This window comes from Granulicella sp. L60, assembly GCF_009765825.1.
In the GTDB taxonomy this organism is placed as follows: domain Bacteria; phylum Acidobacteriota; class Terriglobia; order Terriglobales; family Acidobacteriaceae; genus Edaphobacter.
Genome location: NZ_LMUR01000020.1, coordinates 116,704 through 173,396 on the forward strand (window position 1 = coordinate 116,704; position 56,693 = coordinate 173,396).

The following is a 56,693-nucleotide window of genomic DNA, read 5'->3' on the forward strand; positions in this document are numbered from 1 at the left end:
CTGGACCCAGTACGATCCTGAGATAACGAAACAGCTTGCCTCCATCAACCGCAGCGGAGTGCCGACCTACGTCATCTATCCCGCAGCCAAGAACTCCTCTGCCGACGTCCTTCCCGAACTCCTCACCAAGGGCATCGTCCTAACCGCCCTGGAAAAGGACATCAATCCCTAGGCGTATCGCCACACTCCAGCCCTGCTTCGTTCTGTCCTTTTTGTCTTCTGTCCTTTGTCTGTTCTGTCTTTTTGTTTGTCATCCCGCAGGAATCTGCGGTTGCTCTTGCCGTCGCTCTTGTTCTTGTCGTTGCCTGTCCCTTTGTTTGTCATCCCGTAGGGATCTGCTTCTGCCTTTGCCTCAAGCCAGATAGCCCAACTAGTGAGCCATAAAAAATCTTGTCAAGTACCAAATCCCCAAACCTGTAGGCTAAGTATGATTAAATAAATGATTTACACGCAGTTAGCGGTTTGCGCATTAGTTATAGCGAACTCCATATAATTAAAAGTAGAGGGCATAAAGCCCTGCAAAACCCACGCGATCTTTTAAAGCACTCGTGACTCTGATCTTCCACCCTGTATAGAACGCTTGGCGCTTTCCAGATTTCGATGACTGGGTTTTGACAGCAGAGTTCGTTGACTAGGTTTGACACTCAGGCGGTTGCGCTGGGTAATAGAACGCATGTATCGCCTTAATCTGTCCATCTACGATGTGAATGCGATCAAAGACGTGATCCACTCCATGAGCAGTCTCCATGTCGAAGATGGTTGCAACATAATCTCCCTCGACGATGTGCTGCTTTAACTGAATACCCCTGACCACGGGGAGAATTTGCGTAAGGAATCCGAGTATGGTTGCACGACCCGTCAACTTCGGCATGCGTGGCCCTTCAAATGTTACGTCTTCCGCAAAAGACACCTTGGACAAGTCCTTTGTTGCAAAGCAATCCAAATAGGCCTCGACCACAGCGACTTTCTGTTCTCGTGACATGACTTCTCCTCGCTCGCATAGGATCTCATCTGAAGCGTGTGGCCAAAGGGACTCTCTCAGAGAGAGTCTGGCTTATCACTCTACGTAGATGGGCAACCCTAAGTCTCACGCAATGAATACTTTGCGGCTATTCGTCTATAAGAATCAATACTTTAGCCTCAAGTCTCGGCCCAAGTCCAAAGCTAAGCCTCATCGATAGAAGACTTTGCGCAACATTAGGGGGAGTGAGCACCCATGCGGTTTACTCCGTCTGCGACCTCTTACCCTGCTTGATCCGCGCAATCTCATCCATCCTCTGCGCCAGCAGCTTCTCCCGCCCCTCGTTCGTCGGCTTGTAGTATCGCCGCCCCGTCAACCCCGCCGGCAGACACTCCATATCCGCCACGCGCCCCTCCACATCATGCGCGTACTGGTACTCCTTGCCGTAGTCGAGCGACTTCATCAGCTTCGTCGGAGCGTTCCGCAGATGCAGCGGCACCGGCTCAGCCGCAGTCGCTTCAATATCGGCCTTCACCGCACCATACGCCGTATAAACCGCATTCGACTTCGGAGCCAGCGCCAGATAAACCACCGCCTGCGCCAGCGCCAACTCCCCCTCCGGATGCCCAAGAAAGTGCATCGCATCCCGCGCGCTAAGGCAAAGATTCAGAGCCTCGGGAGCGGCCAGTCCAATGTCCTCCACCGCCATGCGCACAATCCGCCGCGCACAGTACATCGGATCTTCGCCCGCCTCAAGCATCCGCCCCAGCCAATACATCGCCGCGTCCGGATCGGAATTCCTCACGCTCTTATGCAAGGCCGAGATAATGTCGTAGTGCTGCTCGCCCTTCTTGTCATACAGCAGCACACGCCGTTGCATCGCCTCTGCCGCCAGCGGCTTGGTAATCAGCTTTTGTCCGCGGCCCTCCGCCAGCTTCGCCGCCACATCCAGCGCATTCAGGGCGTTTCGCGCGTCGCCGCTCGCATAGGAAGCGATCGTAGCCAGAGCTTCATCGTCTGCTTCGACCCCTGTGGCTCCCAGCCCTCGCTCCGTATCCGCAAGTGCCCGCCTCAGCAACCCAACGACCTGATCTTCAGTCAGCGCTACGAGCGTATAGACCCTGCATCGCGACAGCAGCGCCGCATTGATCTCGAAGGAAGGATTCTCCGTCGTCGCACCGATCAGCCGGATCGTTCCTCGCTCGACATAGGGCAGAAATGCATCCTGTTGAGCCTTGTTGAATCGGTGAATCTCGTCTACAAACAGGATCGTCCTCGAACCGAAGCTCGCTGCCTTCTCCGCCTCCACCATCACGTTCTTGATCTCTTTGATTCCTGAGAGCACAGCCGAAAACTCTATAAAGCTGGCCTGCGTCATGCGAGCGATGATCTTTGCCAGCGTTGTCTTTCCCGTTCCCGGAGGTCCCCAGAAGATCATCGACGTCGGATCGTCGCCTGCAATCGCCAGCCGCAGCGGCTTGCCTATACCAAGGAGATGTTCCTGCCCCACATACTCTTCAAGCGTCCGCGGCCGCATCCTCTCAGCCAGTGGCGTCTGTCGTCCACTACCAGACGCTGGTGTGCTCATAGGCGAAGTATCAAATAAACTCATCGCGACTCCTTCTCGCGGGTGGCCCTCTGCCGAGAAGCCTCATAGAGCAGCAACGATCCAGCCACCGCGGCATTCAAACTTTCGACTGGCCCAGGGCAGGGAATCGTCACATGCGCATCGCACATATCCATCCACTCCGCTGCAATCCCGCTTCCTTCATTTCCGATGATCAACGCACAGGGGCCGGTAAATTCAGTCTCCTGCGCCGAAACCACGCCAGCATCCTGAGCCCCGACAGCGGCGAACAACTTAAGCCCTCGCTGCTTCAACGCTTCCATCTCAGATGCATCCGCGGCGACCACGGGCATGCGAAACACGCTTCCTACACTCGCTCGCAGCGCCTTCTGATTCCATGCGCTCACCGTCCCTGGCGTAGTCAGAATCCCCGTCGCTCCGAACGCTTCAGCCGACCTCACCAACGTCCCCATATTCCCTGGATCCTGCAAGCCAACCGCAACCAGGACCAGCGGAAGACCCGGACCCATTACATCTTCCAGAACACGCACCGGAGGCACCAGAAGCGCCGCTACTCCTTGCGGCGACTGCGTCTCCACGACACTTCCAAAGACATCATCACTGAGCCGCAGCACCTCCACTCCACGAGGCACGATTCTAGGCACCTCCCGGCGCTCACTTACAAAGATCGTCTTCAGCACCATCCCGCTGCGGAGTGCTTCCTGCAGCAGATGATCTCCCTCAATCGCGACCAAACCTCCGCTCAGTCGCGCATGGCCCTGAAACGCCGCTCGCAGCTGTTTCACTCTTGCGTTTGCCCTGCTTGAAACCACTATCTCCGGAATAATCATCTTCAGAAATCTTACGCCGATCCCGCCGTCACTCCCTGCGCTGTCATTGAGATGGAGAAGGCAGTATGCTAAGCTGCGAGGGCATTTTATAGACCCCGCATTTGCCACCCAGATGAACCCAGCAACCGGCACAGGAGCCAGATTTGACGGCTGAAATTCTCCGTATTCATCCCGATGAGCCAGAGTCAGAGCTCGTCGACCGCGTCGTCGCCAGCTTAAACTCCGGCAGCGTGGTCGCTCTCCCAACCGATACCTTCTATGGCCTCGCCGTGGATCCAGTGAATCTTCGCGCTGTAGATCGAATCTACGAGCTGAAGACTCGTGCTCGCCACAAGCCGCTCTCTCTTTTGATCGCCGAGGTCGCTCAAGCCTATGAGCTCGCCCGCCAGCTCGATTCTGCCTTCGATCGCCTCGCCGAAAAGTTCTGGCCCGGCCCCCTCACCATCGTCGTCAAGGCTGGCTCGAAGCTACCCCTGCGCGTGACCGCTAACACCGGCAACCTTGCTCTCCGCGTGCCCGAAGCAGCCATTCCGCGAGCGGTTGTGGCGCGTCTTGGTCTTCCCATCACAGCAACCTCAGCCAATCTCTCTGGGCTTCCCGAGTGTACGTACGCTCACGGCGTCCGCGATCAGTTTGGCGACCAGATCCCCCTCATCGTCGACGGCGGTCCTACTGCTCGCGCAACAGCGACAACTATCGTCGATCTCTCCGGCGGCGGCAACTCCTGGATGATCCTACGCGAAGGAGCTATTCCTACGCACGAGATCGCTCTTGCACTGCAGCATTAGGTGGAATGTGTGAGGCAGACCTAAGGTCTACTCTTCCTGGAAGCCATGATCACTCACGAAGTGATATCGTCCATAGCGCAGAGTAGAGTCTATGCAACTCGCTTTTACCTTTGACTGATGCCGCCTAACGCTTACACTGGCACTTCTGCCTAAGTTGCTACATTCATGATCGTCTCTTCATCCAACTTGCGTGGCCGACGCACGACTCGAGGCCTCTTCCTGCGCCGCGTGCTTGGGCTATTCCTGTTGGTCGCAACTTTCTGGAGCGTGTGGGTCTGTCAGCAGATCAACTCTGTGGCTAATCAGGATGATGCTCAGCCGGCAGATGCAATCGCAGTCTTCGGTGCCGCCGAGTACTCTGGCCATCCGTCGCCCGTTCTTCATGCTCGTCTGGATCACGCGGTCGAGCTCTACCGCAAGCAGATCGCGCCTGTCATCATCACTCTCGGCGGAGGCAGCGACAGGGATTCAGGCAACACAGAAGGCGGTGTAGGCCGTGACTATCTCCTTGCTAACGGTGTTCCGTTCGGGAACATCATCGCTGAGACACGTTCGATCGATACGGAGCAGCAAGTTCATCGCCTCGCTGCGATTGCCCATGAAAACGACTTCCATCACATTGTGGTCGTGTCGGATGGAACCCATCTCTTCCGCATTCGGGAGTTGTGCGAGGATGCGGGATTGGATGTCTACACGTCGCCTCGTCCCGCGCTTGGTCACATCAGCAACTACGACCTCGCGATGCGCTACTTCCACGAGATCCTCAGTTACACCGCGCTTCGGCTCAACCTGAATATGGGCTGGCTGCGCAGTTGGCTGGAAGGCAAACCGGAGTTCTGAGGCTGTGATGCTCAGGTTCGCGGGTTACTTCTTGCCGAAGACGTCTCCCATGCGGCGGATCTGCGCGCCGACTCCGCGCAGCTTCTCCTCGAAGTGTTCGTAGCCGCGATCGAGGTGGTAGACGCGATCGAGGATGGTCTCTCCGTCGGCGACGAGAGCGGCGAGTACGAGCGAGGCTGAGGCGCGAAGGTCCGAGCACATGACCGCGGCGGATTGCAATGGGGTTTTGCCGCGGACAGTTGCGGTGCGGCCGGAGATGGTGATGTTCGCGCCCATGCGGATGAGCTCCTGCACGTGCATGAAGCGATTTTCGAAGATGTTTTCGGTGACAGTGCTTGTGCCCTCGGCCTGGGTGGCCAGGGCCATGTACTGGGCCTGCATATCGGTGGGGAAGCCGGGGTACTCTTCGGTGGTGATGTCGGAGGCCTTGAGCTCGCCGCCGGAGCGGACGCGGACGTGATCGGTACCGACGTCGATCTTGACCCCGCACTGCTCGAGCTTGGAGATGAGGGCGCCGAGGTGTTTAGGCTCGCAGCAGTCCACGTTGAGGTCGCCGCCAGTGATGGCTCCGGCGATCAGGAAGGTTCCGGCCTCGATGCGGTCGGGGTTGATGCGGTGCCGTGCGCCGTGGAGCTTGCTTACGCCCTGGACGCGGATGGTTCCGGTTCCTGCGCCTTCGATCTTCGCGCCCATCGCGGTGAGGAGGGCCGCGAGATCGGTGACCTCGGGCTCGCGAGCGCAGTTTTCAAAGAGGGATTCTCCTTCGGCGAGGGTGGCGGCCATGAGGAGGTCTTCGGTGCCGGTGACGGTGATTTTGTCGAAGACGATATGTGCGCCTTTGAGGCGGTCGGTCCTGGCTTCGAGGTATCCGTGGTCGTAGACGATGGTGGCACCCATGGCCTCGAGTCCCTTGATGTGGAGGTCGATGGGGCGGCCGCCGATGGCGCATCCTCCGGGCATGGCGACGCGGGCGATGCCGGTGCGGGCGATGAGTGGCCCGAGGACGAGGGAGCTGGCGCGCATGGTCTTGACGATCTCGTACTTGGCGACGGGATCGGAGAGGATGGCGCACTTGATGTGGGTGCGGTGCTGGGCGCGTCCGTAGCCTAGTTCGACCTCGGCGCCCATGCTGGTGAGGAGCTTGCGCTCGGTCTCAATGTCACGGACCTGGGGGATGTTTTCGAGGATGACCTCGTCTTCGGTGAGGATGGCGGCGGCCATGCAGGGGAGGGCGGAGTTCTTGGCTCCTGAGACCTTGATGGTGCCGAGAAGGGGATTACCGCCGCGTACAACGAACTTGTCCATCGTTTCAGTTTACGGAGAATCGGCGTGGAAATGGGTGGCGGCTGTGGTTCCTGCTTTGAGGGGGTACCCCCTGGGGGTGGGTGTAGGTAAAGTTCCCCTTTTGAGCGACTTACGATTTCCACAGGCTGCAAAATATTCATTGCAGACGGGTTACGGGTAAAAATTTGTTTCTAAAGGAGATAGTGGTTTTGGGGCTTATGGAGGAGCTTTATTTTTCTTCTAATTCAATTATAGGTGGTGGGGTGTAACTCGTACGCAACGTGATTGTTGAGGATTGGCGCGGGTTTTCGTGTGGGTGGGGGTTGACAGAGTCTGGGGCGAGTTCAGAGGTGACGTTCGCGACGAGATGATTCAACGGAGTGTTTTTTGCTGGTGGGAAGCTGAACGACGATGGTAGTTAGCATGGCTGAAGGTGACGCTTCGAGAACTGTCTGCCGGAAGGATTCGATGGAGAACCGAGTGAGGCGATCTCGTGTGCTTTCTGTGCCGTAAGTGGGTGGGCGATGCTAATCTTTGGCTGAGGGTCTGCCGAGATTGGCGCTCCCTCTGTTTTTCCGGTTCAGATACTATCTACACCAATCGTCTTCAGGGACATGATGAACTTTATGCGCAGAATCTCTGCTGGGCTGATCGCACGGATGTACCTTGTCGTCGTCATCTTTGTCATGCTGGTGTACGGCATCCAAAACGCTCGCATCAAGAGCGAGTTTGCCCTGGGCGACTGGCTGATCAACTACGCGGGCGGTTTTGTGCGGCGCGGGTTGTTTGGCGAGCTTGTGCTTTTGCTGGCAGGTGCGAAGCTGTCGCCGGTGTATGTGACGCTCGGTGTGCAGCTCTGTCTGTACCTGGTGGTGTGGGGGTTTATGTGGAGAGCGGCCGGGAGATATCCGTGGCGGCTGTGGTCGATGGCGCTCTGGCTCTCCCCGGCCACGCTGGCTTTTACCGTGCTGAATCCTCCCGGCGGCTACAGGAAAGAGATTCTTCTCTTTGCGCTGATGTGCGCGACGATGATGATGATTCGCGCGGGCGTGAGGCTATTTGTGGTCAGCGTGGCGCTGACCGCGGGGATCGTCGCGATGCTGCTTTGTCACGAGGCGATGTTTCTGTTTGTTCCTTATCTGCTTGCGCCGTTCCTAATGGCGACGAAGGACGTGAAGCAGTTTGTCCGGCTGGCTGTGCTGCCGGTGGTGGTGGGTGCGGGGACATTTCTGTTTGTGGTGCAACATCCGGGGACGGTGGAACAGCGGGATGTGATCTGCACGAGCGTCGTGGATATGACGCATGCGAGGACGAACGATCTCTGTGCGGGCGGAATCGCGTCGATTGGGGCTTCCCTGGACTCCGAGCACGGAAAGGTGGTGCGGACGGCGCGGCGGTATCACTATGGATTGCTCTATGGCACAGGAGCGGTGTTGGGGTTTCTGCCGCTGGTGCTTTTATTGCGTGGCTGGGGTGGGGAGCGACGAGCAGCATGGGTGATTGGGCTGGCGGTGGTGGTGAGTTTCTGCCTGACGCTGCCGCTGTTCTATGGGGCGATCGACTGGGGGCGGTGGATCTACATCCATTTGTTCAGCGCGTTGTTGCTGGTGATGTTTGCGCGGGAGACCGAAGAGCGTGTGGTGTTGGGGGACTTTATTCCTGCCGGAGGCGTTTTGGCGGTTGTGGGGCTGCTGGTGTATAGCCTGTGCTGGACGCTGCCGTTTTATGGGGGATTCCCGGCGCGGTCGGGGTACCTGGGACTCTACAAGTATGTCCGGCATCATGGAGGGCCTGCGCCTGCATTGGATGTGCCTCCCGGGCGATAGTGTTTCGTCGCGCCTCGAGAGGAAGGAATATCTCAGGGGCTAAAGCCCCATTGTTGGCGAGGCTGAGAGACCCAAGGCTAAAGCCTTGGGCTATCTCAAAAGCAAGGCCTTAGCGCCAGTCCGTATCGATAATTCGAAGGCTGGTCTGACGACGGTCCCACTGCGCGCGGGGGCAGTCACTTCGTGACTTGTGTACCCCTTCGGTTGGTGCTCCCGCTGGTCGCAATCGAGAGTCTTCTCGGCAACCAACGGGCGGCCTCAGTGCGAAGACGGTATGGGTTAGAGTTCGAGGCGGGAGTCGTCGATGGCGAGGCGGACGTTGCCGTCGGATTTGGTGAGGCGGCGGACTGCTTCCATCTTGTCGACGTTGGCCTTGAGCATGACGACGGCGATGGGGATGGACTTGCCGGCGGATTTGATGGTGCGGATGGCGGTGTCGCGGTCGATCTCGCAGACCTTCATCAGCACGCGGATGCCGCGCTCTACGAGCTTCGCGTTCTTCATGTGCACGTTGACCATGAGGTTGTCGTAGACGTAGCCGAGCCGGGTCATGGCGCCGGTGGTGATCATGTTGAGGATCATCTTCTGGGCGGATGCGGACTTCATGCGGGTGGAGCCGGAGATGACCTCGGGGCCGACCTCAGCGACGACGGTGGTGTCGGCGACGTCGGAGAGGGGGGTGTTGAGGTTGCAGGTGATGGCGGCGGTCTTGGCTCCGCGGGCGCGGGCGTACTCGACGGCTCCGACGACGTAGGGGGTTCGTCCGCTGGCGGAGATGCCGATGACAATGTCTTTACGGGTGGGGCGGCGGCGGGCGATGTCGCGCTGGCCGATCTCGGGGGAGTCCTCGTTGACGTCGGAGGCGGAGGCGAGGGCTTTTGGTCCGCCTGCCATTATGTACTGGACTTGTGCGGGAGCGGTGGAGTAGGTTGGTGGGCACTCCGAGGCATCGAGCGAGGCGATGCGACCGCTGGAGCCGGCCCCGACGTAGATAAGCCGGCCACCGTCGCGGAGGGAGCGAGCAACGGTATCGATGACGACGGCTATCTCGGGCAGCGCTTTTTTGACAGCTGCTGCGACCTTGGAGTCCTCGTGGTTGATGATGCGGGCGATCTCGAGGGCGGACTTGGTGTCGAGTCCCTCTGAGGCGATGTTCGCGGTCTCCGTGGTGAGATCTTTGAAGTCTGCTGCGCCACGGTTTACGGGTTTTGGCGTCGGGGCCTGTTCAAGCATGGTCAGAGTAGCCATAAAGTTTCCTACAGTCCTGTTGCGGCAATTCTAGTCCTAAGCCGGTTACGTGCGTCAAGAAAGGTTTGACCCAAACGGGTTATCATGAAGGGTCGTCTCCTCGAAGTACAACAACTCCATAGAGCACTTCCAAGGCCAAACGGGCTGAGGAGGAGGGTGTTGCCGCATTCGATTGGTTTTGGGGAGTTTGGGGGGTGGGAGAGAGAAGTCTCATACATTTGCGGTCGAATGCCCATCTCAACCTGTGATATGTAAGATGCAGCCTATGTAAATTGGGTTTTCCGATGCTGGTTGCGTTGGTTGCGAGGCCACTTGGCAGGCGATGGATCGCCTGTGGAACAGCTTGCTCCATGGGTTAGATTGTTTATGAATCATTGGTCCGTCCAGATCATTGTTTCGTCTAAAGATACAGCGAGGATTCGATAAAGACGTGCAGAACGAAGTGCAGGACGGGCAGGAGCAGGAGATCGACAAGCAGCCGGCGGGAGAGCCAGTGGGGGATGGTCCGGGGCAGGGGGTTCGGCAGGAGCCGCGGCAGGGAACGATGCACTCGTGGCTGCGGGATCTGTTGGTCTCCGTGGTGGCTTCGGCGCTGATTATCGTGTTTCTGTATCAGCCGGTGCGCGTGGAGGGGACCAGCATGCTGCCGGTGCTGGAGGATCAGGACAGGCTGTTCATCAACAAGATTGCATACCGGGTGGGCGAGATTCATCGCGGGGATGTGGTGGTGTTCCTGTATCCGCACGACCATGAGAAGAGCTATATCAAGCGGGTGATCGCGCTGCCGGGGGATGAGCTGCGGATCGACCACGGGCAGGTGTATGTGAACGGCAAGGCGTTGGTGGAGAGCTACGTGCCGAAGCGGTTTGAAGACGATCGGACGCAGCCGGAGATGACGGTGCCTGAGCATGAGTACTTCGTGATGGGGGATCACCGTTCGATCTCGAGCGACAGCCGCGACTTTGGACCGGTGGAGCGGAGCCTGATCTATGGCAAGGCTGCGTTTGTGTACTGGCCGATGGATCAGGCTGGGGTGGTGCGGTAGGCTGGCGGGTTGCATCCGATAGTTCAAATATTTTGAACTAGTTTTATATTAATCCTGAAAATACAACGGTTTACATCTGTCTGGAATCACAGTATGTAGACTCTTGCGTTTAAAAATGTGTTTCAGGGGTGTTGCTATGAAGACTCGAATGAATAGCTGGATCTTTGCCCTTTGTATGTTGTTCAGCGTGGCTGCGTTCTGTAAACCGGCCGATGCGCAGGTTGTGGTCAGGGTGGGACAACAGCCTCACCACTATCATCATCGCCATCACTACCACCATCACTATCATCATCGGTAGACCGATGTGCGATATGGATTTGGATTGAGCCCTGCAGGGTGAGTCTGCGGGGCTCAGTTGCTTTAAGAGGTGGCGTTGTGGACGATCTCGGCGAAGGATTTGGGCTGGAGGCTGGCTCCGCCGACGAGGGCGCCGTCGATCTCGGGCTGGGCCATGAGGCTGGCGACGTTGTCGGGTTTGACGGAGCCGCCGTAGAGGATGCGGAGGCCGTCGGCGCAGTGTGGGCCGAGGTGGCGGGCGACTTCGGCGCGGATGATGGCGTGGGCGTCGTTGGCCTGCTGGGGGGTGGCGACGGAGCCGGTGCCGATGGCCCAGACGGGCTCGTAGGCGATGATGAGCTTGCCGCAGAGGCCGCTCTTGACGCCGTTGAGGGCGACGGCGACCTGCCAGTTGAGGACGGCTTCGGTGAGGCCGGACTCACGCTTGTCGAAGGTTTCGCCGACGCAGAGGGTGGGGATGAGGTCGTGGGCGAGGGCGGCCTTGAGCTTGAGGTTGACCATGTCGTCGGTCTCGTGGGCGTAGATGCGGCGCTCGGAGTGGCCGATGAGGACGCTGGTGCAGTCGATGCTCTCGAGCATGGTGGGCGAGGTCTGGCCGGTGTAGGGGCCCTCGTTGAGCCAGTGCATGGTCTGGGCGCCGGCGGTGATGTTGGTGCCCTTGGTGGCCTCGATGACGTAGCCGAGCGAGGACATGGTTGGGAAGATGGCGATCTCGCTGGCGGTGTGGTCCTTGACGAGGGGAAGGAACTCGGCGAGGAAGGCGAGGGACTCTTTGGGGGTCTTATACATCTTCCAGTTGGCGGCGATGACGGGCTTTCGCATGTGCGGATCAGTATTCCATGGAGATGCGGATGTGGGAAGACTGGAGGTTGCGGCGGGAGTGGTTGCGGCGGCTTGTTGGCGCATTATGATGTGTACCGCTCCCTCTCGTCAAAAGTGTGCAAAGTCTTCGAAAAAAAATGACATAGGTCCGGACCTGGGATCGGTTTGGGCCTACGTGAAAAAGCCCGGCGGGTGCCGGGCTTCCCTTTGTTCTGCTGGCTCTATTTTATCAGATGTCAATAGATGCTGTGGTAGTTATGTCTTTGACAAACCCTGAGAGGGGCATGAGATGGGAACACTAGAGGTTTCGTGAACTGGATGAAGATTCCCTGCCTGAATGTGGAGAGATGCTTATCACAATCAACGGTACCACTCTGAGACACGCTCTCCTATCGGACATGAAATGTAATTGCGGATCCGTCTCCCAACCACATGCAAACGTCATTCCATTAGTCAATAGTGTGGCGTTATGCTTAACGATAAATATGAAGTGACTACGTTTGATAGAATGGAAGTTCCTCCCTTATTGTGAGCTACTTACAAGGAAGTTGTGTTCGTGAAAAGTGCCCGTTTTGCTGAGTTTGCACTTGTATCTCTGGTTCGAGAAGTTCTATCTGCCGCCATTATCGTTTTAGCCGCCATCCACTTAGTCTTGTGCCGACTCCGTGGCGACACGCGCCTTGAACGATCCAATCCGCGACTCATGTGTATGTTTGTCCATCTGGCAGAGCGCGTGGGAAAGAAATACCAGATGGACACTGAAGAATGAGTGTCAGCCTTCACCCGCCTCAAGTCGGCTGGCCCTCCCGTTGGTCGGGATGATCATTTGTTGGTAAGGGCGGCTACGCCGGGGAGGGTTTTGCCTTCGAGGAACTCGAGGCTGGCTCCGCCGCCGGTGGAGATGTGGGTGATGCGGCTGGCGACGCCGGACTGCTGGATGGCGGCGACGGAGTCTCCACCGCCGACGATGGTGGTGGCGTCGCGGTTGCGGGCGACGGCGGCGGCGATCTCGTTGGTTCCTCGGGCGAAGGCGGGCATCTCAAAGACTCCCATGGGGCCGTTCCAGATGATGGTGCGGGCGTCGGCGATCTCGTCTTCGAAGAGGGAGATGGATTTGGGGCCGATGTCGAGGGCCATGAGGTCGTCGGGGAAGGCGCCGTGGCCGGAGAAGAGCTGGGTCTTGGCGTTGGGGGCGAACTTGTCGGCCAGGACGTGGTCGACGGGGAGGAGGAAACGGACGCCTTTTTCTTTGGCCTTGGCGAGGGTGGCTTTGGCTACGTCGATCTTGTCGGATTCGACGAGGGATTTGCCGGTGGCCTGACCCTGAGCGTTGAGGAAGGTGTAGGCCATGCCTCCGCCGATGATGATGGCGTCGGCTTTGGCGGGGCCGTCGTTGAGGAGGTTGTCGATGACGCCGATCTTGTCGGAGACCTTGGCGCCGCCGATGATGGCGACGAAGGGCTTGTCGGGTTCGGTGAGGGCTTTGCCGAGGTAGGTAAGCTCTTTTTCCATGAGCAGGCCGGCGGCGGATTGTTTGACGAAGTGGGTGATGCCTTCGGTGGAGGCGTGGGCGCGGTGGGCGCTGCCGAAGGCGTCGTTGACGTAGATGTCGCAGAGTGAGGCGAGCTTTTTGCTGAAGGCGGGATCGTTGGCCTCCTCTTCGGGATGGAAGCGGAGGTTTTCGAGCAGGAGGGGCTGGCCGGATTCGAGGTTGGCGGCCATCTCGCTGGCGACTTCGCCGATGCAGTCGGGGGAGAAGGCTACGTTTTCGTCGTCGCCGAGGACGTGGTCGAGCATGGTGCGGAGGTGATCGACGAGGGGACGAAGGCTCATGGCGGCGACGGGTTTGCCTTTGGGGCGGCCGAGGTGGGAGCAGAGGATGACTTTGGCTTTGTGGCGGAGGGCGTACTCGATGGTGGGGAGGGTCTCGCGGATGCGGGTGTCGTCGGTGATGATGCCGTCTTTGAGAGGAACGTTGAAGTCGACGCGGATGAGAACGCGCTTGTCGGTGAGGTCGAGATCGCGGATGGAGAGCTTTGTCACTGTAGTTCCTCTGATGTGGATTGGGACAGGATTCACCCGATCGACAGGGTAAGAATATCGTTTGGAAGAGGGTTGCGCGAGGAGCGTGCGGCTCAGGTGCTCGGTTGCAGGGGGTGGTTGCGAGCGATGAGTTGGGAGCGGCTCTCGATGACGGATTTCCTCGGCTCCGATTGTAACGGCAAAAGCTCTCAGGGGATGTAGGCTTCGGCTTCGATCTCGATGCGCCATGCGGGGTCGAGCAGGGCGGCGATGACGACCATGGTGGCGGCGGGACGGATGATGCCGAAGAACTTGCCGTGGATGCGGCCTGCGGCCTCCCAGTCTTCTGGCTGAGTAAGGTACATGCGGGTGCGGTAGACATGTTCGATGGAGCTGCCTGCGTTGGTGAGCGCGGCGGCGATGAGGGTGAGGCACTGCTCGGTCTGTTCGGCGATGCCTGCGGTGTCGGCTCCGACGGGGCCTGTGCCGGAGACGTGGACGTGATTGCCGATGCGCACGGCGCGCGAGAAGCCGATGATGGGCTCGAAGGGGCTGGTACCGGGGATGTTCGTGCGCTGGGTCATGTTAGTTGAGATGCTAGTGCGTTCGGGCCTTGTGGGGAAGAGGTGTGTGCCGGACGAATGGACGTGCCGTGATGAGGATTTGTTTCGCTGGCTAAACGCGGATTCGGTGGTATCGACTTGTAGAGGGATGCGGGCCTGTTCGGATGTGGTGCGAGATGAGGAGAGAGCATTGGCACGTTGAGTGTAGTGCAGGTCCTTCGACTGCGCCTCTCGCGATGAAACTGCGCCTCTCGCGATGAAACTGCGAGAGGCTTCGCTCAGGATGACGCTTTCTATCCATCTATCTCAGATGCTCACGATGAGGCTTTCTATCTCCATCCCATTACTTCCGCTCAGGACGACTTCTATATCCATCCATCACATCATCACAGATGCTCAGGCTGGATGTCGATACTGCCTGATTGATTGCTGATTACTTGATGACCTGGAGTTTGGTCAGCTCGTCGTTGAGCCTGGCGTCAAGTTGCTCTTCGGTCTCGGTGCCCTTGGGGTCGTTGCTCCAAAGCTGTTTGCGGGTGAGGGCGTTGACGATGAAGACGTCGTTATGGATGCTGCCGTCCTTGTCTCCGGGAAAGCTCTGGCGCAGGACGAAGATGCAGGTGTCGAGCGAGGGCGAGTAGTAGGTCTCGTCGAGGTAGGGGCCGTTGGGCAGGTTGTCCCATTTGCCGCTGGTGGAGAGGCGCGCGCACTGCATGCGTTTGTTAAAGGTGCTGCTGGCCTGTTCGTCGTGAGACCTGTGATTGCAGCCTGCGAGGAGGGTTACGAGAACGAGTAGAACGGGTGCGCGCATGAGATCTCCACTGAGGAATGTGATGCTGATTCTTTTGACGGCTTGGCACTTGTAAAAGTCGACATGGGCATGGCGAGTCGATACGGGCATGGCGTATTGGTTCGTATGCCTGATGGTGATTCTACCTCTGACAGTGAAAAGCCCTCCGCGCGGTCTGGGTTTTACCAGGCTGCGGCGGAGGGCTGTGGTGGGTGCGTAGGCTAGGCGAGCGACTCGCCCATGGTGCGCATTTGGAGTTCGATGATGCGGGAGCCAGGGGACTGGGTGCAGGCGAGGAGAATGGCCTGGGCTACGTCTTCGGGCTCGAGCATATCGCTTGCGGCGACGCCTTCGACGGTGCGTCCGGTGCCGATGGCGAACTCGGTCTTGACGCCTCCGGGGCAGATGACGCCGACCTTGATGCCCTTGGTGCGGAGCTCGCGGTCGAGGGCCTGGGCGAAGCCGACCTGGGCGAACTTTGTGGCGCAGTAGACGGCCTCGTTGGCGAAGCCGTAGACGCCGGCCATGGACGAGATCATGAGGATGGTGCCGGAGCCGCGCTCGATCATGTGAGGGACGGCGTAGTGAGAGAATAGGAAGGTGGTGCGGATGTTGGTGTCGACCATGGTGGTGTAGTCGGCGAGGCTGGTGTCGGCGAGGTTCTTGTAGATGCCCATGCCGACGTTGTTGATGAGGATGTCGAGCGCTCCGTAGGCTTTGATGGCGGCGGCGACGGAGTCTTTGGCGACCTGCTCTTCTCGGGCGTCGCCGGGGATGGTGGTGACGCTGGCTGCGCCTTTCTCTTTGGCGAGCTTGGTGAGTTCGTCGAGGCGGTCTTTGCGGCGGGCGGTGAGGACGAGGTTGGCGCCCTCTTCTGCGAGCGCGAGGGCTGCGTACCAGCCGATGCCTGCGCTTGCGCCAGTGATGAGGGCGGTTTTACCGGTGAGCTTGTTGGCCATGTTGAGTTTTCTCCTTGTGGGTTAGCAGATGTGGTTAGCAATAGGATTTGTTTGCGTCTCGAAAAAACCGCAGAGAGTAAGGGTATATGGCGGAGGGGAGTTTTGTCAGGGGAGGGATTTGGGATGGGGTGTTAGCTGGTCTTTGGGGCCGGCAGCTTGAGTTTGTCGCGGAGGGTTGCGTTTTCGGCTTCGAGTTTTGCGAGCTTCTTTTGGAAGGAGGCGAGGGTGGGCTGCAGCTCCTGGAGGGTGTAGCGGGGGGTGATGTGCTGCGGACAGTTCCAATCGAAGGCTTCGACGTGGATGAGGATGACTCGCTCGATGACGGCGGTCTTGTCGGCTGTCTTGAAGTCTGCGATGAGTGCGGGTGTTTGAGGATCGTGCTCGTGGATCTCGACGCGGCCGAGGATCTTGAGGCGGGTCTGGTTGGGGTAGTCCATGAAGAAGAGGGCGACGCGGGCGTCGTGGTCGAAGTTGCCTAGGCTGATGTATTGCTTATTGCCGCGGAGATCCGCGAAGCCGATGAGGGAGGGTTCGATGATGTGGACGAAGCCGGCGGGGCCTCCACGATGCTGGATGTAGGGCCAGCCGGTCTCGCTGACGGAGGACATGTAGAAGCTGTCGCGGAGGGAGATGAAGGTCTGCTCCTCGGGGCCGAGGGCGTTACCGGAGGAGGAGCGTTCGGCGAGGCGCTCGTACTGGGCGCGGCTGCCGTGTTCTTCCTGATGCTGCTTGACGAGTGGGGTGAAGGCTAGTTCGTGAAAACGACGACTCATAGGGCGTGCTCGATCCGGGCAGGTGGACTCGCTGCCTGAGATATAGATTCCGCGATGATGCGAACGGATGCAGAGACGCCCGGTGAGGGCCATGATGCTGACCGCTCGCCGGGCGCTGTGGTGCGAAAGACTGGGCGGTTTAGAGACCCTTCTTCTCGAGGAAGAGGATGAGGTCCTTGACGCGGTTGGAGTAGCCCCACTCGTTGTCGTACCAGCTGATGACCTTGGCTGTGTTGCCTATGACCTTGGTCAGCTTAGAGTCGAAGATGGAGGAGAGCGGGTTGCCGCGGAAGTCGGCGCTGACGAGCTCTTCCTCCGTGTAGCCAAGATAGCCCTTCATTGGACCGGCATCGGCGGCGGACTTAATTGCGGCGTTGATGCTGTCGACCGTGATGGGCTTTTCGGAGACGAAGGTGAGGTCGACGACAGAGACAGTGGGGGTCGGGACGCGGATGGAGAAGCCGTCGAGCTTGCCGGCCATCTCGGGGATGACGAGCTTGAGGGCCTTGGCGGCACCGGTGCTGGTGGGGACCATGGAGAGCGTAGCGGCGCGGGCGCGGCGGAGATCCTTGTGCGGCGCATCGAGCACGACCTGGTCATTGGTGTAGCTGTGGATGGTGTTCATGATGCCGTTGACGATGCCGAAGGTGTCGTTGAGCACCTTGACGACGGGGGCGAGGCAGTTGGTGGTGCAGCTCGCATTGGAGATGATGTTGTGCTTGGAGGCGTCGTACTTGCCCTCGTTGACGCCGAGGACGAGGGTGATGTCCTCGTTGGTGGCCGGGGCGGAGATGATCACCTTCTTGACGGTGGTGCCGAGGTGGGCCTTGGCCTTCTCGGCGTCGGTGAAGAAGCCGGTGGATTCGACGACGATCTGGGCGCCGACGGAGGCCCAGTCGAGCTTGGAGGGGTCGCGCTCGGCGAAGACTTTGATCTGTTTGCCGTCTACGGCGATGAAATCGGCACCGTGGGTAATCTCGTTTTTGAGATTGCCGAGGATGGAGTCGTACTTGAGCAGATGGGCAAGGGTGGCGGGGGTGGTGAGGTCGTTGACGGCGACGAATTCGACGTCGGGATTGCCGAGAGCGGTGCGGAATACATTGCGTCCGATGCGGCCGAAGCCGTTGATGCCTACCTTTACTGCCATGAGATTGATTGCTCCTATCGTATTGCTGCGGTGGGGGTTAATGCTGCTCAACCGGGAGACAGCGTGGCGCACGCGGCGTCACCCCATCCAAGCGGGATGCTACCACCGGGGCTGATGCGGCGCAAATCGGCGCGGCAGGGTTGCTGCCGTGTGTGGAGGTGCGTGCGTTGGTGCTCCGGTGGCTAGAAGTTGAAGAACTTTTCGCGGAGGGCGCCTTCGTACTCTTTTTTTGCTGCCCTAGCTTTTTGGCGCACGTCTTCTTCGCGGAAGTGGGCTGCTTCCCACTGGTCGATCTCGGCTTCGGAGTGGTTGACTGAGGCGAGAGCTTCTTCGGCGCGGATAGCGGAGATCCACTGTTCGACGGCGGTCTTGTAGGCGGTCTGGAGCTGGTCCAGTGTGGATATTTCTATGGCCATGATTCACCTCGTCTGGCGCGACGTTAGCGGAGCCAGATGAATGGACGATGTATGCAGCATCGAAAAGCTGAGAAGGGTTGAATCGGAAGATGCGGGGTGTCGCTGGAGGTGCGGGGATTTGCGGGGGGCTTCCGCGCTGTGTTACAAGCGTCGTATGCGCGAATTGCGCGAATGGATAAGCGAAAAGATGAGACGACGCCCTAGACGTGGACCGAATGATTCGGAGTCCACGGGGAAGAGTGGGCAGGAGTTGCCCTCAAACCAGCTCGCACCCCTGAGACCTACGTACCCGGAGGCTCTGCCGGTGCATGTGGATGTGCCGCAGAGTGCCGCGGAGAGACATTCTGAACCGGTTGCCGAGGCTGCGGTGACGCCGCCTGCTGCGCCCATTGCTGCTGAGGCTCTTGTTGCGCCGCCTGCTGAGGCTCCTTCGGAGCCGCGGATGGTGATCGAGACACAGCCTGAGTCGCTGGGGACGCCGCCTGCCGAACCTACGGCGCTGAAGTCGCCTAAGGGATACGTGGTGCTCACGATCGGTCTGCCGGGGTCGGGGAAGACGACCTGGTACAAGCGCCGGGGCGTGACGCCGCTGTCGAGCGATCTGCTGCGGTCGCTGTTGTTTGACGACATTACGGAGCAGCGCTACCAAGGGCTGGTGTTCTCTACGCTGCGGAGCTTGCTGCGGGCGCGTTTGATCGCCAAGATGCCCTGGAACTATGTGGATGCGACGAACCTGTCGCCGCATGAGCGCAGGCAGTGGATCAAGATGGCCAAGAGCTTTGGCTATGAGGTGCAGGCGGTGTTCTTCGACGTGCCGCTGGCGGTGTGCATGGAGCGCAACTCCAAGCGTGACCGGCAGGTGACCGACGAGGTGATGCAGAAGATGGCAGAGCGCCTGAAGCCGCCTACGTTCAAAGAAGGCTTCGAGAAGATCACGGTGGTGCGGGTGAAGGGTCATCCGGGTGCTGCGGGCGAGCCGTCCGCTGTGGAGCCGGAGCCTGAGGTCGCAGGCTAGAAGCGAAAGACAAGTTAGAGTAGGGAACATGCCCACGGTTGGCGTTGAGTTCGCGAAGGTGAGCTACACGGTGACTGGTGGGCGTGTTTTGTTGCGCGATATCTCGCTGCTGCTGGAGGCGGGGACGACGACGGCGCTGCTGGGGCGGAGTGGGTCCGGCAAGACGACGCTGCTGCGGATGGTGAATGGGCTGGTGAGACCGACCTCGGGTGAGGTGCTGGTGGGGGGACGGTCTGCGTCCGGGGGAGATGAGGTGGCGCTGCGGCGGGGGATTGGGTATGTGATCCAGGAGACGGGGCTGTTTCCGCATATGACGGTGGAGCGGAATGCGGCGATGGCGCTGGAGTTGGCGGGGCGGACGAAGGATGAGCAGGCGGCGCGGGCGCGGGAGGTGATGGCGCTGGCTGGGCTTGAGTATGAGGAGTTTCGGGCGCGGTATCCGTGGCAGCTCTCTGGTGGGCAGAGGCAGCGAGTGGGGCTGGCGAGGGCGCTGGCGATGGATCCGGGGGTGTTGCTGATGGATGAGCCGTTTGGGGCGCTCGATCCGCTGACGCGGGCGGAGATGCAGACGATGTTGCGGGACCTGCTGGCGAAGGTGGGCAAGACAGTTCTGCTGGTGACGCACAACCTGGACGAGGCGCTGTATCTGGCGAGGAGGGTGGTGTTTCTTGAGCAGGGATCGGTGGTGGCGGATCTCGCGGCAGGTGAGGTTTTAGGGTCGAAGAACCCTCATGTAAGAGATTATGTTTCGGCTGTACATCGTGTGGTGCCGGCATGATGAGTTTCTTTCAGTCTTATGGATGGGAGATTGGGCGGCTGACGTTCGAGCATCTGTGGCTGACGCTTTCGGCGATGCTGCTGGCGGCGGGGATTGGGCTACCGCTGGGGATTCTGCTGACGCGGAGGCGGGGGCTGGCGGGGCCGGTGATTGGTTTTGCGAATGTGTTGCAGACGGTGCCTAGCCTGGCGTTGTTTGGGCTGTTGCTGCCGGTGCCATGGCTGGGGGAGAATGCGGCACGGCTGGCGATTCTGGCGCTTACGGGATATGCGCTGCTACCGATTTTGAGGAATACGTATGCGGGGATCCAGAGTGTGGATCCGGCGCTGATCGATGTCGCTAATGCTATGGGAATGAGTGGTATACAACGGCTTTTGAAGGTGGAGCTTCCGCTTGCGGCTAGTGTGATTCTGGCTGGGCTGCGGACGGCTACGGTGACTTGCGTGGGGGTGGCTACGATTGCGGCGGCGATTGGCGCGGGCGGGTTGGGGGAGCTGATCTTTCGCGGTGTGGCGAGTGTGGATAACGGGCTAGTTCTGGCGGGGGCGATTCCGGCGGCGCTGTTGGCGTTGGTCGCGGATGCGGGGCTTGGTCTGCTGGAGCGGCGGCTGGCGGTGAAGCGGGTATGAGATACCCCCCATCCCCACGGAAAGTGGGTAAAGTATTCGAAGTAGATACTTTATGTCCGGACTTTGGGTCGGACTTGAGACTGGGCTTCGGTGGGTGGAGTGGGATGGGGTCTGGTTTCAGGGGTGGGTCTTGTCAAGTGAGAGGGAGGGTGTTGCGGGGGCTTTTGGGGGCTCTGGTGGCCTGTGGATTTCTTTTGATGGTGGGGTGTGCGCCGCCGCGGTCGTCTAGGATCACGATCGGGGCGAAGAACTTTACCGAGCAGGTGGTGCTGGGGGAGCTGGTGGCGCAGGAGATTGAGGCGGTGAGCGGGCAGGCGGTGGATCGGCGGTTCTATCTGGCGGGGAGCTATCTGTGCCAGCAGGCGCTGGTGAGCGGGCGGATCGACGGATATGTGGAGTACACGGGGACGGCGCTGACGGCGATCTTGAAGCAGCCTCTGCCGCCGGTGGGGCAGCGGGATGAGGCGAGTGTGTTTCGGACGGTGAGTACGCTGTACGCTTCGCGGTACCGGGTGAAGGTGGAGCCGGGGCTGGGATTTCAGGATACGTTTGCGATGGTGATTCGGGGGGAGGATGCGCGGCGGCTGGGGTTGAAGACGATCTCGGACTCGGTGAAGGTTGCGCCGCAGTGGAGGCTGGGGGTGGGGTATGAGTTTCAGCAGAGGCCGGATGGGCTGCACGGGCTGGAGGCTGCGTATGGGCTGAAGTTCGACGGAGACCCGCGGACGATGGATCTGGGGTTGCTGTATCGGGCGCTGGGGAGCAGCCAGGTGGATATGGTGGCGGGGAACTCGACCGATGGGCCGATACGGGCGATGGGGTTTGTGGTGCTGGAGGATGATCGGCACTACTTTCCGCCGTATGAGGCGGTGCCGCTGATCAGGGAGGATTCGTTGCGGAGGCATCCGGAGATTCAGACGGCGATGGATCGGCTGGCGGGGAGGGTGAGCGCGGATGAGGTGCGGGGGATGAACTACGCGGTGGATGGAGAGCATCGGGCGGTGGGGGATGTGGTGAGGGAGTTTCGGCGGGGGAAGGGTTTGTGAAGGGGCTGGAGCTAGCGTAACGACCCATTCAAAGGCTGTGTCCTGCCGGACGGGCCGCCTGCTCGGCGAGAGGTCACTTCGTGACTCGTGTACTCCTTCGGTTGGTGCTCCCGCTGGTCGCAATCGAGAATCTTGTCGCCAACCAACGGGCGGCTCATGGCGAAGCCGGTATACACGTCACGAAGTGATCGCTGCCCGCGCAGGGCGCCCGCGCGGTCTCGCATAGGGGGTCGAGTTTGGTGTTCCGATCCGGAGTGTGGGGATTGGGTTGGTGGGGGGAAGATGGCTTCAGTTGGTGAGTTTGACGACTGGAGAGTGTGATGAGTGAGTTGAAGATGATTGCGATTGCGAGTGAGCTGGCGGAGCAGGTACGGGTGACGAGGGTGTCGCCGGGGTATGGGCATCCGGTGACGGCGAAGGTGGCGACGGGGCTTGGGCCTTGCAGGCACTGTCTGCAGCCGTTTGCTGTGGGTGAGGAGATAAGGCTGCTGTTTACGCTGAATCCGTTTGATGGTGTGGCGGGGATTCCGCAGCCGGGGCCGGTGTTCGTTCACGAAGAGGCTTGTGAGAGGTATGCGGAGGAGGCGGGTTATCCGGTGGAGTTGGTTGGGCTGGGTGCGCTGCTGGACGGTTATGATGCGGATCAGATGATTCGGCGACGGCTGGTGGTTGAGAAGGACCGGTCGCCGGAGGCTTCGTTGCGCGAGATGATGGAGGATGATGCGGTGGAGTATGTGATGGTGAGGGATCCGAACGCGGGATGTTTTCGGATGCGTGTGGAGCGGAGGAGTAATGGTTGAGCCGTGGCTGCGGGGGACGTTGACGGAGGTGGATGCGGTGCGGCGGCAGGTGCTGCATGCGCTGGAGCTGGCGGCGGAGGATGTGGATCGATGGTGCGCGGGGCTGAGTGATGCGGAGATGAATGCGCGGCCGTTTGGGTTGGCGCCGGTGGCGTTTCATCTGCGGCATATTGCGCGGAGTTTGGACCGGCTGCTGACTTATGCGGAGGGGAGGGCGCTGGATGGGGCGCAGATGGATGCGCTTGCCAGTGAGCTGGCGGGTGGGGCGGTGGCGGAGGAGGTGCTGGCTGAGGTGCTGGCCGGGTTGGGTGAGGCGCAGAGGCGGGTGAGGATGATCTCGGCGGCGAGGTATGAGGAGGCGCGCGGGGTGGGACGGGCGATGCTGCCGAGTACGGTGGGCGGACTGCTGGTGCACTGCGCGGAACATACGCAGAGGCACGTGGGGCAGGCGGTGACGACAGCTAACGTGGTGACAGGGCTGCGGCAACTTTGAACTGCATCGCACGGAGACGAGGCCAGAGGGTTGCTTCTTCGAAGACGGGTTGAGTGTCTGCCTCTTCCTCTTCGAGGGCATCGGCTGCCGGGTAGACGAGGTAGATGTGTTCGAAGATGAGGACAGAGACGACAGCGTAGTAGGGCAGGAGTTCGCTGAAGATTCTGCCTTCGATGATGACTCCTTGATAGAACATCAGCGCGACCCAGAGAGGAACGATAGGGAAGATGTTTCGCAGGAGGCCGTCGTCGATCTTGCGCCAGGAGAGCAGCGCGAAGTGAAGCGTGAAGGCGAAGAGGGAGAGTAGCTGGTCCCAGTCTTTGGGCGAGAAGAGGAGACGGATGTTGTAGAAGATGCGGGGGAAGTCCTCTGACCTGTCGTTGTGCGGGTAGCGGCCGTTGATGAAGTGCATCATGGCGAACCACATCAGGACGAGCGCGGTGGTGGTGAGGGCGGTCTTGATCCAGACTCGGTGGGGCTGGCAGGAGAATTTTGCACGATAGCGTCCCGCAAGCAGAAGGACGGGAGCCCACATGAGGGTGGTCTCGCGGTTCAGGGTGGCGATGGGGAAGAGGATAAAGAGCATCCAGATTTTATTGCGCTGGATGAGATAGATGCCGAGGGTGAAGAAGAACATGCTGAGCATGTCGTAGGGGAAGATGAAGTTGGACTCGTAACGGAAGCCGGCGGTGAAGACGTAGAGGACGAGCATGAGGGCGGATGGCGCCCAGCGGAGTCTGCCGGAGTGGGTGGCGCGGTCGTAGATGCGGGTGGCGAGGAAGCCGCAGCCGAGGAGCGAGAGGAAGTCGATGACGACCAAGCCGATTTTTACAGGCTGGGCGAGCACGAAGCTCCTGGTCTTTGCGAAGTGCTGGACGGCGGGAGAGTGGTCGAAGGCGCGCAGGAGGGGGATGAGCAGCGCACGCTTCTGGAACGGGAGGCGTTCGTGACCGCTGAGCCACTGGCTGAGATCGATGTAGGGGGTGGTGTTGACGAAGCCCGCATGGACGACGTACAGAGCGGCGATGGCGAAGGAGCAGATGTAAAGTACAAACCTGCCGGGCCGGGTGCGGGGTGGGAAGACTGTTCTCAATTGATTCTCCAGTCCCGGCTCATCCGGGTGAACGACTCTGCGACATGGAGCGAGGCAAAAAACTACTACTCGGAACGGAGCAAAAGCGCGTGGCCGAGGCCGGGCAGACCGTCTTCTACGGTCACTTCAGTGGGGACGACTTCACGAGAACTGCGTGGACCGTAGACGAACTTGTCTTTCCAGCTCATAGCGGGTAGCTCGATGAAGCGGTAGGCGAGCATGGCCAGAAGCAGGGTGAAGGCGAATGCGGCGGAGATCATAAGAGCCTCGGAGAGAACGTGAGGCAGATAGCGGTCCAGCTTGCCGGCGAAGACCTGGGTGAAGGTGTGAGCGTAGAGCAGATGGAAGAGATACAAGGCATAAGTAAGGCGGCCGAAGCGGCAGATGAGGTTGCCGCTGCAGACGCGCTGGACGATCGATCCGGGATGAAGCGCGAGGATGACGAAGGCGGTGCCGATGAGGTTCATCATCGGGATGGAGAAGGCGACGCCGAAGTAGTCGGTGGTGAGGCCGGTGCCACGGACGATAGTGAGGGCGATCATGATTCCCCAGGCGACGGGAATGAGAATGCGCGAGACTTTGGCCAGCCTCTCCCAAAGGCCGACGCGCCCGTGATAGACGGCCAGGATGGCGCCGATGATGATCGCATCCACGCGGGTGGTGGTGTAGAAGTAGGCTCCGTCGTAGGGAAGGTGCGTCAGCGGCCAGGCCAGGCGGAAGAGAAAGCAGAAGGCGATGACGCCGTAACTTACACGGAGGAGCAGCTTTTCGGTGGGGATCATCCAGATGATGAGCGGCCAGACGAGGTAGAACTGTTCTTCGACCGCAAGCGACCAGAGATGCACCATCGTGACGTGGCTCAGGACGTAGCGGCTAAAGTTCCAACCGATGTGAGAGAAGTTTTGCAGGTCGACGAGGTACAGCAGGTGCGCCGGCTGCAGAGGCCAGTGCCGCAACAGACCGAAGAGACCGATCGGCAGGATGGTGAGGTAGTACAGCGGAAAGATGCGTACAGCGCGTCTGAGATAAAAGACACGGAAGTAGCCTTCGCGCTCGCGAGTGTAGAGGAGGATGCGTGTGATCAGAAAGCCAGAGAGAACGAAGAAGATGGGAACGAGAAACCAGGCGGTGTTCTGCAAGAGGTAGAGGGGGTAGAGCGCCAGATGGGACGGGCGCTTGTAGACCTCTGTGTAATGGATGAGGAAGATGAGTAGAAACGCGTAGCCGCGTATGCCTTCCAGCGACGGGAAGTACTCTCTCGAAGATTTACCCATTCTTACCTTCCATGGTGCTCAGCGTTGGAAGACGGTAATACGTCAAAAGAAGATCAGGACGGTGCTTTTTTTAGCCGTTCAACCTTTTCAGACGGGCTCTGCGATGAAGTTACCATGCAATTGATTACTTTTGGCACGATTACTGCGAAAGTTGTATCAGGAATTGGCTTTTAGCTGCTCTGTTGCGTGATAGCACCCTCTCACAACGGTGACGCGACTGATCGTTGAGTTCTGGGTTTATCTCTTTGAGGATGTTCACGATGCGGAGTTTTACCGAGACAGGAACCGGGGTTAGCAGGGTAATGATTGGGTTGGCTGGGTGGTTGATGGCTGGATCGCTGTTCGTGGGAATTATGGCGGCACAACAGCCTGCGCCGGCTCCGGCGGCTGATGGGGGGCAGAGCTCTCTGCAGTTGCAGCGGCGGGATGAGGGTGTGACCACGCTGAAGACGGCAGCGCGACTGGTGCTGCTGGATGTGGTGGTGACTAACGGCAAGGGCAGGCCGGTTAAGGGGTTGAAGGCATCGGACTTTACGCTGATGGAAGATGGCGTGCCGCAGATGGTGTCCGGCTTTCAGGAGCACCAGCCGTTGAGTCCGGAGGAGATTGCGAGGGCGAAGGCTGCGTTGGTGATGCCGCCGAATCACTTTACGAACTACGATCCGGAGGCGAACGACACGGGAGCGATCACGGTGTTTCTGCTGGATGCGCTGGATACGCCGGTGCAGGCGCAGATGTATCTGCGGGAGCAGATGATCGCGTATATGAAGACGGTGCCTCCGGGGACGAGGATCGCGATCTTTCAGATGGACACGCAGATGCACATGATCCAAGGGGTGACGTCGGACCCGGAGGTGCTGCGGCAGGTGGTGAACGGCAAGCGGGATCAGGCGGTGATCTCGCCGTTGCTGGGAGGGCCGGCGGCGCCGGGGTATGTGCGGGAGCGGATGCGGCAGGATTTTTTGACGCAGGGGATGCAGACGCTGGCGCACTATCTTGCGCCGTTTCCGGGGAGGAAGAACCTGATCTGGTTTACGGGGAGCGTGCCGGTGACGGTGTATGGGCCGGGGTTCGGGGTGCCGTTTCCGGATATCAGCAGCTTCATCGACGACTTCAGCAAGACGACGGATGTGCTGACGCTGAGCAGGATCGCGGTGTATCCGGTGGACTCGCGCGGGTTGCAGACCGGGCCGGTGGGACGAGGCGGCATTGGACGATTTGAGACGAGGCAGTTCTATCAGCATGGGGATCTGGACGATGTGGCCGAGGCTACGGGTGGGCGTGCGTTCTACAACACGAATGGGTTGAAGGAGGCGATTGCGGAGGTGGTGGATACGGGATCGAACTACTACACGCTGTCGTATACGCCGGCGAATCATACGTGGGACGGCGGGTATCGCAAGCTGCAGGTGAAGGTGCAGGGAGAGTCTGGGATGAAGCTGGAGTATCGCAGGGGATACTATGCGCGGAACAATGAGGCGGCGGAGAGCAGGCATATTGCGGAGTTGGAGAGTCCGCGCAGATTGCTGCCGGGACAGCCGGTGCGTGCGCGGCAGTCGCATACGATGGAGGCGGCGATGAAGATGGGCGCGGGACCGGTGCGAGATATTGTGTTTGTGGCACGGGTGACGGCGCCACAGGAGACAACGAAGCTGAAGGGTGATGAGCCGTTAGCGAAGGGCGATTATCTGGACAAGAGTTTCAGGAAGGATGCGCTGCGGGAGTACAAGGTTCACTACTCGGTGAGCGCGCAGGAGATGCGATTGATGCCGACGCCGGATATGAACTATCACGGGCGCGTGGAGTTTGTAGAGGTGGTGTATGACGACAAGGGCGAGGTGGTGAACTCGAAGAGTACGATGGCGCAGCTGGATCTGGATGGGGCGTCGTACGGACAGATGATGCAGGCGGGGTTTGGGAGCGATCAGACGATTGTGATTCCGGCGAAGGGGAGTTTTTTCCTGCGGCTGGGGGTACACGATCTGTCGGGCGATAAGGCTGGGTCGCTGGAGATTGCGGTGGATCAGATCAAGCTTGGGGCGGTGGGGAGCGCTGTGGCAGCGCGGCCTTAGGTTGCGCTATCGCGGCGGTGGTGGAGTGGGTTGGTTGGCGACGAAGTTCGCTTGTTCAAGCTGGTATCGCCGGAAACGGATGTGATAGATGATTACGGCCGCGACCAGAACGAGTATGCCTGCGACGAATAGGACCACTGTGCCGAAGACCATTCCGATGAAGCCTACGACCGCGATGTAGTCTTTGGTGTCGGGCGGACTGCTGGGATGGGCTGGCGTGGAGCGAAAGAAGAAGATCCAGCCTACGGCAGTCGCGGACCACAGAATACCGGTAGCGATCGGCGCCCAGTTGCCGAAGCCTGGTTGGCGTGAGGTGATTCCTGGCAATTGGGCGCTCACACTTGTTTTGTACTAGCTGACGAGGTGACCCATCTTTTCGCGCTTGGTCTGGAGGTAGCGCTCGTTGGTGGGTTCGCTGGGGACTTCGGCGGAGATGCGCTCGACGACTCCAATGCCTGCGAGTTCGAGTGCTTCCACTTTTTCGGGGTTGTTGGTGATGAGGCGGACGCTGGTAACGCCGAGATGTTTGAGGACCTGGGCGGGTAGCTCGAAGTGGCGGCAGTCGGCTTCGTAGCCGAGTTCGAGGTTGGCCTCGATGGTGTCGAGTCCCTTGTCCTGAAGCTCGTAGGCGCGGAGCTTGGCCATGAGGCCGATGCCGCGGCCCTCCTGCTGCTCGTAGAGCATGATGCCTGCGCCGGCGGCGGTGATGGTGGACATGGCGAGTTCGAACTGCTGGCGGCAGTCGCAGCGCAGAGAGTGGAAGACGTCGCCGGTGAGGCACTGGGAGTGGATGCGGACGATGGGCGGAGCGGAGAGGATGTCGCCCATGACGAGGGCCACGGCGGATTCGATGCGGATGCCGGGAGCGGGGAGGTTGTCGTTGCAGGGGAGCGGATTTTCGATGATGCCTTCGAAGCCGAGGATGCGGAAGTGGCCCCAGCGGGTGGGGAAGTCGGCGTCGGCTACCTTGGTGACACTTGCAAACGGCATGGTGTGATTATACGTTTCGGTGCTCATCATGATTAGATTCTGCCAGTAAGTGTTCGATGCATGATGTCATTGGATTGTCAGATGATTGTCCTGCCGGACGGGCCCACTGCTCGTGGGGAGGTCACTTCGTGACTTTTGTACCTTGCCGTGGTGGGGTGATGGCTTGGGGCCTCGCGTTGCTGGGCGGAGGATGATGATCCACGCGGGGCGTAAAGTAGTGTTGTGAACCAGATCGATTCCAAGCTGATTCTAATTACGCTGCTGGTGGAGCTGGGCGTTGCAGCGGCTGTGTCGACCTCGCTGACCCGGTCGATACGCTTCAAGAATCTACTGCTGACCGCGCGCCGGACGCCACGGCAGACGGTGTGGCTGGTCGCGATGATCTGCTTTCCGCTGATACTGGGCGTGTGGGTTCGGACGATGGTGCCGAACTTTCTGGCGGCCGATCTTTCGTTCGAGACGACGATCCTGCTGGGCATCCTGGTGGGACCGATCGCGGCGATGGCCGGGGGAGCGGCGCTGGCGGTGCCGGCTGTGCTGCACCACGAGTACATGACGCTGCCGATCAATCTGCTGGTGGCTGCGATTGCGGGAGCGTTCGGGCGATTCGCCGATCCGGAGGATGTGTGGTCGTTCTCGCCGATGATCGACTTGAGCATCTATCGGTGGGTGACGAGGAATCTGCGCAGGCCGCAGTTGGACCGGCAGATCATGCTGCTGCTGCTGGTGTCGTCGATGCAGTTCGGCACGAGCATGCTGGGGAAGCTGTTTCCGCGGTACTTCTTCGAGCTGCACTCGAGCGAGTGGTGGGTGGAGTTGCTGATCTGTGCGACGGCGCCGGTTATTGTGGGAGTTCCGCTGAAGATCTGGAACGCGATTCGCGTGGAACGGAAGCTGGAGGAGCAGGGAAGGCTGCTGCTGGAGGCGAGGTTGGATGCGTTGCAACGGCAGATCAATCCTCATTTTTTATTCAATACGCTGAACTCGATTACGTCGCTGGTGCGTTCGCAGCCGGAGCTGGCGCGGGAGATGATCGTGAAGCTGGCGAATATTCTGCGTGTGCTGCTGAAGGATCGCGAGGCATTTTTGCCGCTGCGCGATGAGCTGCGATTTACGGATGACTATCTGGATATCGAGGTGGTGCGGTTCGGCGACAAGCTGAAGGTGGTGAAGGAGATTGCGGACGATACGCTGGATATCGTAGTGCCGGGGATGCTGCTGCAGCCGCTGATCGAGAACAGCATCAAGCATGGACTGGAGCCGAGGATCAGCGGTGGAACGGTGACGCTGCGGAGCAGGATTACAGAGGAGGGACGGCTGCTGGTGGAGGTGGAGGACGATGGCGTGGGGATGCCTCCGGAGCGTGATGGCATCTCGCCGGTGAGTGGATTATTGCGGCCAGGGACAGGCATCGGTATGCGGAATGTGCGCGAGCGGATGGAAGTGCTGTACGGTCGTCTGGCGCAGGTGGAGATTAATAGCAGGCCGGGGCGGGGAACGAAGGTGACGATCCTGATGCCGATTCTGGATGCGGACGCCGAGGCATGGGGGCCGATCGGCGGTGCGGGCGAGGCGATCGGTCACTTTGTCGAGGATGCGCTGCGGGCGATGACGCGGTCGTAGTACTCCTCGTAGAGCGGGATGACGCGGGAGGCGCAGAAGTTGTCCTGCGCGGTCTTGCGGCCGGCGCGGGACATGGCTTCGAGGCGAGGCTGGTCGAGAAGCAGAGAGATGGCGGCGGCTGACATGGACTCGATGTCGCCGACTTCGAAGAGCAGGCCGTTGTGTCCGTCCTGGATGAGTTCGGATACGCCACCGACGCGGGTGCCGATGGTGGGGACGCTGCAGGCCATGGCTTCGAGTGCGGCGAGGCCGAAGGACTCCATCTCGCTGGGCATGAGCATGAGATCGGCGAGGGGAAGAAGCTCGTTGACGTTGTCCTGCTTGCCGATGAAGTGGATGCGGTCCTGCACGTTGTGTTCGCGGGCGAGGTACTCGGCTACGCTGCGGTCGGGGCCGTCGCCGATGAGGAGAAGGCGCGCGGGCATGGCCTTGGCGACGCGGGCGAAGACTTTGACGACGTCCTGAACGCGCTTGACGGGGCGGAAGTTCGACAGGTGGACGAGCAGGCGTTCGTTTGGTTCGGCGAAGCGTGAGCGCATGGAGGCGACCCGTGCGGGGTCGCGCAGGTAGACGTCGCAGTTGACGAAGTTACGGATGACCTCAATCTCGGAGGTGATGCCGAAGGCCTCGCGGGTGCGGTCGCGAAGATAGCTGGAGATGCTGGTGACGCCGTCGGACTGCTCGATGCCGAACTTGGTGATGGTGAGGTAGGAGCGGTCGAGGCCGACGAGGGTGATGTCGGTGCCGTGGAGCGTGGTGATGAAGGGAAGGTGGATGTTGCGGGTTGCGAGCATCTGCCGCGCGAGCAAGGCGCTGACGGAGTGGGGGATGGCGTAGTGGACGTGGAGTATATCGAGCGAGTAGAACTCGGCGACCTCGGCCATGCGGGTGGCGAGTGCGAGGTCGTAGGGCGGGTGTTCGAAGAGGGGATAGTTGGAGGCGACGACTTCGTGGAAGAAGATGTTGTCTTCGCGTCCGGTGAGGCGGAAGGGCTGCGAGTAGGTGATGAAGTGAATCTGGTGACCGCGGGCGGCGAGTTCGATGCCGAGCTCCGTGGCGACGACGCCGCTGCCGCCGTAGGTGGGATAACAGGTGATGCCGATCTTCATAGGGTTCCTGATGGTGCGTTCGTTCTCGTAGGGTGAGACGGATGCGACATGTGATTAGACTCGCTCGTCGGCGTGCGCGATTGTGAATTGATGTGCATCGTGTGTTCCGTTTGCTTCGGTGTTCGAGCTGAGGCTTCCATAGTGGATGAGATGCGGCGCGTTTGGATGCAGGGTGATGGCGGGAAGTTCGGCGAGCAGTGCGTTGCGCTCGATGTCGCGATGGGTGCGGAGGCGGGTGGTGACGCGGTCGAGATCGGCATCGTTGTAGCCGGGGTGGCAGCAGAGCTCGAAGGTGCCATTGGCGGGGAGGGCGTGGAGGAGCTGGCGGAGGGTGGGTGCGTCGAGATGGCCGGTGGCTGAGACGCCGATGGTGCCGTCGGTGGTGAGGACGCGGGCGCTGCGGATCTGAGGTTGACGCTCGAAGCGTGTGTGGAGCGTGCTGAGGAGTTTAACCTGCATGCGGCGGAGGCGATTGCCGTGGCCGAGGGCGAGGCTCCAGGGCTGTTCGAAGGGATTGCGGATGGCGGGGATCCCGTGTTGTTCGGCGAGTTGCAGGAGCGGGCGGGTGACGGTGGGGAAGAGGTGCGAGTGTTTGTGGGTGTCGAGGTGGGTGATGCGGATGCCGGCGCGCTGGAGCCGTTGGATCTGTGCGGCGGCTTCGCGGGTGATGTCGTCCTCGTTGATGCGGCCGCGCAGGAGTGCTTGAACGAAGTCGATGAGAGAGGGGCGGAGGGTTTTGCCGTCGGGGCCGAGGAGCGTGGGGATGGTTTGCGGATCGGAGGCGGGGACGCCGTCGGTGAGGATGACGTGGCAGCCTACGCCGAGGGTGGGGCTGGCGTGGGCGATGGCGACTGCGTCGTCGAAGGCTGGGCCGGTGGCCATGAGGGTGGCGGAGGTGAGGGCGTTGGCCTGATGAAGCTCTGCGATGGCGCGATTGATGCCGGGGGTGAGGCCGAAGTCGTCCGCGTTGATGATGAGTCGGGCAGCCATAGGTGTCGCTTGCGAGTAGTTTGCGTTAGCCTTTGAAGATTCGATCAGGATTGCGTGGAAGAGAAAAAGATCGTGATCGCAGCTTCTGCATCCATTGCTTCTGCATCCATTATCGCAGCGATGTTTTATTTGCAGCGACTGGGAGCGGCTGAAAATATTCGCGAGCGCTTGGCTATTCTTTAGCTGTGGTTGATTAGAGAGATGAGGGTAGGGACGATGCGAACGACGAAGAGACAGGTCCAGGTGGAACACATCACGATTGAGAGCGATGCGCCTTATGCCGCGGTGAAGAATCGTCTGGAGCGTGAGGTTAAACAGCTTGATGAGAGTTATCGTGTGTTGCTGAGGGAGCATAAGATTGATGAGCTGCGCGCGCGGCTGGTGGAGGGTGCGAGTCCGCATGGGCTGATGATTCACTATCGGGCGGTGCATGGGGATTGGCTTGCGCTGGTGGGGTCGCAGCGAAATGGCGTGGTCTATCACATTGGAAATGTAATGTCGGCGACGCAGATGACACAGCACGCCTTTGGTGCGGGCTTGTATGCGCCGCTTCGGCTGGCCGTGTATGAGACCGCAAGTGGAGGTACTGCGTTTGAGTACGATCGGCCTACGACGCTACTGAGTCAGTTCCAGGATGCGCAGATTGATGCAGTGGCGAAGAGCCTGGATGAGAGGCTCCTCGCCTTGATTACTGCGATTACGTCGGAGATTGGAAGCGTTGCAAAGATTTAGTTAGGGATGGACGTGGAGGGTTGCCTTCAGTGGCGTGTCGCTGGAGGAGGGACCGGCCATCACTTTGTAGTCTCCGGGGAGTAGCTGCCAGGCGTTGCTGGCGGTGTCGAAGATGGTGAGCGAGAGCGGGTGCAGCGTGAGGGTGACGTCCTTCGATTCGCCGGGTGCGAGCTTCACGCGCTGCCATGCGGAGAGGCGCTGGTAGCTCTCGTTGGCGGCTCCGGGAAGCGCAACGTAGACCTGTGCGATCTCGGTGCCCTCGCGTGAGCCGGTGTTGCGCACGGTGAAGTGAACGGTGCGCTGAGCGTCGTCGACGGTGAGGCCGGAGTACGCATAGGTGGTGTAGGAGAGACCGAAGCCGAAGGGAAAGAGCGGCTCCTTGTTGGTCGCTTCAAACCATTTGTAACCGACTTTAGCTCCTTCGGTGTAGGTGAGATCGAAGGCCTTGACGTGGTGGTCGTGCGCCGATGCCGCAGGGCTTACGCCTTCGAGGCCGGGAACGACGGGGTGCGGCAGTTGGGCGTCGTCTTTGGCGAAGGTGACGGGCAGTTTTCCGGAGGGGTTGACGTCGCCGAAGAGGATGTTCGCGAGCGCCTGCGCTCCGCCGATGCCGGGATACCACATCTCGACGACGCCTTTGACGTGCTGGATCCACGGCATGCTGACGGGGCCGCCGCTCTCGAGGACGACGATGGTGTTGGGATTTGCGGCGGCGACGGCTTCGACGAGCGCGTTCTGGTCGCCGGGGAGTGCGAGGCTTGCGGCGTCGTGGCCTTCGCTCATGGGCTGGTTGACGAAGACGAGCGCGACGGTGGAGGACTTTGCGAGCTTCGCGGCGGCGGCGGTGTCGGTGCCGTCAGCGTAGGTGACGGTGGCTGTGGGTGACTTGGCCTGAATATTTTTGAGCGGCGAAGAAGGGAAGTATATGACCTCGTTCCAATGCGATCCGCCGGGGCGTGGATTGGCTGCGTTGCCGCCGGGCGAGTCGACCTGAGCGGAGCCGCCGCCGGAGAGGACGCCTACGTCTGCGTGCGATCCGATGAGGGCGATGGAGGGTGTGGAGGTCTTGAGGGGGAGGATGCCGCCGGTGTTCTTCAGCAGGACGATGCTCTCTTCGGCGATGTGTTGGGCATCGTCGCGTCCGCGGAAGGGATCGACGACGGTGCGGACGGGCGGCTGATCGATGACGCCTGCGGCGAACATGCTGCGCAGGATGCGATGGACCATGTCGTCGAGACGCGCGGTAGGAACTTGTCCTTCCTGGACAGCTTTTTTGAGCGGCTCGCTGAAGAAGTTATCATCGCCGGGCATGTCCTGGTCGAGGCCGTTCAGCGCTGCCTTGACGGTGCTGTGCGTGCCGCTCCAGTCCGAGACGACCCAGCCTTTGAACTTGAAGTCTTTCTTTAGGAGCTGGTTGAGGAGATAGTCGTTCTCGCAGGAGTGGTCGCCGTTGACGAGATTGTAGGAGCACATGACGGCGGAGGGGTCGGCGATGCCGATGGAGACTTCGAAGGCGAGCAGATCAGACTCGCGCATGGCTTTCTTATCGAGTAGAACGTTGACGACGTTGCGGCCTGTCTCCTGATCGTTCATGGCGTAGTGCTTGATGTCGTTCATAACGTGCTGCGAGAAGACGCCCTTCTCGAGGTTGCCGGTCATGGTGCCTGCGAGGATGGGGTCTTCGCCGGCGTACTCGAAGTTGCGTCCGTTGCGCGGCTCGCGGGTGATGTTGACGCCGCCGCCGATGGTCATGTTGAAGCCCTGCTGGCGCAGCTCGCGTCCGATGACCTGTCCGTAGAGCTGGGCCGACTCGGGATCCCAACTGGAGGCGGCGCCGAGCGTGGACGGCAGAAGCGTTGCATAGCGCGACTGATAGGCGGCCATGCGGATGCCGACGGCGGAGTCGGCGAGATCGATGCCGGGGATGCCGAGACGCGGGATGCCGACCATGTAGCCTGCGCCGAAGTTCGAGCCTGCGGGGATGGGTGCGCCCTCGCGAAGGACGCCCCAGCCGGCGCCGTGGACCATCTGAATCTTTTCATCGAGCGTCAGCTGGCCGAGCACCATGTTGGCGCGTTCGTCGGGCGCGAGGGATTTATTCATCCATGGCATCTTCGTGAGATCGGGTGCGGTCTGCGCGTGTGCGGGGGTACAGCAGAGAGAGGCTGCGATGAGGGAGGCGGCGATCGATGCCATGATCGATGAAGAGAGTGAAGACAAAAAAGATAGGCCCTTGTACGGCGTTTGCATTGACATCGGTGCTCCTTCAGATTGTTTGCGGTCGAACGGCGGCTGCAGTCATCGCGTAGGAAGACTGCAGGACGGTCAAAACTTGGTTTCGAAGTCGCATCGAGTCTATCCGAACTAAATCGGTATAGGTAAGGGAGAGATGCACTTTTCTGACGCTCTGCCGTAGATGGCTATGGTTGCTGGGAGTGAGTGACTCAGGTTTCGAGGTGGCTACTTTGCGAAGAGCTGGCTGATGTCTGCGAAGGCCTTGAACTCGAGCGCGTTGCCTGCGGGATCGAGAAAGAACATCGTCGCCTGCTCGCCGACTTCGCCTTGGAAGCGAACGTAGGGCTCGATGACGAAGTGGATGCCTGCGCTGCGAAGACGATCTGCCAGCGCCTGCCATGTATCCATCGGGAGGATGACGCCGAAGTGCGGGACGGGGACGTCGTGACCGTCGACGGGATTGTGATGCGCCTTTGCACTGTCGCTGGAGGAAGGCTTCAAGTGCGCGACGATCTGATGGCCGAAGAGATCGAAGTCGATCCACTGGGCGGAACTGCGGCCCTCCGCGCAGCCGAGGGTGGTTCCGTAGAACGTGCGGGCGGCGTCGAGGTCGTCGACGGGGAAGGCGATGTGAAACGGGGTTAGCGGCACGGCGGTCTCCTGAGCTTCATCATACGATGCGAGACAGAGAGACCGCCTGCAAGACCGCCTACGCGGCGGGCGGTCACTTCGTGACTTTCATACCGCTTGCGTGGGCCTCCCGTTGGTCGGCAGGAAAGATTTATCCAGCGACCAACGGGAGTTGCGACCGGAGGGGTATACACGTCATGAAGTGACCGCTGCCCGCGTAGGGCAAACCTAGCGGCGATAGTAGGACTGGTCGTAGCCGCGAAGATAGGAGCTGCGGAAGGCATCGCGATATGGGCCGTAGGGACCCATCGCAGGATCGTAGCCAGGAGTGTCGTGGAAGCTGCGATCGCGCTGAGGATGATGGCCGACCCTGTTGTAGGCATCGCGTGCGCCAGCCTCCGAACCAGCGCGGAATCCGGCGCTGTCTGCTCGAGCGATCAATGGAGGAACGCTGTAGCCAGGAGGCGGCGGACCAGCCGGTACATAATAGGTGTGAGAGGCGCAGCCAGCGGTCAGAAGGCAGACCGCCGCAGTAAGAGGAAGTGCAATACGGGAGAGTTTCATAGCGTCCTTACAATTCGAATAAGTGCGCCTGAAGTAGCGCGCGTTCGAATAGGTAAACGCTTAAAACGGAGAGATGTTGTCGTCGCGATGCACTTCGCGAGAGCTCATTTTTTTTATTCCTGTTCGGTGGGCAGACGAACGACAAACTCCGTATCTCCGGGTTCAGAGCTGAACCGGATGGTGCCGTTGTACTGATCCACAATGCGCTGGACGATGCCTAATCCAATTCCTGTGCCTACGCCGACCGGTTTTGTCGTAAAGAAGGGATCGAAGATCTGGGCCTGGCTCTCCAGTGGAATGCCGCTGCCGTTGTCGGCGATGCGAATGCAGATGTCTTTGTGTGGATGAGCAGGATCTGCAGCTGAGTCTTCCGCCCATGTGCGCACACTGATCTTTCCATTCTGGGGAACTGCGTCGATTGCGTTGTCGAGAAGGTTCGTCCAGATCTGGTTCAGTCCCGTGCATTCGCTATGCAGAGGGGGAAGATTGGCGGCGAAGTTTTTCTCCACAGTAATCTCCTTCTCTCTCATCTTGTGAGCGAGGATCACCATCGTTGCATGAATGCTGTCGTTGACGTCGATCGTCTGTCTCTGCCCCTTGCCTTCGTAGGCGTAAGACTTCACGGCATGGACCAGATCGGTGACTCGGCCGATGCTTTCCTCGATGGTGCCCACCAGTTGCATGCTTGAGACCATCGCCTCGAGCCAGTTCAACGCGTCAGAGAGCATCGTGCCATCGAAGTCCTGGCGGACGCACTCAAGCTGTTCAGAGTCCATGCCGATCGATGCGAGAGTGGGAGCCATCCTCCATGCATTTTCGACGTGGGCTGAATCCATCCATTCCGCCAGCGTCTCTTCCGCATCGCTCTGTTCCAGCGAATTCATCATCAGCGGCTTCTTGGCCGACAGGGCCTGTTTTTGCAGATTGTAGATGCACAGCTTTTGCTCGCGGGTGAGTTCGTACTCGCTCCAACTTAAGGTGAGCTCATGCATTCGTGTCAGGTTTTCGCGAAGCTGAGAAGCAGCACGGCGCGCCGCGGAGCCGGGGTTGTTCAGCTCATGCATCAGGCCGGCAGCAAGCGTGCCCAGCGAAGCCATCTTCTCCTGCTGTACCGTCATGCTCTGCATCTTTTGCAGGCGTTGCGTCATGTTTCCTAGAATGGCCTTGCGTACATCCGGGCAGCTTGTCATCAGGCTCCAGAACTGCTCTTCGTCGAGCTGTAGAAGACGGCTCGATTGAGAAGCAAAGATATTAGCTGCGTTCGGAATGTTGGCGAGTAGAGGCAACTCGCCAAAGGTGTTTCCTGCCTCGATCTTGGCCACAGCTAGATCGGTTCCGTCGCCCAGAGCATGGTTGACGCTGAGCTCTCCCTCAAGCAGGATCCAGAAAAAATGTGCGCCCTCGCCCTGGCGAACCAGAACCTCGTCCTTTTCGATGCGAAGCTCCTGCACGCCCTCCACGCAGTACAACTCGTCATCCTTAAGCGACGACAGCAGGGGAACTTTGCGGAGCTGCGCAAACAGTTCTTGGTTCATCTTTTCCACGACGTGGCTTTGGACGGTCTGGGTTTGGTCACTCATTGCGTTATGGTTTTACTGCCTTTCAAAGCGTAGCTAGATACTGGTGCACAAACTGGATGGCGATGGAGCCCTCGCCCACTGCGGAAGCGCATCGCTTGACAGAGTTGAAGCGGACATCGCCCGCGACGAAGATTCCCGGCACGCTGGTCTCGAGCAGGTACGGGTCGCGATCGAGCTTCCAGGAGGCAGGCGACTTTGCCTTCAGGTCCGGGCCGGCGAGGATGAATCCCTTGTTGTCGCGGCAGAGCTCTGAGGGGAGCCAGTCGGTCTTGGGCGCTGCGCCGATGAAGATGAACAGGGAACCGGCCGGGCGACGCTCCTCACCGTTCGGCGTCGTCAGCGTCAAGCACTCCAGGTGGGTATCACCCGCCATGCCGACGACCTCGGTGCAGGTCTCGACGGTGATGTTCGGCGTCGCTTCGATCTGGTCGATCAGGTACTTCGACATGCTGCTCTCAAGCGATTTGCCGCGTACCAGCATGTGGACCTTATCGGCATAGCGCGAGAAGTGCATCGCAGCCTGACCGGCGGAGTTTGCGCCGCCGACGATATAGACAGCCTCTTCCTTGCACGACATGGCCTCGGTGAGCGCTGCGCCGTAGTAGACGCCCGCACCGCTGAGCTTGTCGGCGCCGGGAACGTCGAGCTTGCAGTAGTCCACGCCGGTTGCGATCAGGCAGACGTGGCAGGTGACCTCCTGGCCGCCCTCCATCTGGATGATGCGGTACTGGTTTTCGCTGCGGATGTTGGAGACGCGCTGGGTCAGGAACTCGGCACCGAGGCGGTTGGCCTGGAGGTAGGCGCGTTTGGCCAGCTCTTCGCCGCTGAGACCTTCGGGGAAGCCGAGGTAGTTCTCGATCTTCGAGCTTGATCCAGCCTGTCCGCCGGGCGCGGCTGCCTCGACCACCAGGGTGCGCAGGCCCTCCGATGCGCCGTACACGCCTGCTGCCAGCCCGGCCGGTCCTGCACCGATGACGACGACGTCGTAGAACTCCTGCTGGGCCTGGGTGCGCAGGCCGACCTTCTTAGCGATCTCGGTGGAGGTCGGCTGGACAAGCGCGGTGCCGTCTCCGAAGAGGATGACGGGCAGCTTGGTGTCGTCGATCCCTTTCTCTTTCAGGAGATCCAGGGCGTCCGGCGTCGTCTCGGGGTTCAGCCACTGGTAGGGGATACGGTTGCGCGAGAGGAAGTCGCGGACGGCGTGATCGGTCGCCGACCAACGGACGCCTACGACGCGAATACCTTCGAATGGGGGCTTGTAGCCCTGCTTCCAACTCTCCAGCAGATCGTCCAGGATGGGATAGAGCTTCTCTTCGGGCGGATCCCAGGGCTTGTTGAGGTAGTAGTGAATCTTCGCGGAGTTGATGGCGCGAATGGCCGCTTCGGTGTCGGCGTAGGCGGTCAGCAGGACGCGCTTGGCGTTGGGATAGATGGCCAGTGCCTGCTGCAGGAAGTCGACCCCGGTCATACCCGGCATGCGTTGGTCGGAGAGCAGCAGGGCCACCACGTCCTTGCGCTCCTGCAGCTGGCGGCAGATGTCGAGCGCCGCTCCACCCGAAGCCGCCCGGACGATGCGGTAGTCCTGGCCGTAGTGACGGCGGAGGTCCTGGACCACTGCTTCCAGTACGCTGGTGTCGTCGTCGATGGCTAGTAAAACTGGTTTAGGCATATCCCTTTATACTTTGTGACAACCCGCCCGCAAAGGACCCGGCAATTTGATTGTTTGGGAAGGCTCCAGGGTTCAGAAGGTTTCGTACCATATATTCGGACGCCGATACTCCCCCACGGCCACGACAGTACCATCGGGAACTAAATTGTCCGAATTGTAGACACTGCCTCGTTTACGCGGCAATCCACCGATATAGCCATTGTGGGGCGAAAAAATCCCCCAGGAGACCACAGAACCGATGAATCGACTTATCCTGGCCGACAATCAGGCGATCTTTCGCGCAGGCGCTGCCAGAGTTCTTGCGCTGGAGGACGATATGCGGATTGCGGCGCAGTGCGACGACGGAACCAAGCTGTATGCCGCCATTGAGAGCCTGCGGGGCTCCATTCTGCTGGTCTCGTCGAGTCTGCGGCTGGATCTGGCGGATGTGCTGGCGAGGACGCGGACGGCGGCAAGCCGCATCGTTCTGGTGCTGGAGAACACGGAACAGCTTCCGGGTGAGATCGTCTTGCGGCTGGACGGCGTAGTCAGCCGCAACGTCACGGGGAGCGTTCTGGTGGACTGCATCCGGCGCGTGGCCCATGGAGAGCGCTTTGTGCAGCGCGCCAACGTCACCACCATGCAGGCCTCGGATAACGTAGGCGCGCGTGTGCGTGACCGGCTGACTCCAAAGGAGATGCAGATCGTGGCGCTGATTGTGCAGGGGTGCAAGAACAAGGATATCGCGCAGCAACTGGGCACCAAGGAGCAGGTGATCAAGAACTACCTGCGCAGCATCTACGACAAGACCGGCGTCTCCGACCGGCTGGAGCTTGCTCTCTTCACGATCCACCACCGCGTCCTAGCAGAGGCGGCGGCGAAGGCGGGACGCATGATCGAGATGAAGGGCGTGCCTACGGCGCAAACTGCTTAGAGGCAAAGCGCCTGCGCGACGTGCGCCCACTTCGTGGGGTGTATACCGCTTTGCGTGGGCCTCCCGTTGGTCGTCGGAAAAATCTTTCAGGCGACCAACGGGAGCAGCAACCGGAGGGGTATACAAGTCACGAAGTGACCTCCCCACGAGCAGTGGGCCGGCCGGCCAATCTTTACATCCCCATCTGTTCGGACTGCTTCTCCTGCGCCGGAGTCGAGTGGCCGATCTTCTCAGCAATGCTCTTCGCCTGCGTGAAGAGCAGCAGATAGTCGGGGCCGCCCGCCTTGGAGTCGGTTCCGCTCATGTTGAAGCCGCCGAACGGATGCGCTCCCACCATCGCGCCGGTGCACTTGCGGTTGAAGTAGAGATTGCCGACGTGAAACTCCTCGCGTGCCCGGTCCAGCTTCTCGCGTGAGTTGGAGTAGATCGCCCCGGTGAGGCCGTACTCGGTGTTGTTGGCGATGGCGAGCGCGTCGTCGAAGCTCTGCGACTTGATCACGGCGAGCACAGGTCCGAAAATCTCTTCGAGTGCAATGCGAGCCGTGGGAGCGACGTCCGCGATGACCGTAGGCGCGATGTAGAAGCCGCCTTCCGGAGTTTCGATGGCGTGGCCGCCGTTGAGCACGGTGCCTTCACTCTTGCCGATCTCGATGTACGCGAGCGCCTTGCGATAGGCCTTGTCGCTGATCACAGGGCCGCCGTAGAAGTTCTCCGCAGGGTCGCCAGTCTTGATCTTCGCCACGCGCTCCTGCAGCCGGTCGCAGAAGAGATCGTAGATGCTCTCCGCAACGATGGCGCGAGAACACGCCGAGCACTTCTGGCCGTTGAAGCCAAACGCGCTGACGGCGACGCCCTCGACTGCTGCATCCAGGTCGCAGTCCGCCTCGACGATGATCGAGTCCTTGCCACCCATCTCGAGGATGGTGCGCTTGATGAAGATCTGTCCCGGCTGCGTCTTCGCGGCGCGCTCGTGAATCTCCAGGCCGACGGCCTTCGAGCCGGTGAATGCGATAAACCGCGTCTGCGGATGCGCGACCACCTCGCTGCCGAACTCAGGACCTTCGCCCGGACAGAAGTTGACCACGCCGTCCGGCAGTCCGGCTTCTTCCAGCAGTTCCATAAACTTTGCCGCGATGGTCGGGGCATCGACAGAGGGCTTCAGAATCACGACGTTGCCGCAGACGATCGACGCGGCCGTCATGCCGGCCATGATCGCGAAAGGGAAGTTCCACGGCGGAATCACCGCGCCTACGCCCAACGGGATGTAGCGCAGCTGGTTGCGCTCGCCGGGGAACTGGATCGGCGTCTTCGCCTCATCCAGCCGCAGCGCCTCGCGTCCGTAGAACTCCAGAAAGTCGATGGTCTCGCCTACGTCCGCGTCGGCCTCACCCCAGTTCTTGCCGACCTCGACGGTGAGCCACGCGCAGAACTCGAAGCTGCGTTCTCGGATCAGTGAGGCGACGCGAAACAACAGCTCGGCGCGCTGCTTCACCGGGACTCTGCTCCAGCTTGCGAAGGCAGTCTGCGCGGCGTGCATCGCGTCTTCCACGTGCTCTGCGGATGCGCGCTGGTGGACGCCGATCGCTTGGGCCGGGCGAGCCGGGTTCACCGACACGATCTTTTCTTTCGTCTTGAGATGCTTGCCGCCGATGATGATGTCGTACTCGCGGCCCAGCTGGCTCTGGACGACGGCGAGTGCGTCCTGCATGCGCCGCTTGTTCTCGGGCTGCGAAAAGTCCACGAAGGGTTCATTCGTATAGGCGGGGCGCGGCACAGACGCTGGGAGGGGAGGGGCGAGATTTACAGTAGCCATAAAGAGGTCGATTCTAGCGGGAGCACTTTGGTCTCGTCGCTTTGTGAGATGAAGACATGAAAGAGAGGACAATCCTCAACAGTTAGACGAATTTATTGTATGAGATGATTCCTCGCCCGCAAACTATTCCACCTCAGTCAGTTGCTCGGTCGCCTTCGACATCTTCGCGGTTCGGTCGAGCTTGTCCCAGTTGAATGGTTTGCCGTCGATGGCGCGCTTGACGGTCTTCAATAGGACGACCGAAAACACCTGCCGGTAGGTAAACCGCTGAATCCAGATGTGGAAGAGGAGCCAGCCGTCGCCCTTGCTTGCAGGATGCTTTCGCTCCAGCGCGAAGGCCAGTGCGGAGGCCACGAAGTCGATGATCAGGAAGGCCGCAAAGAACGCCAGCAGCTTGTAGAAGCTGTCCGTCGATGCGGTCTCCGGGTGGAAGTGCTTGTCGATCGCATAGTGGATCACCCCGCCGACGAACATCAGGTCGATCAGCGGCGAGACCAGCGGAAGCACGATCTGGAAGATGACGATATTCGGTAGCGCGAACAGGCCCATGGCGCGGCGCTTGCTGATCGCGCCCTTGTGCTTGAAGACCGCTTGAAGAATGCCGAAAGACCAGCGGAATCTCTGCCGCATCAGACCGTCCGCGTTGACCGGCGCCTCGGTGAAGGCCAGCGCCTGATCCTCATAGATCACGCAGTATCCCTGCTCCAGCAGGTTCATCGTGAGGTCGGCATCTTCGGCCACGGTGTTGGTGTGATAGCCACCGCCTGCGCGAACCGCAGAGGTCCGCCACGCTCCGATTGCGCCCGGAACCACCATCACAACGTCGAAGAGATCCAGTGCGCGCCGCTCGAAGTTCTGACTCGTGATGTACTCAAGCGCCTGCCAGCGCGTCCACAGATTCACCCGGTTGCCAACCTTCGCGTTCCCCGCGACCGCACCGATTCTCGGATTCGCGAAGTGGGGCACGAGGTTTGCAATCGCATCGTGCGCGATGACGCCGTCCGCGTCGATGCCGACGTAGATCTCCTCGTCGATGCGTTCGAGCGCGTAGTTCAGCGCATCGGCCTTGCCGCCGTTCGGCTTGCTCAACACCGTCAGCCGTCCCGACGCGATGTCCGCCGGGTACGCCTCGCGCGCCACGTCGAAGGTGTTGTCGGTCGAGCCGTCGTCGATCACGATAATGCGGATGTTCTTGTACGTCGACATCATCACGGACCGGATCGTCCGCACGATCACCTTCTCCTCGTTGTAAGAGGGAATCAGTACGGCAACCCGTGGCTGATACTCCGGCGTCGCATAGTTTTTCCTCTTGCGGAAGCGGTCGATGATGGCGAAGATTCCGATGATGATCAGCCGCGCGCTCATCAGCACGTCGCCGACGAAGAAGACCGCGACCACAAAGTAGTGGAAGAAGCTGTAGAAGAAGAAGGTGATCGAGTCTGCGCGTGCCTGCCAGCGCTGGTGCGGCGTCAGCGGAGGCATCACTTCGGCGCGTGTCTTGCCCACTAGCTCTGACACCGGAACGATCTCGTACCCATGCGCCTTCAGAGCCTGGATCAGCACCGGAAGCGCGGCGATGGTGGCCGAGCGGTCGCCTCCGCCATCGTGCAGCAGAATGACGGACCCCTTGTTCCACGGATGCGTGTCCATCTGAGCGATCGTCTCGAAGACCCCGTCGGTGATCTCCTTCGGAGTCTTGCGCGGATGCTCGTCCCAGTCGTTGGTGTCAATCTTGTTGCCGATGATGACGTAGCCGAGCCCTTGAATTCGTGCCACCGGCGCGGCCTGATCGTTGGTATCAGGTTCCTGGTCGATAGAGTAAGGCGGACGGAAGTAGAGCGGCTGCACCCCAAGCTTCGAGGCAAAGAGGCGCTCCGTCAGGTTCAGCTCCAGGTCGACCTGGCGGTTTGAAATTTCGCTGATGTCCGGGTGCGACCAGGTGTGATTGCCGATCTCGTTGCCTTCGCGATAGACGCGCTGCATGACCCCGACGTAGTCCTCGGCTATCTCGCCAATCATGAAGAACGTACCGTGCACGCCGTACTGCTTCAGGATGTCGAGGATCTTCGGCGTCCACTCAGGATCGGGTCCGTCGTCAAACGTCAGCGCCACCTTCTTCGGGTGGTAACCGTACTGCTCCACCGTGTACGATAGCGGAAACGACTGCATCGACTCCTGCGTAATCTCGCGGTACTCCGCCGGCACGGAGTCGTCGTCGTCCATGGTCACGACACGCTCGCCGGTCTGCGGAGGACGTGTCACTCGCAGAATGTCGCCCTCGCCCTCTGTATCTACGTCGTAGCCGGGCTCAACCTGCGCCAGATCTTTCACGGGATCGGCGTGCAGCGGAGTGTCCCAGATCTTCCACAACGAGTTATCTTCCTGGCCCAGCCGCCAGAGCGCGTACGTCTGAATCCCCAGCATGCGCGCCGCACGCATCTCGTTCAGCGCGGTCACCGCATCCAGAAACCAGATCTGGTGGCGCTCGTGCGCGTCCACGTCGTCGTAGGCGAAGTGAACGTTCAGCGAGTCGTCGTCGAGATCGATCTGGGAATCGGAGTCCACGGCTGCCTGCCATGCCTCCTGGGTCGACATATCGTGCGACGAGATCACCTTGGTCGGCTGTGGCTTGCGCTTCGATCCCTTCCTACCTGTCTCGGCATCCGGCAGCGACGTCGTCCAGTCGTAACCGTAGTTGCCGATCGAGCAGATGATCTTTTCCTTCGGCACCTTCTTCAGGACGTTCTTCAGGTTGTCGACGAACCAGTCCTGAGATGCGATGGGTCCCGGGTCGCCCTCGTTCTGATGCTCGTCGTAGTTCATCAACAATAGACCGTCGGAGTGGTCGGCAATAAACTTCAGGTCCCAGTCGTCGTCGCCTACGGGGGTGTTCACGTACAGGCGCAGATTCCGCGGATGGAAGTCACTATAGAGCGCTGCAATTAGCGCATTCAGCCCAGGCTGCGCAGCGGTTGGAATCTCTTCGAGATCGAGCGAGAGTCCGCGATAGCTGGGATTGCCTGCTAGAAACTTATCCATCTGCTGAAGGAACGTGGCCCGTGCCTGCGGGTTGGAGAGGAACTCTCCTATCTGCGGCATCCACAGACCCTTCGTCGGACTGTAGTTGTTCACCAGCGGGAACACGTCGAGGTTCACATGATTGGACGCGATGGTACGGGCGACCTTACCTTCGCGGTCTACTTGGTGGACGCCGGCCGAGTCCACCACCGGGTATGGCCGGTTGTCGGGTGTGTACGCGGTCAGCTTACCGTCGGGCGTGACAACGTGGAGCCACTCCGGAAACAGCAGGTCGACCTGGCTGATGTGCTGCTTCAGCGACGAGTAGCTCGCCGGATCGTCCTCAACGTAGTACGCCGCGCGCAGGCCTTCACCCTGGTTCAGGGGGACGTCGCCCGGCTTCACATCGGTCTTGCGGTGCGCGGAGCGGCGAAGCTTGGAACCCCTCAGAAACGCCGTGGACTGACTCGCCAGCGCCTTGTAGTTCCGCTTCGGCGACTGCAGAAACAGCTCCGGCAGCGGCTTCATCCGCAGCAGGCCGATGACGAAGACGGTCCCCAAAAGCAGCCCCGCGAGTGCGAGTAGGTCGAAGATTCGGCGCAGCCGCTTCCAGCGCTTGCGTTGTGGATCGTAGAAGACTTGTTTGTTCATCAAAAGGAGGCCAGGCGCATGCGGTAAGTCTCATCGTATGCAGCACGATGGTTTGAGTCAACGCAACGACGAACATGCAACGTCAGACACTCTGCCATTGCTTCAGTATGATGCAGAGACATGATCCCAGGACGTCTGAGAACAGGTCTCGCCGCCGCATCGGCTCTCGCGGCTGGGCTCCTGCTGCGCCTCTGGTTTGTGACACATGCGGGACGCATCGACGGCGACACCCTGATCTACGGCAACATCGCGAAGAACTGGATCCAGCACGGTGTCTACGGCTTCGTCACGACGGCCAGGGGAGTCTCGCCGACCCTGATCCGCCTGCCCGGATACCCGCTCTTTATCGCCGCCTGCTTCAGCATCTTCGGGGCCGATCACTATATCGCAGTCATGGTGGTGCAGTGCGTCGTCGATCTGTTGACCTGCCTTCTGATCGCAGCCCTCGCCGGACGTCTCTTCGGGCGGCGCGCCGCGACCGCCGCACTCTGGCTCTCCGTGCTCTGCCCCTTCACCGCGGCCTACACCTCCGCGCCGCTCACCGAGGTCCTCACCCTCACTACCATCGCCCTCGCTTTTTTTAGTCTCGAACGCTGGCAAAGCGCAGGCACAGGCTTCAATCGCTGGCTGTGGATCGCCGCCTCTGCCATGGCCTACTCGGTGCTGCTGCGGCCGGAGCAGGGCTTGCTCCCCGCCGCCATCGTGCTCGCAATGCTGTGGATGTCGTTGCGAAAACAGCCCGCCGAAGCGCGCAGGGAAGCCGCCGAAGCGCGCAGGGAAGCCGCCGAAGCGTACAAGCAGCCTGCCGAAGCCAGACCCACACAGCCCCACACGGTGGTTCAAGCCATCCTGCCGATAGCCCTCGCTGTGCTGTGCATCGTGCTTCCGCTCTTTCCGTGGGCCGTGCGAAACTGGCGCACCTTCCACGTCGTTCAGCCGCTCGCGCCGCGCTACGCCACCGATCCTGGCGAGCATATTCCACTCGGCTTTCAGCGTTGGTACCGAAGCTGGGCCATCGACTACGCCTCCACCGAAGAGGTCTACTGGAACTACGACAGCGCAGAGATCGACCCCGCCAATCTTCCCACGCGCGCCTTCGACAGCAGGGAACAGTACCTCCGCACCTACGGCCTGCTCAGCGAGTACAACGACACCTACAACGCAACGCCAGCTTTCGACGCCCGCTTCGAAGCCATCGCCCGACAACGCATCCACGCCGACCCCATCCGCTACTATCTCGCCCTGCCCGTCGCCCGTCTGGTGAACATGCTGCTCCGCCCCCGCGCCGAGATGTTCCCCATCCCGCTCGACTGGTGGCACTGGCGCGGACACGCAGTCGCCGCCCTGGTAGCTCTCGCACTGGCCGCGCTCAACCTCGCCTACTTCGTCCTCGGCGCAGTCGGCCTCTGGACGTGGCGCAGACGCGGCTTCGGCGAGCACACCGCGTTGGTGGGTGCAATGGTCGCCTTCGTCATCCTGCGCTGCGCCCTGCTGCTCACCCTCGACAACTCCGAGCCTCGCTACACCCTCGAGTTCTTCCCGCTGCTCATCGTCTGGGGATCGGCCATCTTCCAGCGCCAGACGCTTTCACTCAGCTCCGACCCATCCACAGCAGAGTAATCGCAGCGGCAAACAGCGTCGACGCAAAGTTCACCAGATCGTTCCCCAGCCACCCACGCTCCTCCACCGTCGCGCCCAGAACGCTATCGAACAACAGCCCTGCACACGCCGCACCAAACACCGGCAGCGCATGCGGCCACAGCGCACCGTGCAGCGATCCCGCAGCCACCACCAACCCCGCCGCCACCATCCCGGCAGCGGTTCCGGCAACGCTGACGCCGCCGTCTCTCCCCGGCGCCACCCGTCGCAGCGTCGTAATTAGCCACGCCTGGCCGCCGATCGCCTGCCCCACCTCCGACGACACCGTATCCGCCACAGCCTCGGCCAGCGCCGCGATGCATCCCGCATACCACCCCACCACCCCGCACAACGCAGCAACGCCGAGGTTAGCCACGATCTGCGAAGCACGCCGCCCCGTCCGCGCCTCCGCCAGTCCGCGCTTCTCCTTGCTTTTTCTTCCAAACCGCGTCGCCGCAAACGTCAGAACGAACAGCACGATCAGCGCAGGAATCGCCGAGCCGCCGAAGCCCGCACCGCGATCTCCATACCTCGCAACCGCCGGAGCCTGCGCCAGCACCACGCACACCAACATCCCCACACCCGCCGCCGGCAGCGTCGCCGACCGCAAACCCCACACCAGCCCGGCAAACCCGAGACTAAACAGCCAGGGCAGAAGCAGCGGACGCAGCGACATCCCTGCCGCGCTCATCCGCAACGGCCCAGCCACCGCTCCCGCCACCAGCAGGCACGCCACCACGCCCGCCAGCACCTGCGACTGCACCCGGTCCCTCTCTCGCGAGATCGTCTTCCGCCAACCGGTATCTTCCTGGCTCCCGTGCATTTCCTTGCCGCCCTCCGCTCCGCGACGACCTGTGATTTACAATCAACTTTGAGAATAGCCAACACCAGCAACATCGCGGGAGCAGTTTTGCACTTAGCAAGAATCGAAGCAGAAGGAATCACCCAGTCGCGGCCATCACGGCGCCCCGTTCGGTCTGTAGTCCAGGCCTTCCGCCTCGCATCCGGGCTTGCCTTGTCTGCCGCGATGCTCACCCTGGTCACCGGCTGCGGCAACAACTACCGGCCCGTCGTCACCGCCATCAATCCGGTCGGTCCCGCCGCGCAGCCGTCGAAGTTCGCCGTCGTGATCTCAGATCCCGGAACCGCCGCAAGTCCGGCTCCCGGCCTGGTCACCTTCGTCGACTTCGCCGGAGATACGGTTCTGATCACGGCCAACATCGGCGTGAATCCCTACTACCTCATCCTCAACAGCGGGGGCACCACCGGCTTCACCCTCAACGGCGACCACACGCTCACCAGCTTCGACGTCGATACCTCGCTGCTGACCAGTAATATCAACCAGACCACGCTGCTCCCCAACGCGAACCCGGTTAGCCTCTTTCCCGAAGGCGCCAGCACCTACGTCGCCGACCCCGGACTCGGAGCCGTCTCCCAGTTCACCAGCGCCAGCGGATCTCTCGCCCTCAGCCTGCAGCAGAACTTCCCCATCGCGTCGCCCTACACCCCGATCTATACCGTCGGCGTCGCCGGCGCACCGCGTGCCTACGCCATCAGCCAGAACACCACCGGAGCCAACGGCATCGTCTCCACCATCGAGACCACCAGCAACACGGTCGACTCAGTTACGATTCCCGTCGGCAAGACCCCTGTCTACGGCGTCATGACCGCAGACGCGAGACGCGCCTTCATCCTGAACGAGGGCGACGGCACTGAGACGGTCATCAACGCCCAGACCAATCTGCTCGACACCTTTACTCCGCTCAACCCGGCGACCGGCCAGCCTCTGCCTGTCACCTCGACCATCGCCGATCCAGCTGCGGTCGCTCCGATCTGGGCAGACTTCGCTCCGGTTCGTAACGAGATGGTCGTGGCCAACCAGGGCGACGGCGTCCACCCCGGCTCGCTCAGCGTCATCAGCATTCCCCTCTGCTCGGCGAACGCGCTGCCATCGAATCCGAACTGCGATCCGAGCAATCCCATCGATGCCGTCGGCTTCGGTACCGTCCAGGCCAACATCCCCGTCGGCGTTCGTCCAGTCATGGTCGGCGTCGTGCAGGATGTCAACAACAGCCGCGCTTACGTCGCTAACGGCGGCGACCTGAGCCTTCCCTGCGCCGTCGCCACACCCGTCGCAGGCGTCACCACTGGCTGCTCGGTCTCGGTCATCGACCTAAACACCAACACCGTCATCGCGACCATTCCTCTTCCGACGAATCCGACGAATTCAAACAGTTCGGTTACTGTGGTCGCTAACGGTCATCCCAACTACCTCGCTGTCACCTCCGGCACTCCAACCAGCAAGGTCTACGTCACATCCGGCGAGTCGAACTTCATGACCGTCATTCGTACCGACACGGATGCTGTCGATACCACCGTCCCACTGCAGGGAAGCGGCGTATCTGTTCGCGTCACCCTTCCGTAGTTCAGTACCAGCAAACCTAAACCTGCTTGTGCAGAAAACAAAAAAACGCCGCCTCGAACTACGAGGCGGCGTTTTTCTGTGTCTTACTATCTTTAGAAGCTTCGAGTAAAACGAACGAGAGCGGAAGTTCACTCTCGCCGTCAACGGTTTATTCGCCAACCAGAATGATCGGCAGCGTCGGCGTCGTCGCCCCGGCTGCATCCTCCACCGTCACACCGAAGGCCTTTGCTTCAACACCCTTCGGCAGCGGAGGCATGATCACGCTCGCGTTCCCGCGCTCATCCGGACGGAACGTTCCCGCAGGAATCGGCGTCTGTCCCGGCGTCGATGGGATCAGCCAAAGCTCATACGCCTTCGCCGGGTCCAGCGTCTCCAGATTGCTCGCCGTAAAGATCAACGTTCCCTTGTTCGGCACATAAGTCACATGGCCCTGCGGAAGCTGTTGTGTCTGCGCCTTCGTCGTCAGAGTCACGCGCATCGCCGAGGTGTCGCTTAGTGCGTCCAGCACCTCACGCGCCGCTGCGGCATCCGCCGTCAGATGGTCCATCCTGCTCGCCTGCGATATCACCGTGCCGCGCAGCGTATCGCGCTCATGGTACAGATCGCCCGCCGCCACGGCGAGACCCGCGGCCACAGCCCATCCAAGCCACGGCAGCACCTTCGCCGCTGCACTCTTCTTCGGCAGATCATCCTCGGTCAGATAACCGCCGCTGCCCAGCCCGCGTCCGCCGCGATAGCCATCGTTCTCTTCTTCACGTTCACGCGTCGAAATGGAGCTGATCGAACCAGTCTGTCCTGTCCGCGAAGAGATCTCCTGCACCGGCGCCTGCTCTACCGGAACCACCTTCTTCTCTCTTGCAACCTGCTTCATCAGCCGCTCCCGCGCCAGTGCCGGCGGCGAGTGCACCTCTATCGTGTGCGCGTAGATCGCGAGGTCGCCCTGTATCTCGGCCAGCTCCCTGCGCGCCTCCGCCGACTGCTCCAGATAAGCTGCAACCTCCGCGGTCTCCTCTTTGGAGAGCAGCTGCATCGCATACAATGCGAGATCTTCTGTAGTAATACGTCTTGGCGCGCTCATGCTGTAAACGCCTTTCTCAGCGAGCCCAGAGCGCTGCGTATTCTCGTCTTCACCGTACCCAGCGGATCGCCCGTCATCTCCGCAATCTCCGAGTGCGTCAAACCGTCGAAGAAGGCCATCTCCAGCGTCTTCCTCTGCTCCACGGGAAGCTGGTGAATCACCCCCCGCGCCTTCTCCATCATGTTGTTGCGTTCCGCTTCATTCGCAAGGTTGTAGTTGGAAGCCAGCTCCATGCCATCCACCTGCTCGGTCGGCCGCTTCCGCCGCAGCGTATCGATCGACCGGTTGCGCGAGACCACCGCAAGCCAGCCGCCAAGGCTGCCTCGCGTCGCAACAAAACTCTCGGGATTGCGCCAGATCTGCATAAAGACTTCCTGCAATACATCCTCCGCCGAAGCAGGATCTCTCAGCACGCGAAGCGCAACCGAGTAGACAACCTTCGAATAGCGGTCGAACAGCGACGACATCGCGTAATCGTCTCCCCCTTGCACAAGCGCAAGCAGGGCAGCGTCGTCCTGCCCCGAGGGCGGTGGAGAATTTACGGGTCCCATTTCTCTATACATAGAACGCACCTAAGCTCATCGCAGATTGCTCAACATACAACTTCTACGGTCTATCGGACAACTCCGCACGTTCTTATCAACAACTATGTCACTAACCCGACACCACAGTAACTCTACTCGAAAGATTTGTCGCGCCATAGTAACTATCTCTTCGCTCCGGTTATCTTCTTTCCAACTTGGCATGAAAAGATAGATGCAGTTTTCCAGCATGAACCTTTCTCGACAAACAGACAATGACCCATTCAGCTAACCCCCGCCACGGCAAGCGCCGACTCGACAAGCTCCTGGTCGACGACGGCCACGCTGCCTCCCGCGAACGCGCGCAGGCCCTCATCCTCGCCGGCCGCGTCCTCGTCGACGAGCAGCGCATCGACAAGCCCGGCACCCCCATCGCCGCCGCCGCCATCATCCGCCTCCTCGGCTCCGATCTCAAATACGTCAGCCGCGGAGGCCTCAAACTCGAACGCGCCCTCGCCCACTGGTCCATCGACCTCACGGGCCTCCCCTGCGTGGACATCGGCGCCTCCACCGGAGGCTTCACCGACTGCATGCTGCAATCCGGCGCCGCTTCCGTCCTCGCCGTGGATACAGGCTACGGCCAGATCGCCCAGAAGCTGCGCGACGATTCTCGCGTCACCCTCCGCGAACGCACCAACGCCCGCCTCCTCACCCCCGGCGAACTCCTCACAGCCAATACACCCACGCCAGCCTTCATCGCGATGGACGTCTCCTTCATCTCCGCCACCCTCGTGCTGCCAGCCGTCCTAAGCGCCCTCAGCACACCGCCGCAACCGTGGCAGGGAAGCGTCGTCATCCTCGTCAAGCCGCAGTTCGAAGCCGGTCGCGCCAACGTAGGCAAAGGCGGCATCGTCCGCGACCCCGACGCCCGCCAGCTCGCCATCGAGCGCGTCCGCGACTGCGTGCTCGAACAGCAAGGCACTCAACTCGACCTGATCGACTCCCCCATCCTCGGCATGGAGGGCAACCACGAGTACCTCCTCCACGCCCGCTTCATCTAGCCACCCACCGTCCGCTAGTGCCGCCCCAGCAACCCACCCAGCGCATTCCCCAGCGGATTCGCCTGCGGCCCATTCGTTCCTTTCTGCCCATTCAGCAGACCCTTCGCCGCACTCGCCCCCACGCCAGTCGCCAGCCCGGCAATGTTCGGAGAGAACGTAGGATTACTCGTCGTCCCTCCAATTGCCACCGGAATCCCAGCCTTCAGCACACCGCCAGCCAGCGCGCCTAAGCCGCCCGCACCAGCCGCACCTCCCGGTATAAATCCCGAGAGCGCCCCCACCAGCCCAGCCGCACCGCCCGCACTCGCCTGCGACCCGCTGCTCGCCGGAGCTCCCGCCGTCAGCCCTGTCAGCTTCAGCACCACGTTATAGTTCAACGCGCCACCTGCACTCACGCTGCCCGCACCCGTAGCCGTACCCACTCCCGCCACATCCAGCGCAATATTATCCGTCCGAATCGCTCCACCCTCCTCCCGCACATTCATGCTTAACGACCGGATCGTCGTCCCCGGCCCCGTCGCCGTCCCGATCCTGCCGCCCGTAAACTTCGACAACGCCGACAGCTTTGATCCCAGGTCGAATCCCGCAAGCTGCGTGTTATTCAGCTTCACCGGCCCGCTGATAATCGGAGCCGCCGTCGAACCCGTCACCGCCAGCGCCGTCGTCACCGTACCGCCCTGCAGCCTCGAACCCTGCGGCAGATGCACCCCAAGCGCTGGCAGGAACGCCTCAAGCTCGTTGATCGAAACCCCGTTCCCCACAACCTTTAAGTTGATCGCCGTCGAAGGCCCGCTCGTCTGGTACGTCCCCGACAGATTCACCACCGCACTGCCCACCGTCAACACCGCCTGCTGCACCTCGCCCGTCATCGCCTGCTCATTCTGCGTCAGCGTGAACTGCAGCTGCACCGGCTTCGCGGACGGCACACCATCCTTCGCCAGCTTGATGCCCGCCACCTGCACCGTGCCATTCGCATTCAGCGTCTGCCCGTTCGACTGCACCTTCGCCTGCAGATCCGCCATGCCCGCGATCCCCGCATCCGGAGGCAGTATTCCCGCCGTCCCAATCTCAAAGTGCTTCAGCGTAATCTGCCCATCCAGCGGCGTGCTCGCATTGTTTGCCTGGTTGAACGGCCCAACATTTCCATTCGCACTCAAACTCCCGCCGTTCGGCAGCTGCCCACTTACCGTAAACGGCGACGAGCTCTTCGATGACACGTTCGTCAGCTGCGCATTCAACTGGCTGTACACCGCCGTCCCCGTCTGCCCCGCCGTCGCCAGCGTCAGCGTTCCATTCTTGATCTGCGCATCGTCCACCGAAAGGTTATTCAGCATCGACGACCCCTCCGCGTTCGTATCCGCAGGCTTCGGCTGCTTCGGCGCATTCGTCCTCACCACCGTCAGCTTCGGCGTATCCACAATCAACTTGCTCACATGCATCTGCGTCCCGCTCCACGACGCATCCAGCACCAAACTATCCACCGTGCCCGTAATCCCATCCGAAGCCTCCACAAACCCCGCCGCCAGCGGATCCAGATGCTTGATCTCAAGATTTCCCGAGAACGGAGTCGCCGAAGCATCCGCCGCATTGATCGGTCCCGCGTTGCCCTTCAAACTCACCGACCCGCCTGCCGGCAGATTCGCCGAAGCCGTAAACGGAAACGCCTTCGTAAACGCAAAGTCCTTCACCGCAAGATTTACCTGCTCATACACGCGATTCGTCGTGCCCGAAACACCCGGTCCAGCACCCACGGTAATCTGGCCGTTCGCAATATTGACCTCGCCCACCGTCAGGTTCGGAAACGCCTCCTTCTGCTCCGCCGTCTGCGTCCCCTGCTTGCTCGCCGCGCTTCCAATCGTCGAGTAGTTCCACGTCCCATCCGCCGCGCGCAGCAGCTGAATCTTCGGCGACTGCATCGAAATTCCTTCGATCACCACCTGCTTGTGGAAGATCAGCGGAAGCATCTCCACGCCGATCTTCACGCTCGCAGCCTGGATAAATGGCGCTGTACTGAATCTAGGATCGTCGGCAACGGTCGCATTCTCCGCCACCAGTCCGCCGGACCACACCGACAGATCCAGCTTCCCAATCGTCACCTTCCGCCCCAGCGATTCGGTCAGCGTGTTTTCAATCCGCGTCCGAAAGCTGTCTGTGTTGAGGAAGAGTGGCACTGCGGCCACAACAATGATGATGAGCGCAATAAGGGCGCCCACTCCGATCAGGACCAAACGTGCGGGTCGACTCATGCGATCACCTCGTCGAAACTCGTATCAATTCAATTACGCAATTCGGATGCCATTACTGAGAGTGCTGTTGCAAGGTCTTTGTAAAGATAGGAAAGATTATGTCCTGCCGGACGGGCCGCTTGCTCAGCGGGAGGTCACTTCGTGACTTTCGTACCCTGCCGTGGGGATGCGAGCAGTATAGGTCCTCCCGCTGGTCGGAATCATCTTTGTTCCCGACAAACGGGAGGGCCACCCAAAGGCTTAAAAAGGCGTGCGAACGCCCTCCCCACGAGCAGTGGGCCCGTCCGGCAGGACACTGCGTTTAACATCATTCCATGTCCCGAAGGCACTGGCTCCCGCTGCTTCTGCTCCTCCCCATCGCAGGCATCGCCTACCAGCGACTCGGCGCCCGCCGGGACAGAAGACGCCTCCTCGGCCGCGGTACCCTCATCGACGTCGCACCCGGACGCCGCATGTACCTCTCGCAGATGGGCAGCGGCGACGGCCCGGTCGTCGTCTTCGAGTCCGGCATCGCAGCCACCAGCCAGAACTGGGTCGGCCTGCAGCGCGCTATCAGCAGCTTCGCCCGCACCGTCATCTACGACCGCGCAGGCCTCGGTTGGAGCAGCCCCAGCCCTGCCGACCGCACACCCTCCAACATCGTCCGCGAACTTCGCACCCTCCTCCAGCGAGCCGGCATCCCACCGCCATACCTACTCGTCGGCCACTCCTTCGGCGCACTCGTCGCACGCCGCTACGCAGCCGAGCATCCCGCCGATCTCGCCGGCATCATCCTCATCGACGCCATGCGCACTGCAGACTGGCCGCCCCTCAGCGACGCACAACAAGGCAGCCTCCAGCGCGGCCTGCGACTCGCCAGCATCGCCACCCCCATCGCCCGCTTCGGCCTAGCGCGCCTGCTCATCACCACGTTCTTCCTCCGCTCCGCCAAAGCCTCAAGCGCCATCGGCAAGATAGCCGGATCGCGAGGCCGGGAGATCGTCGATCGAGTCACCGGCGAGGTCGGCAAGATGCCCCGCGATGTATGGCCCGTCATCGCCTCGCACTGGTCCAACCCCGGCTTCTACCGCTCCCTCGCCGCGCACATCCGCGTCGTACCCGCCACCGTCCGCGAGATGCACGAAGCCCCGCCCATCGAAGGAATTCCCACTATCGTACTGATCGCAGCCAACGCCGAGCCGCACTCCCCGGAAGCACTCCGCGCCATCGCTCCCGCCGCCCGGCAGATCATCGCCGAAGAGAGCGGCCACTGGATCCATCTCGACCAGCCCGGCCTGGTTCTGGAGGCCATCCGAAGCATGTTCGAAGAGATTCGCCACCGGGATTCCAGCCCGGCCCAGTAACTTCGGAGGAAGCCGCCTCCGCATCACGCTCCGCTGCACCGCCGCAGCCGTTACACTAGAACGGAATGCTACAGGCTGCCATCATCTCCAAGCCGCAGAAGCCGGAACTTGCCGGCATCCTGCGCGATCTCATCACGTGGCTCGAGGCCCGTCACTACAACTATCTCCTCGACCCCGACAGCGCCGCCTATCTCCCCGGCACCAAGGCTATCCCGCGCTTCGACCTCCCTAAGTACAAGCCGAACCTGGTCATCGTCCTCGGCGGCGACGGCACGCTCCTCGCCGCAGCCCGCGCCTTCGCCCGCACCACCACCCCCATCCTCAGCGTCAACCTCGGCTCCCTCGGCTTCCTCACCGAGATTCCCCTCACCGATCTCTACCCCACGCTCGAAGCTTGGTGCGACAACTGCGCCGAGATCGAAGTCCGCAGCATGATGCACGCCGAGATCATCCGCGGCGGCAAGA

51 protein-coding genes (2 of these 51 only partly in view) are annotated in these 56,693 nt (G+C 60.8%); 21 read left to right on the forward strand and 30 right to left on the reverse strand.

Annotated elements, in window-relative coordinates:
- Positions 1–172, forward strand: the 3' portion of a protein-coding gene (locus tag GSQ82_RS19030; RefSeq protein ID WP_158793883.1) for a protein-disulfide reductase DsbD. It extends 1,946 nt beyond the left edge of the window; the window shows 172 of its 2,118 coding nt (coding positions 1,947–2,118); its start codon lies off the left edge, out of view; the stop codon is at positions 170–172.
- 459 nt (positions 173–631) lie between these two features.
- On the opposite strand, the gene GSQ82_RS19035 is transcribed toward GSQ82_RS19030, so the two are convergent.
- The 3 genes from GSQ82_RS19035 to GSQ82_RS19045 all read right to left on the reverse strand — a co-directional run bounded on the left by GSQ82_RS19035 (position 632) and on the right by GSQ82_RS19045 (position 3,334).
- Positions 632–982, reverse strand: a complete 351-nt coding sequence (locus GSQ82_RS19035; protein ID WP_158793884.1) for a nuclear transport factor 2 family protein — start codon at positions 980–982, stop codon at positions 632–634.
- Positions 983–1,223: 241 nt separating this feature from the next.
- A complete protein-coding gene (locus tag GSQ82_RS19040; protein WP_158793885.1) occupies positions 1,224–2,573 on the reverse strand; it encodes a replication-associated recombination protein A in 1,350 nt (449 codons plus the stop codon).
- A complete protein-coding gene (locus tag GSQ82_RS19045; RefSeq protein WP_254061778.1) occupies positions 2,570–3,334 on the reverse strand; it encodes an RNA methyltransferase in 765 nt (254 codons plus the stop codon). Before GSQ82_RS19045 ends, GSQ82_RS19040 begins: the two co-directional genes overlap by 4 nt.
- Before the next feature lie 188 nt (positions 3,335–3,522).
- Here GSQ82_RS19045 and GSQ82_RS19050 point away from each other — a divergent pair, with 188 nt between their 5' ends.
- Both GSQ82_RS19050 and GSQ82_RS19055 read left to right on the forward strand, forming a co-directional pair.
- The gene (locus GSQ82_RS19050; protein ID WP_158793886.1) at positions 3,523–4,167 is read left to right on the forward strand and encodes an L-threonylcarbamoyladenylate synthase; all 645 of its coding nucleotides are present in this window, start codon (positions 3,523–3,525) and stop codon (positions 4,165–4,167) included.
- Positions 4,168–4,461: 294 nt separating this feature from the next.
- Positions 4,462–5,007 carry a YdcF family protein gene (locus GSQ82_RS19055; RefSeq protein WP_254061779.1) on the forward strand — a complete coding sequence of 182 codons (546 nt, stop codon included), beginning with the start codon at positions 4,462–4,464 and terminating at the stop codon, positions 5,005–5,007.
- Between the two features lie 24 nt (positions 5,008–5,031).
- On the opposite strand, the gene murA is transcribed toward GSQ82_RS19055, so the two are convergent.
- Entirely contained in the window at positions 5,032–6,312 is a 1,281-nt protein-coding gene (gene murA, locus GSQ82_RS19060; RefSeq protein ID WP_158793888.1) for a UDP-N-acetylglucosamine 1-carboxyvinyltransferase, read from the reverse strand.
- A gap of 605 nt (positions 6,313–6,917) precedes the next feature.
- Here murA and GSQ82_RS19065 point away from each other — a divergent pair.
- Complete coding sequence (locus GSQ82_RS19065; protein WP_158793889.1) at positions 6,918–8,117, forward strand: hypothetical protein; 1,200 nt, start codon at positions 6,918–6,920, stop codon at positions 8,115–8,117.
- A gap of 279 nt (positions 8,118–8,396) precedes the next feature.
- Here GSQ82_RS19065 and murQ read toward each other — a convergent pair whose 3' ends face one another.
- Positions 8,397–9,365 (reverse strand): N-acetylmuramic acid 6-phosphate etherase, encoded by a 969-nt coding sequence (murQ, locus tag GSQ82_RS19070; RefSeq protein ID WP_158793890.1) that lies wholly within the window; start codon positions 9,363–9,365, stop codon positions 8,397–8,399.
- Positions 9,366–9,909: 544 nt separating this feature from the next.
- On the opposite strand from murQ, the gene lepB reads away from it, so the two are divergent.
- On the forward strand, positions 9,910–10,410 hold the full coding sequence (gene lepB, locus GSQ82_RS19075; RefSeq protein ID WP_158794218.1) for a signal peptidase I: 501 nt from the start codon (positions 9,910–9,912) through the stop codon (positions 10,408–10,410).
- 360 nt (positions 10,411–10,770) lie between these two features.
- On the opposite strand, the gene tpiA is transcribed toward lepB, so the two are convergent.
- From tpiA to GSQ82_RS19115, 8 genes are all read right to left on the reverse strand, one after another.
- Positions 10,771–11,613 carry a triose-phosphate isomerase gene (gene tpiA, locus GSQ82_RS19080; protein ID WP_371417239.1) on the reverse strand — a complete coding sequence of 281 codons (843 nt, stop codon included), beginning with the start codon at positions 11,611–11,613 and terminating at the stop codon, positions 10,771–10,773.
- Between the two features lie 738 nt (positions 11,614–12,351).
- The gene (gene pgk / locus GSQ82_RS19085) at positions 12,352–13,572 is read right to left on the reverse strand and encodes a phosphoglycerate kinase (protein WP_158793891.1); all 1,221 of its coding nucleotides are present in this window, start codon (positions 13,570–13,572) and stop codon (positions 12,352–12,354) included.
- Positions 13,573–13,760: 188 nt separating this feature from the next.
- Positions 13,761–14,135, reverse strand: coding sequence for a RidA family protein (locus GSQ82_RS19090; protein WP_158793892.1), 375 nt, complete (start codon positions 14,133–14,135; stop codon positions 13,761–13,763).
- 412 nt (positions 14,136–14,547) lie between these two features.
- Positions 14,548–14,925 carry a hypothetical protein gene (locus tag GSQ82_RS19095; protein ID WP_158793893.1) on the reverse strand — a complete coding sequence of 126 codons (378 nt, stop codon included), beginning with the start codon at positions 14,923–14,925 and terminating at the stop codon, positions 14,548–14,550.
- A gap of 200 nt (positions 14,926–15,125) precedes the next feature.
- Entirely contained in the window at positions 15,126–15,863 is a 738-nt protein-coding gene (locus GSQ82_RS19100) for an SDR family oxidoreductase (RefSeq protein ID WP_158793894.1), read from the reverse strand.
- Between the two features lie 131 nt (positions 15,864–15,994).
- Complete coding sequence (locus GSQ82_RS19105) at positions 15,995–16,636, reverse strand: pyridoxamine 5'-phosphate oxidase family protein (RefSeq protein WP_158793895.1); 642 nt, start codon at positions 16,634–16,636, stop codon at positions 15,995–15,997.
- Positions 16,637–16,775: 139 nt separating this feature from the next.
- A complete protein-coding gene (gap, locus tag GSQ82_RS19110; protein WP_158793896.1) occupies positions 16,776–17,783 on the reverse strand; it encodes a type I glyceraldehyde-3-phosphate dehydrogenase in 1,008 nt (335 codons plus the stop codon).
- Positions 17,784–17,965: 182 nt separating this feature from the next.
- Positions 17,966–18,199 carry a hypothetical protein gene (locus tag GSQ82_RS19115; RefSeq protein WP_158793897.1) on the reverse strand — a complete coding sequence of 78 codons (234 nt, stop codon included), beginning with the start codon at positions 18,197–18,199 and terminating at the stop codon, positions 17,966–17,968.
- A gap of 187 nt (positions 18,200–18,386) precedes the next feature.
- Here GSQ82_RS19115 and GSQ82_RS19120 point away from each other — a divergent pair, with 187 nt between their 5' ends.
- The 6 genes from GSQ82_RS19120 (at position 18,387) to GSQ82_RS19145 (ending at position 22,960) form a co-directional block, all read left to right on the forward strand.
- Positions 18,387–19,214: an ATP-binding protein gene (locus GSQ82_RS19120; protein ID WP_158793898.1), complete on the forward strand. Its 828-nt coding sequence runs from the start codon at positions 18,387–18,389 to the stop codon at positions 19,212–19,214.
- A 28-nt stretch (positions 19,215–19,242) separates the two neighbouring features.
- Entirely contained in the window at positions 19,243–19,992 is a 750-nt protein-coding gene (locus GSQ82_RS19125; RefSeq protein WP_158793899.1) for an ATP-binding cassette domain-containing protein, read from the forward strand.
- Entirely contained in the window at positions 19,989–20,621 is a 633-nt protein-coding gene (locus GSQ82_RS19130) for an ABC transporter permease (protein ID WP_371417240.1), read from the forward strand. Before GSQ82_RS19125 ends, GSQ82_RS19130 begins: the two co-directional genes overlap by 4 nt.
- A 149-nt stretch (positions 20,622–20,770) precedes the next feature.
- Positions 20,771–21,667 (forward strand): glycine betaine ABC transporter substrate-binding protein, encoded by an 897-nt coding sequence (locus GSQ82_RS19135; protein WP_371417241.1) that lies wholly within the window; start codon positions 20,771–20,773, stop codon positions 21,665–21,667.
- Between the two features lie 320 nt (positions 21,668–21,987).
- Entirely contained in the window at positions 21,988–22,467 is a 480-nt protein-coding gene (locus GSQ82_RS19140; RefSeq protein WP_158793901.1) for a DUF1203 domain-containing protein, read from the forward strand.
- Positions 22,460–22,960, forward strand: coding sequence for a DinB family protein (locus GSQ82_RS19145; RefSeq protein WP_158793902.1), 501 nt, complete (start codon positions 22,460–22,462; stop codon positions 22,958–22,960). Before GSQ82_RS19140 ends, GSQ82_RS19145 begins: the two co-directional genes overlap by 8 nt.
- On the opposite strand, the gene GSQ82_RS19150 is transcribed toward GSQ82_RS19145, so the two are convergent.
- Together GSQ82_RS19150 and GSQ82_RS19155 are read right to left on the reverse strand one after the other, a co-directional pair.
- A complete protein-coding gene (locus tag GSQ82_RS19150) occupies positions 22,929–24,053 on the reverse strand; it encodes a hypothetical protein (protein WP_158793903.1) in 1,125 nt (374 codons plus the stop codon). The two genes, GSQ82_RS19145 and GSQ82_RS19150, sit on opposite strands and share 32 nt — an antisense overlap.
- A 65-nt stretch (positions 24,054–24,118) precedes the next feature.
- On the reverse strand, positions 24,119–25,327 hold the full coding sequence (locus GSQ82_RS19155) for an acyltransferase (RefSeq protein WP_158793904.1): 1,209 nt from the start codon (positions 25,325–25,327) through the stop codon (positions 24,119–24,121).
- 260 nt (positions 25,328–25,587) lie between these two features.
- Here GSQ82_RS19155 and GSQ82_RS19160 point away from each other — a divergent pair, with 260 nt between their 5' ends.
- On the forward strand, positions 25,588–27,399 hold the full coding sequence (locus GSQ82_RS19160) for a VWA domain-containing protein (protein ID WP_158793905.1): 1,812 nt from the start codon (positions 25,588–25,590) through the stop codon (positions 27,397–27,399).
- Between the two features lie 6 nt (positions 27,400–27,405).
- Here the strand turns inward: GSQ82_RS19160 and GSQ82_RS19165 are convergent, their stop codons facing one another.
- Positions 27,406–27,738: a hypothetical protein gene (locus GSQ82_RS19165; RefSeq protein ID WP_158793906.1), complete on the reverse strand. Its 333-nt coding sequence runs from the start codon at positions 27,736–27,738 to the stop codon at positions 27,406–27,408.
- 12 nt (positions 27,739–27,750) lie between these two features.
- Positions 27,751–28,389, reverse strand: a complete 639-nt coding sequence (gene ribA / locus GSQ82_RS19170) for a GTP cyclohydrolase II (RefSeq protein ID WP_158794221.1) — start codon at positions 28,387–28,389, stop codon at positions 27,751–27,753.
- 222 nt (positions 28,390–28,611) lie between these two features.
- On the opposite strand from ribA, the gene GSQ82_RS19175 reads away from it, so the two are divergent.
- Positions 28,612–30,012: a sensor histidine kinase gene (locus GSQ82_RS19175; protein ID WP_158793907.1), complete on the forward strand. Its 1,401-nt coding sequence runs from the start codon at positions 28,612–28,614 to the stop codon at positions 30,010–30,012.
- Here GSQ82_RS19175 and bshA read toward each other — a convergent pair.
- Both bshA and GSQ82_RS19185 read right to left on the reverse strand, forming a co-directional pair.
- On the reverse strand, positions 29,970–31,121 hold the full coding sequence (gene bshA / locus GSQ82_RS19180) for an N-acetyl-alpha-D-glucosaminyl L-malate synthase BshA (protein WP_158793908.1): 1,152 nt from the start codon (positions 31,119–31,121) through the stop codon (positions 29,970–29,972). The genes GSQ82_RS19175 and bshA overlap by 43 nt on opposite strands.
- Before the next feature lie 54 nt (positions 31,122–31,175).
- Positions 31,176–32,111, reverse strand: a complete 936-nt coding sequence (locus GSQ82_RS19185; protein ID WP_158793909.1) for a ChbG/HpnK family deacetylase — start codon at positions 32,109–32,111, stop codon at positions 31,176–31,178.
- Between the two features lie 54 nt (positions 32,112–32,165).
- Here GSQ82_RS19185 and GSQ82_RS25400 point away from each other — a divergent pair, with 54 nt between their 5' ends.
- Positions 32,166–32,294 (forward strand): hypothetical protein, encoded by a 129-nt coding sequence (locus GSQ82_RS25400; protein WP_256370103.1) that lies wholly within the window; start codon positions 32,166–32,168, stop codon positions 32,292–32,294.
- Between the two features lie 33 nt (positions 32,295–32,327).
- Positions 32,328–32,843, forward strand: coding sequence for a DUF302 domain-containing protein (locus GSQ82_RS19190; RefSeq protein ID WP_216847126.1), 516 nt, complete (start codon positions 32,328–32,330; stop codon positions 32,841–32,843).
- On the opposite strand, the gene GSQ82_RS19195 is transcribed toward GSQ82_RS19190, so the two are convergent.
- The 5 genes from GSQ82_RS19195 to GSQ82_RS19215 all read right to left on the reverse strand — a co-directional run bounded on the left by GSQ82_RS19195 (position 32,844) and on the right by GSQ82_RS19215 (position 39,521).
- Positions 32,844–35,099: a beta-glucosidase gene (locus GSQ82_RS19195; RefSeq protein WP_254061780.1), complete on the reverse strand. Its 2,256-nt coding sequence runs from the start codon at positions 35,097–35,099 to the stop codon at positions 32,844–32,846.
- A 204-nt stretch (positions 35,100–35,303) separates the two neighbouring features.
- Entirely contained in the window at positions 35,304–35,729 is a 426-nt protein-coding gene (locus GSQ82_RS19200; RefSeq protein ID WP_158793911.1) for a VOC family protein, read from the reverse strand.
- Between the two features lie 207 nt (positions 35,730–35,936).
- The gene (locus tag GSQ82_RS19205) at positions 35,937–36,272 is read right to left on the reverse strand and encodes a hypothetical protein (protein ID WP_158793912.1); all 336 of its coding nucleotides are present in this window, start codon (positions 36,270–36,272) and stop codon (positions 35,937–35,939) included.
- Between the two features lie 113 nt (positions 36,273–36,385).
- Entirely contained in the window at positions 36,386–37,852 is a 1,467-nt protein-coding gene (locus GSQ82_RS19210; RefSeq protein ID WP_158793913.1) for a sensor histidine kinase, read from the reverse strand.
- 22 nt (positions 37,853–37,874) lie between these two features.
- Positions 37,875–39,521 (reverse strand): FAD-dependent oxidoreductase, encoded by a 1,647-nt coding sequence (locus GSQ82_RS19215; RefSeq protein ID WP_158793914.1) that lies wholly within the window; start codon positions 39,519–39,521, stop codon positions 37,875–37,877.
- A gap of 238 nt (positions 39,522–39,759) precedes the next feature.
- Here GSQ82_RS19215 and GSQ82_RS19220 point away from each other — a divergent pair, with 238 nt between their 5' ends.
- Complete coding sequence (locus GSQ82_RS19220; protein WP_158793915.1) at positions 39,760–40,434, forward strand: response regulator transcription factor; 675 nt, start codon at positions 39,760–39,762, stop codon at positions 40,432–40,434.
- 172 nt (positions 40,435–40,606) lie between these two features.
- Here GSQ82_RS19220 and pruA read toward each other — a convergent pair whose 3' ends face one another.
- A complete protein-coding gene (gene pruA, locus GSQ82_RS19225) occupies positions 40,607–42,247 on the reverse strand; it encodes an L-glutamate gamma-semialdehyde dehydrogenase (protein WP_158793916.1) in 1,641 nt (546 codons plus the stop codon).
- A 123-nt stretch (positions 42,248–42,370) separates the two neighbouring features.
- Entirely contained in the window at positions 42,371–45,916 is a 3,546-nt protein-coding gene (locus GSQ82_RS19230; RefSeq protein WP_158793917.1) for a polysaccharide deacetylase family protein, read from the reverse strand.
- A 120-nt stretch (positions 45,917–46,036) separates the two neighbouring features.
- Between GSQ82_RS19230 and GSQ82_RS19235 the strand changes: the two genes are divergently transcribed.
- The gene (locus GSQ82_RS19235; RefSeq protein WP_254061781.1) at positions 46,037–47,536 is read left to right on the forward strand and encodes a glycosyltransferase family 39 protein; all 1,500 of its coding nucleotides are present in this window, start codon (positions 46,037–46,039) and stop codon (positions 47,534–47,536) included.
- Here GSQ82_RS19235 and GSQ82_RS19240 read toward each other — a convergent pair.
- Positions 47,508–48,377, reverse strand: a complete 870-nt coding sequence (locus GSQ82_RS19240; RefSeq protein ID WP_158793918.1) for a DUF92 domain-containing protein — start codon at positions 48,375–48,377, stop codon at positions 47,508–47,510. The two genes, GSQ82_RS19235 and GSQ82_RS19240, sit on opposite strands and share 29 nt — an antisense overlap.
- Positions 48,378–48,464: 87 nt before the next feature.
- Between GSQ82_RS19240 and GSQ82_RS19245 the strand changes: the two genes are divergently transcribed.
- The gene (locus tag GSQ82_RS19245; RefSeq protein WP_254061782.1) at positions 48,465–49,979 is read left to right on the forward strand and encodes a YncE family protein; all 1,515 of its coding nucleotides are present in this window, start codon (positions 48,465–48,467) and stop codon (positions 49,977–49,979) included.
- Between the two features lie 148 nt (positions 49,980–50,127).
- On the opposite strand, the gene GSQ82_RS19250 is transcribed toward GSQ82_RS19245, so the two are convergent.
- On the reverse strand, positions 50,128–51,057 hold the full coding sequence (locus GSQ82_RS19250; protein ID WP_158793919.1) for an anti-sigma factor domain-containing protein: 930 nt from the start codon (positions 51,055–51,057) through the stop codon (positions 50,128–50,130).
- On the reverse strand, positions 51,054–51,608 hold the full coding sequence (locus tag GSQ82_RS19255; protein WP_254061783.1) for an RNA polymerase sigma factor: 555 nt from the start codon (positions 51,606–51,608) through the stop codon (positions 51,054–51,056). The genes GSQ82_RS19250 and GSQ82_RS19255 overlap by 4 nt, the downstream gene beginning before the upstream one ends.
- Positions 51,609–51,853: 245 nt before the next feature.
- Here GSQ82_RS19255 and GSQ82_RS19260 point away from each other — a divergent pair, with 245 nt between their 5' ends.
- Complete coding sequence (locus tag GSQ82_RS19260) at positions 51,854–52,639, forward strand: TlyA family RNA methyltransferase (protein WP_158793921.1); 786 nt, start codon at positions 51,854–51,856, stop codon at positions 52,637–52,639.
- 14 nt (positions 52,640–52,653) lie between these two features.
- Here the strand turns inward: GSQ82_RS19260 and GSQ82_RS25445 are convergent, their stop codons facing one another.
- Positions 52,654–54,885: an AsmA family protein gene (locus tag GSQ82_RS25445; RefSeq protein ID WP_158793922.1), complete on the reverse strand. Its 2,232-nt coding sequence runs from the start codon at positions 54,883–54,885 to the stop codon at positions 52,654–52,656.
- Between the two features lie 314 nt (positions 54,886–55,199).
- Here GSQ82_RS25445 and GSQ82_RS19270 point away from each other — a divergent pair, with 314 nt between their 5' ends.
- Together GSQ82_RS19270 and GSQ82_RS19275 are read left to right on the forward strand one after the other, a co-directional pair.
- The gene (locus tag GSQ82_RS19270) at positions 55,200–56,228 is read left to right on the forward strand and encodes an alpha/beta fold hydrolase (RefSeq protein WP_158793923.1); all 1,029 of its coding nucleotides are present in this window, start codon (positions 55,200–55,202) and stop codon (positions 56,226–56,228) included.
- A gap of 65 nt (positions 56,229–56,293) precedes the next feature.
- Positions 56,294–56,693, forward strand: partial view of an NAD(+)/NADH kinase gene (locus tag GSQ82_RS19275; protein ID WP_158793924.1) — the 5' end (the start) only. The gene runs 458 nt beyond the window's last position; only the first 400 of its 858 coding nucleotides appear in the window; it begins with the start codon at positions 56,294–56,296; its stop codon lies beyond the right edge, outside the window.

What these genes read in the sequence shown, in the direction of transcription:
- GSQ82_RS19065 (WP_158793889.1), top strand. Translation starts at nt 6,918, where the DNA reads ATGCGCAGAATCTCTGCTGGGCTGATCGCACGGATGTACCTTGTCGTC.
- GSQ82_RS19235 (WP_254061781.1), top strand. Translation starts at nt 46,037, where the DNA reads ATGATCCCAGGACGTCTGAGAACAGGTCTCGCCGCCGCATCGGCTCTC.
- GSQ82_RS19125 (WP_158793899.1), top strand. Translation starts at nt 19,243, where the DNA reads ATGCCCACGGTTGGCGTTGAGTTCGCGAAGGTGAGCTACACGGTGACT.
- GSQ82_RS19220 (WP_158793915.1), top strand. Translation starts at nt 39,760, where the DNA reads ATGAATCGACTTATCCTGGCCGACAATCAGGCGATCTTTCGCGCAGGC.
- GSQ82_RS19090 (WP_158793892.1), bottom strand. Translation starts at nt 14,135, where the DNA reads ATGACCCAGCGCACGAACATCCCCGGTACCAGCCCCTTCGAGCCCATC.
- GSQ82_RS19230 (WP_158793917.1), bottom strand. Translation starts at nt 45,916, where the DNA reads ATGAACAAACAAGTCTTCTACGATCCACAACGCAAGCGCTGGAAGCGG.
- GSQ82_RS19270 (WP_158793923.1), top strand. Translation starts at nt 55,200, where the DNA reads ATGTCCCGAAGGCACTGGCTCCCGCTGCTTCTGCTCCTCCCCATCGCA.
- GSQ82_RS19250 (WP_158793919.1), bottom strand. Translation starts at nt 51,057, where the DNA reads ATGAGCGCGCCAAGACGTATTACTACAGAAGATCTCGCATTGTATGCG.
- bshA (WP_158793908.1), bottom strand. Translation starts at nt 31,121, where the DNA reads ATGAAGATCGGCATCACCTGTTATCCCACCTACGGCGGCAGCGGCGTC.
- GSQ82_RS19120 (WP_158793898.1), top strand. Translation starts at nt 18,387, where the DNA reads ATGAGACGACGCCCTAGACGTGGACCGAATGATTCGGAGTCCACGGGG.
- murA (WP_158793888.1), bottom strand. Translation starts at nt 6,312, where the DNA reads ATGGACAAGTTCGTTGTACGCGGCGGTAATCCCCTTCTCGGCACCATC.
- murQ (WP_158793890.1), bottom strand. Translation starts at nt 9,365, where the DNA reads ATGGCTACTCTGACCATGCTTGAACAGGCCCCGACGCCAAAACCCGTA.
- GSQ82_RS19255 (WP_254061783.1), bottom strand. Translation starts at nt 51,608, where the DNA reads ATGGGACCCGTAAATTCTCCACCGCCCTCGGGGCAGGACGACGCTGCC.
- GSQ82_RS19105 (WP_158793895.1), bottom strand. Translation starts at nt 16,636, where the DNA reads ATGAGTCGTCGTTTTCACGAACTAGCCTTCACCCCACTCGTCAAGCAG.
- GSQ82_RS19155 (WP_158793904.1), bottom strand. Translation starts at nt 25,327, where the DNA reads ATGGGTAAATCTTCGAGAGAGTACTTCCCGTCGCTGGAAGGCATACGC.
- GSQ82_RS19140 (WP_158793901.1), top strand. Translation starts at nt 21,988, where the DNA reads ATGAGTGAGTTGAAGATGATTGCGATTGCGAGTGAGCTGGCGGAGCAG.
- GSQ82_RS19035 (WP_158793884.1), bottom strand. Translation starts at nt 982, where the DNA reads ATGTCACGAGAACAGAAAGTCGCTGTGGTCGAGGCCTATTTGGATTGC.
- GSQ82_RS19185 (WP_158793909.1), bottom strand. Translation starts at nt 32,111, where the DNA reads ATGGCTGCCCGACTCATCATCAACGCGGACGACTTCGGCCTCACCCCC.
- GSQ82_RS19040 (WP_158793885.1), bottom strand. Translation starts at nt 2,573, where the DNA reads ATGAGTTTATTTGATACTTCGCCTATGAGCACACCAGCGTCTGGTAGT.
- GSQ82_RS19100 (WP_158793894.1), bottom strand. Translation starts at nt 15,863, where the DNA reads ATGGCCAACAAGCTCACCGGTAAAACCGCCCTCATCACTGGCGCAAGC.
- GSQ82_RS19145 (WP_158793902.1), top strand. Translation starts at nt 22,460, where the DNA reads ATGGTTGAGCCGTGGCTGCGGGGGACGTTGACGGAGGTGGATGCGGTG.
- tpiA (WP_371417239.1), bottom strand. Translation starts at nt 11,613, where the DNA reads ATGCGCCAACAAGCCGCCGCAACCACTCCCGCCGCAACCTCCAGTCTT.
- pruA (WP_158793916.1), bottom strand. Translation starts at nt 42,247, where the DNA reads ATGGCTACTGTAAATCTCGCCCCTCCCCTCCCAGCGTCTGTGCCGCGC.
- lepB (WP_158794218.1), top strand. Translation starts at nt 9,910, where the DNA reads ATGCACTCGTGGCTGCGGGATCTGTTGGTCTCCGTGGTGGCTTCGGCG.
- GSQ82_RS19205 (WP_158793912.1), bottom strand. Translation starts at nt 36,272, where the DNA reads ATGAAACTCTCCCGTATTGCACTTCCTCTTACTGCGGCGGTCTGCCTT.
- GSQ82_RS19210 (WP_158793913.1), bottom strand. Translation starts at nt 37,852, where the DNA reads ATGAGTGACCAAACCCAGACCGTCCAAAGCCACGTCGTGGAAAAGATG.
- GSQ82_RS19130 (WP_371417240.1), top strand. Translation starts at nt 19,989, where the DNA reads ATGATGAGTTTCTTTCAGTCTTATGGATGGGAGATTGGGCGGCTGACG.
- GSQ82_RS19095 (WP_158793893.1), bottom strand. Translation starts at nt 14,925, where the DNA reads ATGCGCGCACCCGTTCTACTCGTTCTCGTAACCCTCCTCGCAGGCTGC.
- GSQ82_RS25445 (WP_158793922.1), bottom strand. Translation starts at nt 54,885, where the DNA reads ATGAGTCGACCCGCACGTTTGGTCCTGATCGGAGTGGGCGCCCTTATT.
- gap (WP_158793896.1), bottom strand. Translation starts at nt 17,783, where the DNA reads ATGGCAGTAAAGGTAGGCATCAACGGCTTCGGCCGCATCGGACGCAAT.
- GSQ82_RS19260 (WP_158793921.1), top strand. Translation starts at nt 51,854, where the DNA reads ATGACCCATTCAGCTAACCCCCGCCACGGCAAGCGCCGACTCGACAAG.
- GSQ82_RS19160 (WP_158793905.1), top strand. Translation starts at nt 25,588, where the DNA reads ATGCGGAGTTTTACCGAGACAGGAACCGGGGTTAGCAGGGTAATGATT.
- GSQ82_RS19115 (WP_158793897.1), bottom strand. Translation starts at nt 18,199, where the DNA reads ATGGCCATAGAAATATCCACACTGGACCAGCTCCAGACCGCCTACAAG.
- GSQ82_RS19215 (WP_158793914.1), bottom strand. Translation starts at nt 39,521, where the DNA reads ATGCCTAAACCAGTTTTACTAGCCATCGACGACGACACCAGCGTACTG.
- ribA (WP_158794221.1), bottom strand. Translation starts at nt 28,389, where the DNA reads ATGCCGTTTGCAAGTGTCACCAAGGTAGCCGACGCCGACTTCCCCACC.
- GSQ82_RS19240 (WP_158793918.1), bottom strand. Translation starts at nt 48,377, where the DNA reads ATGCACGGGAGCCAGGAAGATACCGGTTGGCGGAAGACGATCTCGCGA.
- GSQ82_RS19195 (WP_254061780.1), bottom strand. Translation starts at nt 35,099, where the DNA reads ATGTCAATGCAAACGCCGTACAAGGGCCTATCTTTTTTGTCTTCACTC.
- GSQ82_RS19190 (WP_216847126.1), top strand. Translation starts at nt 32,328, where the DNA reads ATGCGAACGACGAAGAGACAGGTCCAGGTGGAACACATCACGATTGAG.